This is a genomic window from Streptomyces sp. 2A115, from assembly GCF_052245575.1.
Taxonomy (GTDB): Bacteria; Actinomycetota; Actinomycetes; order Streptomycetales; family Streptomycetaceae; genus Streptomyces.
The window spans coordinates 57,672-108,792 of record NZ_JBQQCG010000035.1 but is presented as its reverse complement, the minus strand read 5'-3'; the positions used below and the strand labels follow the sequence as shown (position 1 = coordinate 108,792).

Annotated in this window: 40 protein-coding genes and 1 pseudogene (1 of these 41 running past the window's edge); 20 read left to right on the top strand and 21 right to left on the bottom strand. The window is 69.8% G+C overall.

Features of this window, described 5'->3' with window-relative positions:
- Positions 1–931: 931 nt before the first annotated feature.
- Positions 932–2,881 (bottom strand): rhamnogalacturonan lyase family protein, encoded by a 1,950-nt coding sequence (locus ACTWQR_RS28005; protein WP_443229943.1) that lies wholly within the window; start codon positions 2,879–2,881, stop codon positions 932–934.
- 448 nt (positions 2,882–3,329) lie between these two features.
- Between ACTWQR_RS28005 and ACTWQR_RS28000 the strand changes: the two genes are divergently transcribed.
- From ACTWQR_RS28000 to ACTWQR_RS27990, 3 genes are all read left to right on the top strand, one after another.
- Positions 3,330–4,397, top strand: coding sequence for a LacI family DNA-binding transcriptional regulator (locus ACTWQR_RS28000; RefSeq protein WP_443229942.1), 1,068 nt, complete (start codon positions 3,330–3,332; stop codon positions 4,395–4,397).
- A 148-nt stretch (positions 4,398–4,545) separates the two neighbouring features.
- Positions 4,546–4,914 carry a BlaI/MecI/CopY family transcriptional regulator gene (locus tag ACTWQR_RS27995; protein WP_443229949.1) on the top strand — a complete coding sequence of 123 codons (369 nt, stop codon included), beginning with the start codon at positions 4,546–4,548 and terminating at the stop codon, positions 4,912–4,914.
- Positions 4,915–5,181: 267 nt separating this feature from the next.
- Entirely contained in the window at positions 5,182–6,207 is a 1,026-nt protein-coding gene (locus ACTWQR_RS27990) for an NlpC/P60 family protein (RefSeq protein ID WP_443229941.1), read from the top strand.
- 231 nt (positions 6,208–6,438) lie between these two features.
- Here ACTWQR_RS27990 and ACTWQR_RS27985 read toward each other — a convergent pair whose 3' ends face one another.
- Positions 6,439–8,076: a multicopper oxidase family protein gene (locus tag ACTWQR_RS27985; RefSeq protein WP_443229940.1), complete on the bottom strand. Its 1,638-nt coding sequence runs from the start codon at positions 8,074–8,076 to the stop codon at positions 6,439–6,441.
- Between the two features lie 76 nt (positions 8,077–8,152).
- Positions 8,153–8,578: a DUF6153 family protein gene (locus ACTWQR_RS27980; RefSeq protein ID WP_443229939.1), complete on the bottom strand. Its 426-nt coding sequence runs from the start codon at positions 8,576–8,578 to the stop codon at positions 8,153–8,155.
- 885 nt (positions 8,579–9,463) lie between these two features.
- On the opposite strand from ACTWQR_RS27980, the gene ACTWQR_RS27975 reads away from it, so the two are divergent.
- The gene (locus ACTWQR_RS27975) at positions 9,464–9,640 is read left to right on the top strand and encodes a hypothetical protein (protein WP_443229938.1); all 177 of its coding nucleotides are present in this window, start codon (positions 9,464–9,466) and stop codon (positions 9,638–9,640) included.
- 210 nt (positions 9,641–9,850) lie between these two features.
- Positions 9,851–10,315: a DUF6069 family protein gene (locus ACTWQR_RS27970; protein ID WP_443229937.1), complete on the top strand. Its 465-nt coding sequence runs from the start codon at positions 9,851–9,853 to the stop codon at positions 10,313–10,315.
- Positions 10,316–10,467: 152 nt separating this feature from the next.
- Here ACTWQR_RS27970 and ACTWQR_RS27965 read toward each other — a convergent pair whose 3' ends face one another.
- Positions 10,468–10,668 (bottom strand): hypothetical protein, encoded by a 201-nt coding sequence (locus ACTWQR_RS27965; protein ID WP_443229936.1) that lies wholly within the window; start codon positions 10,666–10,668, stop codon positions 10,468–10,470.
- 166 nt (positions 10,669–10,834) lie between these two features.
- Here ACTWQR_RS27965 and ACTWQR_RS27960 point away from each other — a divergent pair, with 166 nt between their 5' ends.
- The 3 genes from ACTWQR_RS27960 (at position 10,835) to ACTWQR_RS27950 (ending at position 14,625) form a co-directional block, all read left to right on the top strand.
- Complete coding sequence (locus ACTWQR_RS27960; protein WP_443229935.1) at positions 10,835–12,103, top strand: L,D-transpeptidase; 1,269 nt, start codon at positions 10,835–10,837, stop codon at positions 12,101–12,103.
- A 110-nt stretch (positions 12,104–12,213) separates the two neighbouring features.
- The gene (locus ACTWQR_RS27955) at positions 12,214–12,846 is read left to right on the top strand and encodes a hypothetical protein (protein ID WP_443229934.1); all 633 of its coding nucleotides are present in this window, start codon (positions 12,214–12,216) and stop codon (positions 12,844–12,846) included.
- A 1,215-nt stretch (positions 12,847–14,061) separates the two neighbouring features.
- Positions 14,062–14,625 carry a M15 family metallopeptidase gene (locus ACTWQR_RS27950; protein WP_443229933.1) on the top strand — a complete coding sequence of 188 codons (564 nt, stop codon included), beginning with the start codon at positions 14,062–14,064 and terminating at the stop codon, positions 14,623–14,625.
- Between the two features lie 76 nt (positions 14,626–14,701).
- Here ACTWQR_RS27950 and ACTWQR_RS27945 read toward each other — a convergent pair whose 3' ends face one another.
- Positions 14,702–15,634 carry a DUF5134 domain-containing protein gene (locus ACTWQR_RS27945; RefSeq protein ID WP_443229932.1) on the bottom strand — a complete coding sequence of 311 codons (933 nt, stop codon included), beginning with the start codon at positions 15,632–15,634 and terminating at the stop codon, positions 14,702–14,704.
- A gap of 467 nt (positions 15,635–16,101) precedes the next feature.
- Here ACTWQR_RS27945 and ACTWQR_RS27940 point away from each other — a divergent pair.
- Positions 16,102–16,245 (top strand): annotated as a pseudogene (locus ACTWQR_RS27940) (c-type cytochrome biogenesis protein CcsB); the annotation flags it as partial.
- A gap of 29 nt (positions 16,246–16,274) precedes the next feature.
- Here the strand turns inward: ACTWQR_RS27940 and ACTWQR_RS27935 are convergent.
- A complete protein-coding gene (locus tag ACTWQR_RS27935; protein ID WP_443229931.1) occupies positions 16,275–17,189 on the bottom strand; it encodes a M56 family metallopeptidase in 915 nt (304 codons plus the stop codon).
- 491 nt (positions 17,190–17,680) lie between these two features.
- Here ACTWQR_RS27935 and ACTWQR_RS27930 point away from each other — a divergent pair, with 491 nt between their 5' ends.
- Positions 17,681–19,045, top strand: coding sequence for an FAD-dependent oxidoreductase (locus tag ACTWQR_RS27930; protein WP_443229930.1), 1,365 nt, complete (start codon positions 17,681–17,683; stop codon positions 19,043–19,045).
- Positions 19,046–19,159: 114 nt separating this feature from the next.
- Here the strand turns inward: ACTWQR_RS27930 and ACTWQR_RS27925 are convergent, their stop codons facing one another.
- Positions 19,160–20,620, bottom strand: a complete 1,461-nt coding sequence (locus tag ACTWQR_RS27925; RefSeq protein ID WP_443229929.1) for a hypothetical protein — start codon at positions 20,618–20,620, stop codon at positions 19,160–19,162.
- Between the two features lie 571 nt (positions 20,621–21,191).
- Between ACTWQR_RS27925 and ACTWQR_RS27920 the strand changes: the two genes are divergently transcribed.
- Positions 21,192–22,166: an LLM class F420-dependent oxidoreductase gene (locus tag ACTWQR_RS27920; protein ID WP_443229928.1), complete on the top strand. Its 975-nt coding sequence runs from the start codon at positions 21,192–21,194 to the stop codon at positions 22,164–22,166.
- Positions 22,167–22,243: 77 nt separating this feature from the next.
- On the opposite strand, the gene ACTWQR_RS27915 is transcribed toward ACTWQR_RS27920, so the two are convergent.
- The gene (locus ACTWQR_RS27915) at positions 22,244–23,461 is read right to left on the bottom strand and encodes a cytochrome P450 (RefSeq protein WP_443229927.1); all 1,218 of its coding nucleotides are present in this window, start codon (positions 23,459–23,461) and stop codon (positions 22,244–22,246) included.
- A gap of 239 nt (positions 23,462–23,700) precedes the next feature.
- Here ACTWQR_RS27915 and ACTWQR_RS27910 point away from each other — a divergent pair, with 239 nt between their 5' ends.
- The gene (locus ACTWQR_RS27910; protein ID WP_443229926.1) at positions 23,701–24,516 is read left to right on the top strand and encodes an SAM-dependent methyltransferase; all 816 of its coding nucleotides are present in this window, start codon (positions 23,701–23,703) and stop codon (positions 24,514–24,516) included.
- Positions 24,517–24,606: 90 nt separating this feature from the next.
- Here the strand turns inward: ACTWQR_RS27910 and ACTWQR_RS27905 are convergent, their stop codons facing one another.
- Complete coding sequence (locus tag ACTWQR_RS27905) at positions 24,607–25,422, bottom strand: hypothetical protein (protein ID WP_443229925.1); 816 nt, start codon at positions 25,420–25,422, stop codon at positions 24,607–24,609.
- Between the two features lie 289 nt (positions 25,423–25,711).
- On the opposite strand from ACTWQR_RS27905, the gene ACTWQR_RS27900 reads away from it, so the two are divergent.
- The 4 genes from ACTWQR_RS27900 (at position 25,712) to ACTWQR_RS27885 (ending at position 31,047) form a co-directional block, all read left to right on the top strand.
- Positions 25,712–26,209, top strand: coding sequence for a GNAT family N-acetyltransferase (locus ACTWQR_RS27900; RefSeq protein WP_443229924.1), 498 nt, complete (start codon positions 25,712–25,714; stop codon positions 26,207–26,209).
- A 169-nt stretch (positions 26,210–26,378) separates the two neighbouring features.
- On the top strand, positions 26,379–27,644 hold the full coding sequence (locus tag ACTWQR_RS27895) for a PucR family transcriptional regulator (protein ID WP_443229923.1): 1,266 nt from the start codon (positions 26,379–26,381) through the stop codon (positions 27,642–27,644).
- A 412-nt stretch (positions 27,645–28,056) separates the two neighbouring features.
- Complete coding sequence (locus ACTWQR_RS27890; protein ID WP_443229922.1) at positions 28,057–28,731, top strand: cutinase family protein; 675 nt, start codon at positions 28,057–28,059, stop codon at positions 28,729–28,731.
- Between the two features lie 348 nt (positions 28,732–29,079).
- Complete coding sequence (locus tag ACTWQR_RS27885; RefSeq protein ID WP_443229921.1) at positions 29,080–31,047, top strand: zinc ribbon domain-containing protein; 1,968 nt, start codon at positions 29,080–29,082, stop codon at positions 31,045–31,047.
- 300 nt (positions 31,048–31,347) lie between these two features.
- On the opposite strand, the gene ACTWQR_RS27880 is transcribed toward ACTWQR_RS27885, so the two are convergent.
- The 7 genes from ACTWQR_RS27880 to ACTWQR_RS27850 all read right to left on the bottom strand — a co-directional run bounded on the left by ACTWQR_RS27880 (position 31,348) and on the right by ACTWQR_RS27850 (position 38,953).
- Positions 31,348–32,343, bottom strand: coding sequence for an aldo/keto reductase (locus ACTWQR_RS27880; RefSeq protein ID WP_443229920.1), 996 nt, complete (start codon positions 32,341–32,343; stop codon positions 31,348–31,350).
- Between the two features lie 47 nt (positions 32,344–32,390).
- Positions 32,391–33,275, bottom strand: coding sequence for an ABC transporter ATP-binding protein (locus ACTWQR_RS27875; protein ID WP_443229919.1), 885 nt, complete (start codon positions 33,273–33,275; stop codon positions 32,391–32,393).
- Positions 33,272–34,258 carry an ABC transporter ATP-binding protein gene (locus ACTWQR_RS27870; protein ID WP_443229918.1) on the bottom strand — a complete coding sequence of 329 codons (987 nt, stop codon included), beginning with the start codon at positions 34,256–34,258 and terminating at the stop codon, positions 33,272–33,274. The genes ACTWQR_RS27875 and ACTWQR_RS27870 overlap by 4 nt, the downstream gene beginning before the upstream one ends.
- A 7-nt stretch (positions 34,259–34,265) precedes the next feature.
- The gene (locus ACTWQR_RS27865) at positions 34,266–35,129 is read right to left on the bottom strand and encodes an ABC transporter permease (protein ID WP_443229917.1); all 864 of its coding nucleotides are present in this window, start codon (positions 35,127–35,129) and stop codon (positions 34,266–34,268) included.
- Positions 35,126–36,076: an ABC transporter permease gene (locus tag ACTWQR_RS27860; protein ID WP_443229916.1), complete on the bottom strand. Its 951-nt coding sequence runs from the start codon at positions 36,074–36,076 to the stop codon at positions 35,126–35,128. Before ACTWQR_RS27860 ends, ACTWQR_RS27865 begins: the two co-directional genes overlap by 4 nt.
- A gap of 4 nt (positions 36,077–36,080) precedes the next feature.
- Positions 36,081–37,730, bottom strand: coding sequence for an ABC transporter substrate-binding protein (locus tag ACTWQR_RS27855; protein ID WP_443229915.1), 1,650 nt, complete (start codon positions 37,728–37,730; stop codon positions 36,081–36,083).
- Positions 37,731–37,804: 74 nt separating this feature from the next.
- Positions 37,805–38,953 carry a C45 family autoproteolytic acyltransferase/hydolase gene (locus tag ACTWQR_RS27850; RefSeq protein WP_443229914.1) on the bottom strand — a complete coding sequence of 383 codons (1,149 nt, stop codon included), beginning with the start codon at positions 38,951–38,953 and terminating at the stop codon, positions 37,805–37,807.
- 116 nt (positions 38,954–39,069) lie between these two features.
- Here ACTWQR_RS27850 and ACTWQR_RS27845 point away from each other — a divergent pair, with 116 nt between their 5' ends.
- On the top strand, positions 39,070–40,002 hold the full coding sequence (locus tag ACTWQR_RS27845; protein WP_443229913.1) for a MurR/RpiR family transcriptional regulator: 933 nt from the start codon (positions 39,070–39,072) through the stop codon (positions 40,000–40,002).
- A 665-nt stretch (positions 40,003–40,667) separates the two neighbouring features.
- Here the strand turns inward: ACTWQR_RS27845 and ACTWQR_RS27840 are convergent.
- The gene (locus tag ACTWQR_RS27840) at positions 40,668–42,128 is read right to left on the bottom strand and encodes an aldehyde dehydrogenase family protein (protein WP_443229912.1); all 1,461 of its coding nucleotides are present in this window, start codon (positions 42,126–42,128) and stop codon (positions 40,668–40,670) included.
- A gap of 367 nt (positions 42,129–42,495) precedes the next feature.
- Here ACTWQR_RS27840 and ACTWQR_RS27835 point away from each other — a divergent pair, with 367 nt between their 5' ends.
- A complete protein-coding gene (locus ACTWQR_RS27835; RefSeq protein WP_443229911.1) occupies positions 42,496–43,449 on the top strand; it encodes a superoxide dismutase in 954 nt (317 codons plus the stop codon).
- 87 nt (positions 43,450–43,536) lie between these two features.
- Here ACTWQR_RS27835 and ACTWQR_RS27830 read toward each other — a convergent pair whose 3' ends face one another.
- Positions 43,537–45,018, bottom strand: a complete 1,482-nt coding sequence (locus ACTWQR_RS27830) for an aldehyde dehydrogenase family protein (protein WP_443229910.1) — start codon at positions 45,016–45,018, stop codon at positions 43,537–43,539.
- Positions 45,019–45,273: 255 nt separating this feature from the next.
- On the opposite strand from ACTWQR_RS27830, the gene ACTWQR_RS27825 reads away from it, so the two are divergent.
- Positions 45,274–46,065, top strand: a complete 792-nt coding sequence (locus ACTWQR_RS27825; protein WP_443229909.1) for an IclR family transcriptional regulator domain-containing protein — start codon at positions 45,274–45,276, stop codon at positions 46,063–46,065.
- A gap of 58 nt (positions 46,066–46,123) precedes the next feature.
- Here ACTWQR_RS27825 and ACTWQR_RS27820 read toward each other — a convergent pair whose 3' ends face one another.
- From ACTWQR_RS27820 to ACTWQR_RS27810, 3 genes are all read right to left on the bottom strand, one after another.
- A complete protein-coding gene (locus ACTWQR_RS27820; protein ID WP_443229908.1) occupies positions 46,124–47,035 on the bottom strand; it encodes an SDR family NAD(P)-dependent oxidoreductase in 912 nt (303 codons plus the stop codon).
- Between the two features lie 174 nt (positions 47,036–47,209).
- Positions 47,210–47,851 (bottom strand): response regulator, encoded by a 642-nt coding sequence (locus tag ACTWQR_RS27815; RefSeq protein ID WP_443229907.1) that lies wholly within the window; start codon positions 47,849–47,851, stop codon positions 47,210–47,212.
- Complete coding sequence (locus tag ACTWQR_RS27810; RefSeq protein WP_443229906.1) at positions 47,845–49,521, bottom strand: ATP-binding protein; 1,677 nt, start codon at positions 49,519–49,521, stop codon at positions 47,845–47,847. Before ACTWQR_RS27810 ends, ACTWQR_RS27815 begins: the two co-directional genes overlap by 7 nt.
- A 395-nt stretch (positions 49,522–49,916) precedes the next feature.
- On the opposite strand from ACTWQR_RS27810, the gene ACTWQR_RS27805 reads away from it, so the two are divergent.
- A protein-coding gene (locus ACTWQR_RS27805) for an AMP-binding protein (protein ID WP_443229905.1) crosses the window boundary here: on the top strand, positions 49,917–51,121 show its 5' portion. 433 nt of this gene lie beyond the right edge of the window; 1,205 of the gene's 1,638 nt are visible here — the first part of the coding sequence; its start codon is at positions 49,917–49,919; the stop codon falls past the right edge of the window.

Sequence of the window (51,121 nt, the reverse complement as noted above, 5' to 3'; positions counted from 1 at the left end):
GCCGCTACCTCCCCGAAGGCAGCATGAGCGAGATCTACCGCGAACTCCCCGAAAGCGCCCCCGCGCTACCCAACACCCCGAACGCGCCCGCCAGTTGATCCCCAACACCACGACGAGGGACACGACCCGGTGGGTGCTTCGGTTGTGCGGGGTGGTCAGCCTTGCGACCTGAATTCTTGCGCATCCGTTGAAGCGGTGGCGCGGCGTCGGTGAAGACGGGCATGCCGAGGTCGACTGGTCGGGGGCGTCCGCCGGTGGGGAAGTCCGCGTCGGGTGAGACCTGTGCCGCTCGGACCAGGCGGCACGCTCGCGCGGTGATCCGGTCGTTCTCCGAGTACCACCGTGAGACCCACGGCCGTCCGCTGATCAACGTTGCCCCAGGGCGGGTCTGCTGAGGCGGGGAGCCCGAACGCATCACAGCCCGATGCAGTCGTTCCGGCGGCCCTCCCGGCAGGGGACGTATCAGCCCGAGGAGGCCAAGCCGACTCCGCGGATCATTCCTGACCCGGCGTTGAACGACTTGTTCGCCGCATCGCAGTGCAACCGGGACAGGGCTCTGATCGCGTTCTACATCTCCACCGGCGCCCGCGCTTCTGAGCTGCTCGGTGTCCAGCAGGGCCTGGTCGCGCCCGAGGACCAGACGATGGGCGTGGTCCTCAAGCGCCCGTCGGAGCCGTTGTGGTGGACGCTTCGTCGGCCCTTTCGCCCGCTGGGCTACGACGCTGCCCGGATGGTCTTCACCCGTGCCAACCAGCTTCTCGGGGCGAGGCCAGGGCCTCTTGGCAGCTCGGTTCAGTGCGCACCCCGAGCCGCCAAGAGACCCTGCTGTCATGCGTCGGTCTTCGCGCGAGCTCCCGATCAGAAACCCTGTGTCGACCAGGGCAGACCTGTGGACGCCAAATCGACAAACAGATGGCGCCGGGAGACAGGCCTACCTGCGGGTGCCGGCCGGGCGGGCCGATGCTCCCACGGTGGCGGCACCGCCCCCCGCGTAGGTGATGTTCGGCCGAGGCGGCGTGGCCATGCCGGCCCCGAGGAAGTAGTCGACGTGATGGGACTGCATGTAGCCCTTGAACGTCATGGCGTTTCGGTAGGCGGGGTTGTGCGCCAGGGTGTACAGCCGGGTGTTGGTCGGCTGGTTCGTGGAGAAGATGATCAACTCGTTGTGCGACGCGTTGGTGTACACGGCTTCCTCACGCCAGTCGCCGAGGATGTCGCCGACGAAGGTGGGCCCGCCCTGTGCGGCCGTGACCGCGCCGTAGTTCCAGGTGCTGACCAGCCGGGGCAGACTGCCGCTCGACGTCGGGCGCGCCGGGTCCCACTTCTCGATCTTGCCGTCGTTGAGCAGCTCCATCGTGAGGTCACCGTCCCACCACAGCCCCAGCTGCGGCCACGGGCGCAGTGACGCGTTCGGTTCGGTGAGTCTGTTGGTGGGCGCGTTGTACAGGCCCGAGAAGGACCAGACCTCCATGCCGGGGAAGCGCGGGTCTACGTCGCCCGCCATGCCGCGACCGACGTCGGCGGGGCCACCGTTGTGCTTCCAGATGACGGAGCCGTTCGCGGCGTCGTAGTAGTACTCGAGCAGGCCGCTCGGGTTGTCCTGCTGCACGCCGTAGCCCTCCAGGCCCGGGCGGCTGGGGTCCATGTCGGCGAGGTGGAAGCGGTCGCCGTGGATGACGCCCTTGGGGCCCATCGAGTAGCGCAGGGAGCCGTTGCCATTGAGTACGAACCCGATCTCGGCGACCTCGTCCGTCCCGTCACCGTCGACGTCGATGGCGCGGGTGTTGTGCCCGTCGGGCGCGTCCTGGTTGCCTCGCTCCCAGGTCCACTGGCGGTCCAGCGAATCGCCGTCGAACTTCCAGGCGCCCATCATGAGGTTGAAGGCTCCGTCGTCGCGCCGGTTCTTCATGTAGGCGACCAGGCTCGGCGTGGTGCCGTTGAGATACGCCACCCCGAGACGCGCGGCCATCGGACCGTCGCCCAGGTAGGTGGTCGGCACCGCGGACCAGTTTCGAAGCGCTCCGGTCCGGCCGTCGAGGACGGCCATGAACTGCCGCGCGTCGTTGTCGTGCGTCCAGGTCGTCCCGTCGCCGAACCTGACGCCGTCGGCGATCTTCAGGGCGACCTCCGCACGGCCGTCACTGTCGAAGTCGTAGACCGTGACGCCGTCCCAGTGGCCCAGGTCGATCGCGGACGATCCCGGTTCGATGTTGTCCTGGTTCTGGCTGTTCGGCCCCATGTCGACCTCCCAGAGGAAGTCGCCGTCGCTGCTGTAGGCCTCGAGCTTCTGAGGAGAGGTCTGACGGTCCACCACGTAGTCGTACTCGCCGTCGCCGTCGAGGTCGCCGACCCAGACGAACTTCACCGGACCGCCGGAGCGCAACGGCAAGCGGACCACGGGCTCCACGGTGTGGCTGGCCGTCAGAGTGAAGGCTCCGCTGGGCGCCTGCTCCTGCCCGCCGACGACCGGAGCCACTCGGTAGCTGTTGGACCGCGCCAGATCGGCCGTGGAGTCCTGGTAGTTGGTCCCGCCCGTCAGGACGCTTGAGTTGAGCTTGACGAACGCGCCACCGCCGGTGGACCGGTACACGTTGAACCCGATGCCCTCCGGGTCGAGTCCCAGCAGCCGCCAGGAGACCAGAACCTGGGTGTTGCTGGAACGCACGGCCACGACCCCGCGACCGAGGTTCTCCATCACGCGCCCGGCCTGCACGGCCGCATCGCCTGCGGGGGTTGGGGCTGCGACCGTGGTGGTGGCCGCGGACGCGCCGGGCGAGGCAGGGCTCGCCGGGCCGACGGCCGGCGTGACGCAGACGGCCAGAACCGCCGAGATGGTGACGGGTACCCGGTGGGCGGCTCTCCACCGATGCTTTGAGCGCATGACAACCTCCTTGAGTTGCTCGCGGTCGAGTTCGTCGTGCGGGTGTACGGGGTGCGGATCGGGCTCGACGGCTCGTGATCGCCTCACCGGTGTGGCCCTCGCGTCGATCGAGCGTCGGTGAACCGTCCCGTGGTTGCCGCGCTCGTTCCGGCGCTTCCGATCGCCGGTACCCACCCTGGCCGTCGGATCGGATCGGTCCAGCCCTCGGCTCGGGCCCGAAACCCCGGAAGTTAAACCGTTTACACAGCTGTGATGGAAGCATCGTGACGAGTACTCGTCAAGACTGTCCGACGCGGCAATGTCAATGGCGTCCGCCAAGCGCGATCTCTCCAGGTCATTGCCCTGCTGGACGAAACCTGCGACCCACCACCCGTATTGACGCGGCTGCTCATATGCACGACCATCGAGCGGAAACGGTTACATACAAGTGCTGGACCCAGGAGGCCCGATGCCTCGCCGGACCGCGCCGGACGACGGGCGGCCCCGCCTCGCGACGATCCGCGACGTGGCCAAGCACGCAGGCGTCTCGGTCGCCACCGTCTCCCGGATCCTCTCCGACACCTACCCCAGCGCCCCCGCCACGCGCGCCAAGGTCATGCGCGCCGTACGCGAGCTCGACTACGTGGCGAACGCCCACGCCAGAGGACTCGCGGGGGCGCGGCCCAAGAGCGTGGCCATCGTGGTCAACTCCGTCATCTCGCCGCACTACGCCCATGTCGCGCAGGGCGTGCACGAGGAGGCCACGCGGGAAGGCCGGCTGTGCATCGTCGGCACGACCGGCGGCGACCCCGAGCGGGAGCTGGCCGCCATCCGGCTGATGCGCCAGGAGCTGGCCGAAGCCGTGATCCTCGTCGGGAACATCGTCGCCGACGACGCCTATCGCGAGCGCATGGCGAGCTACGCTCGCGCGCTCGCCCGGGCCGGCTCACAGCTCGTGCTCTGCGGCCGCCCCCCGCTGGGACCCGACGTGCCGGCCGTCGTGGTCGAGTACGACAACACGGCCGGCGCTCACGCCCTCACCAGTCACCTGCTCTCGGCGGGCCACCGACGCATCCTTTTCCTGGGACGCCGCACCGGATACACCACACCCGACAGCCGGATCGCCGGCTACCGCGCCGCACTGGCCGAGCACCGCGTCCCGCACGACCCCGGGCTCGAGGCCGACGGCACGATGGAGCGCAGCGAGGGCTACCGCATGATGCGTGCGCGGCTCGACATGGGGCCGCGAGACTTCACCGCCGTCTTCGCCGGCAACGATCTCATCGCCGCCGGCGCGCGCGACGCGCTGCGCGAGTGCGGGCTGCGCATTCCCGACGATGTCTCGATGGTTGGATTCGACGATCTCCCCCCGGCCGCGGACATCGACCTGACCACCGTTCACGTCCCGCACGAGGAACTGGGCCGCACGGCCGTGCGACTGGCGCTCAAGAACGCGACGCCCGGTGCCCCCCAGCACGTCCTTCTGGGCACCCACATCGTCGTCCGCGACTCGGTCCGCCGCCGGTTGGGAGCGTGACGGCCTGTGGAGTGCCCTGAGCGGCGCCGGTGAGGACACCTGCCTCCATGCCGTAGCGGAACACGTTCGCGGTCTCATCGGCTCGGTGAACGAGCACTCTCCCGTCTACTATGGACCTGCGTACAACAACGGCGGAGAGGACATGACCATGCGGCGGCTGGGGGATCTCGAGGCGGAGATCATGGACCGCCTGTGGAAGTGGAACCGTCCCGCCACGGTGCGTGAAGTCGTGGACGACATCAACAAGCACCGGGAAGTCGCCTACACCACGGTCATGACCGTGGCCAACATCCTCTACAACAAGGGCTGGCTGCTACGCACCAAGCAGGGCCGCGCCTGGCTGTACGCGCCCGTACGCAGCCGCGAGGCCTACTCGGCCGCGCTCATGGAAGACGCGCTGGGCGCCAGCGAGGACCGCTCACTGGCCCTGTCCCACTTCGTGGAGAACATGTCCGAGGACGAGATGGCCGCCCTGCGCAAGGCCCTGCGGAGCGCGGGGCGTCGAGCCAAGGACTGACCGTGGCCCACCCTCGTCGTTGCCCGGCGGGCCGACCCGCTGCGCGCCATATGCGCGTGTGGCTACGGGCCCCGCCCCCCTGTCAGCCATCGCCATCCCCCAGCCTTGCCCTTGCCCTCCCGGACCAGGACAACGACCGGCGAAACTTCGCTTTTCGGGGTACGGCTTGCCAGTTGTTCTACGAACCTACTAAGTTTCCACTCGTTTGGGCGACGCAATCCACGCACGCACAGCCCACTTGCAGACGAGCAGAGGAGTACCCACGGCATGGGAACGCACCGCCGGCCGAAGCCGCCCAGTCGGGCCCGGCTCGCCACCCTCGGCATAGCGGCCGGCGCGGTCAGTCTCCTGCCGACGCAGAGCCAGGCCGCCCCCAAGCCCTCGATGGACGAGGTGCGCAAGCAGGTGGAGAAGCTCTACGAAGAAGCCGAGGCGCCCACCGAGGAGTACAACGGCATCCGCGAGGAGCAGAAGAAGCTCCAGCGTGAGGCCGACCGCGGGCAGGACCGCCTGGCCCGCAAGCAGGAGGAGATCAACGAACTGCGCGCGAAGATAGGCCCGTTGGCAGCTGAGCAGTACCGCAGCGGCGGAATCGACCCGAGCGTGCAGCTCTTCCTCTCCGGCGACCCGGACGACTACCTGGACAAGGCCGAGATGGTCGGCCGTACCAGCGCTCGGCAGGCCGACGCCCTGCGGACCATGCAGGGCAAGCAGCGCGAACTCACCCAGGAACGCGCGGCCGTCACGAAGCGCCTCCAGGCCCTGGAGGAGACCCGCACCCAGGCGGCCGAGAAGAAGAACGACATCCAGACCAAGCTCACCGAGGCCCGCAAGCTTCTGAACAGCCTCACCGCCCAGCAGCGCGCCAAGATGGAGTCCGACCAGAAGCAGGCGGACGCCGCCTCGGGCAGCAGCGACGCGGCCGCCACGTACAACGGCCCGGCGAGCGGCCGCGCCAAGGCCGCACTGGACTTCGCGTACGCGCAGCTCGGCAAGCCCTACGAGTGGGGCTCGACAGGCCCCAACTCCTTCGACTGCTCCGGACTGACCGGCGCGTCCTGGCGGGCGGCGGGCGTCTCGCTGCCGCGCACCGTCCAGCAGCAGTACGACGCCGGCCGCAAGGTCGCCAAGTCGGACCTGCAACCCGGCGACATCATCTACTGGTACAACAGCACCCAGCACAACGGCATGTACGTCGGAAACGGCAAGGCCATCCACGCGCCCCGCACCGGCAAGAACGTCGAGATCGTCCCCCTCGACAGCATGCCGTTCTTTGCCGCGAGCAGGCCCTGAGCGCGCACACCGACACCCGTATCACGCAAGCAAGTTCCGTAACCGCACGCCAGCTCTTCGCCCTCTGCTCGCCGTCGCGGGCGCCGCGCTTGCCTCTTTGATTCTCACCGCGTGCGGGAGCGGGTCGTCCAACACGGCGGCAGCGTCGGAGGCGTCGACGCCACCTCCCGACCACGTCCGGACGCACCCACCGGCAACCAGTGAGCCCGCCCGGACGCCGCCGCCAAGAGATCAGGCCTGATAGGCCACGTTCGCCATCATCCCGGCCTCTCCGTGGTACGCGTTGTGGCAGTGCAGCATCCACTGGCCCGGGTTGTCGGCGTCGAAGAAGACGGAGAGCTTCTTCTTGGGCAGCACGATCGCGGTGTCCTTGCGCGGTCCGGAGCCGCCGAGTTGGTACGTGTGGCCGTGCAGGTGCATCGGGTGCCACATGTCGGTGTCGTTCACGAAGTCGAGCCGCACCCGCTGCCCCTCCTCGACGAGGATCGGGTTCGCTTCGGGACTGCCCATGTCGAAGGGCTTGCCGTTGATGGCCCAGTCGTACTTGTCCATCCCGCCGGTGAGCTCGATGCGGTGCGTGACATCGGTCTTGGCGGACTTGAGCCGCACGTCGTCGGCGGCACGCAGCTGGGACGCCGTCATGATCACGCCGTCGAGTTCCTTCGGACGGACGGTCGCGGACGGCTTGCCCCCCGAGCCGGTACGCACCAGGGCCAGACCGTTCGCGTCCTTGCCCTCGGCCAGGGCGACCAACGGGAAGACCCCGTCGCCGAGGGTGACGAGCACGTCGTAGCGCTCCCCCATGCCGACCAGGAGAGCGTCCACGTCCTGGTGCCGGACCGGGAAGCCGTCGGTGTGGGTGATGGTCAGCTTGTGGTCGCCGAGTGCCACCCGGTACGCAGTGTCCGAGCCCGCGTTGATGATCCGCAGCCGCACCTTCTTGCCGGGCTTGCCGCTGTACACATCCGGGTCGGCCGGCACACGACCGTTGATCAGGTGGTACGGGTACTTGACGTCGCCGGCGTCGCCACCGAGGAGGTCGCTCTCAGCCCCCATGAGCATGAACTTCATCGACATACCGCCGGACGGGGCGGCAGAGGACGGAGAGCCGGAACCATCCATGCCCATGCCGCCCATATCGTGGCCTTCCATATCGCTGGAGCCGGCGCTGGAACTCGAACTGGGGCTGCCGCCGTCCCCCATGTCCATGCCGCCCATGCCTCCCATCCCCTGCCTGACTTCGGCGAAGACCTCGTCAGGCGTGCCGGTGACGCCGTCCACCCAGTCGTCCAGGAGGACGACCCACTCGTCGTCGTACGCGAGGGTCTCCTTGGGGTCCTCGACGATCAGCGGAGCGTACAGACCACGGTCGAGCTGGAGGCCGACGTGGGGGTGGAAGAAGTACGTGCCGGGGGCGTCGGCGATGAACCGGTAGCTGAAGGTGGAGCCGGCCCGGACCGCGGTCTGAGTGATGGGCGGCACGCCGTCCATGTCGCTGCGCAGCGCGATGCCGTGCCAGTGGATCGACGTGGTCGTCCTGTTCGGGAGCTGGTTCGACAACTCGGCGACCAGGGTGTCGCCGACGGAGAGCCGGACCTCCTTGCCCGGGGTTCGGCCGTCGAACGCCCAGGTCCTGGGCATGACGCCGCCGCCGAGGTCGATCTTGGCGGGCGCGGCGGTCAGGGTGAGCTTCTGCTGCCGTCCGGTGCTGGTGCGATTCTTCTCGGCGGCGGCGACCGCCGAGCCGGAAGGGTTGACGAGGGCCGTGTCGCTGCCGGAACCCGAGCCGCTGCTGCAGGCGGCGAGAGCGCCCGCGCCGGCGACGCCCAGCCCTGTGAGCAGGACGGAGCGGCGGTTGATGCTGTCCATTGCGTTGTGTCCTCTGTGTCGAAACTGCCGATGTGGTCGCGGAGGTGACGGCACATCGCGCGCCGTCCGGCGCGGCCTATATACGCAGTTGACAGAGGACGGACAGATCGGGCGGAGCACGGCCGACGACGCCGGCGGGCGCCCGTTCCGCCGCGTCCTGGCGCAGGTACGCGAGCGGGTCGAACTGACTCTGGCCGGGGAGGGCGAGCTGCACGGAGTCGACGCTCGCCGTGGTGCAGTGCTGCATGCCCGGCATGCCACAGGAACCGGCATCGGCGCCGTGCGCGGCGGTTCCCGAGACGGCCTCGGGGCCATCAGCGACGACCTGGGGGCTCTCAGTGGCCATCGCATGGGCGGCATGGGCGGAGCCCCGCATCGACGAGACATCGGCCATCGGCGTCTCGTGATGGACGAGCACGACCAGCACGACACACAGGGTGAGGAACGCCCCGTACGCCCAGCGGACAGCACTGCCGCCACCGTGAGCTGCCCGTATCGCCATCGTCTCCGCCTGTGTTTCCGTACCCGTCGCGCCGCACAGTCGCGTCCGGGCACCAAGATTCCGCCACTATACCCCTGGGGGGTGTGGGCGGTCTGCCACCCGGCCCACCCTCCTTCGGACGGCCCCTACGAATCCAGCAGGGCCGCGGCCGCGGACAACGCCCGGCACTTGCGTGCCGCTTCCTGTGCGCCACCCCGCGGCCGCGCCCCGCCGACCGGCCGCGCTGGCACACGACCGGAGTCCACCGTGCCGCTCACGGGACCGGGACGGGCACCGAGGCCCGCCGACAGCACCCGCAGCCGACATCAGAACGAAACAGGTTAGTAGATATGGACAATACCCAGACCCCAACATCACCCGCGAATGGGCGGATACCAGAGCCGCACGGAAGCCGGAATCCGCCCGCAGGGTGACCTCAGAGGCACGGAGGACGGCAATCAACCCGACCTACCCTAGTAAGCGCATCGACCGCGGGAACCATCACCAGCCCCGCGGGAGATCGGCGCGCGATCGCCGTCATGCAACTCCTCCCCTTTGCGGACCGAGGGCCATACGAATGGAGGCCGCCGGCCCTCGATCCACGGATCCACCCTTCCTTACTCATGGGTACGTAACTGAAAAGCTACCCGTTCAGCGTCACATCGCATCCGTCGACCCATCCGCGCCGGATCCGTCCGGCCAGACGCAGGTTCGACACGAAAGGCTTCGCGGATTTGCAATGCGGGCTGCGGTGACGGGCCCATCTCGACCGCCGGGGGCGCCGATCACCCGACCCGGCCGTTGGCACTGGCATTGGAGCAGCAGTTAGCCTAAATTACTTAGTAGTTACTTGTTTGTCGGCGGCGCCGCACCCAGAGGGAGTTCCCGCCCCACCCGGAGGTCACCATGCCCGAGGCGCTCTACCCGCTGCTCCTGCTGGTCTGTCCGCTCGGCATGGGCCTGATGATGTGGTTCATGACGCGGGGCGGCTCGCCGAACCCACGGGGCGACACCTACCGACCCGCCTCGTCGGCCGAGTTGAACGAGCTGCGCGAAGATCTCGCAGACCGGCCACTGAGCTGATCTGAGCGCGGCGGGGTCCCTGACAGCGTCATCAACGCGCCGAGGGGCCCCTGCTGCGTCAGCCCTTCTTGCCTGGCCCATCCGTTCATCCGTCCCGGCACGGAAATCCTCCAAAAAAAGTCGTCCGGCGACCGCTGAGTTCTGTGGCGCCTCTCGGTCTACCTCAACGCAAGGCACACCAAGCCCCAACGACAAACAGGAGACAGTGCCATGAGCGTGACCGTGCCCCAGACCCGGACCACCATCTCTTCCCCGTCCACCCGGTCGCTCGCCACGCGCCCCGTGTGGCAGGTCGGTGCCCTGGCCACCTTCGCCGGTGCCATCGTGACCGAGGCGTTCGCGCTCGTCGCCCGCGGCGCGGGCGTATCGATGAACGCGGCCAGTCCCGGGGCCACAGAGGCCGCGGCGATCCCGGTGGGCGGCTTCGCCGGGGGCGTACTGTTCTGGTCGATCGTCGGCGTCGTCCTTGCGGCGGCCCTCGCCCGCTGGGCCAGGCGGCCCGCCCGCACCTTCGTGGTCACCACCCTCGCGCTCACCGCGCTGTCTCTCGCCGGCCCGGCGCTTGCCCCGCACACCGCCACGTCCACCCAGGTCATCCTCGCCGTTTCCCACGTGGTGGCCGCCGCCGTGATCATTCCTCCGCTGGCACGCCAGCTCTCCCACCAGCGCCGATGACACCGGCCGGAGCCGAGCCCGGCACGGGTCGCCGACTCCGCTCCCGCAGTGACCAGCCCACGATCCGAACAGCCCGATACCTTCGGCAGCGGCCGAGGGTATCGGGCTGTTCGGATCAACGGCCCTCACCACAAAGGGCACGGGACCCAAAGTCAGGCTTCAGCCGAAGCGTTCTCGCGGGAGCGGCGAACGTCGCGCACAAGCGCCACGACGGCGCTCGCGAAGATCAGAACTCCCCACCCCACCCAGAGAATTGATGCTCCCGCCCGGTACTCACGAACGCCGAGAAGAAGCAGCATCGTGCCGGCAAGGACGCCGAAGGCTGAGATCAACGTACTGATGCGGTTGGCCACATGCACATCATCACACCTGCTTGACCTCGGCTGCCGCGACCCAGGCCGAGTTGCCGCCCGCGCAAGCCGTCACCTTCAATCACGCACCCTCGACCGGGGGAACCGAGTGCATCTGCCATTCGTCTACTAAATTACTTAGCTGGATCTCGGACGTGGAGGACGATACGTGCAAGACAGGCGACGAGGGCACCTGGAGCCCGCACAGCGACGACCTCGGCGCAGGCGGCTGGGGTTCGCCGCGCTCACCCTGGCCGGAGTCGTGACCCTGGCGGCCTGCAGCCAGTCCGCCGATGGCGCCTCGGGCGCCTCGAAGGAATCGCCGACCTCGGATTCGAAGCCCGGGTCAGAGGCGGACGCGGGTTCCGGCAGGACCGGGTCGGCTGTCGTCACGGTTTCTCCCGCCACGGACGGCAAGGACGTCATACCCAATGAACCGCTCACGGTGAAGCCGAGCGACGGGAAACTGACGTCGGTCGCCGTCACCGCCGGTGACGGCAAGGCACTCGACGGCGCACTGTCCTCCGACGGCACCTCCTGGACCTCGGCCCATGCCACCGGGTACGGCACCACCTACACGCTCAAGGCCCAACTCGCCGCCTCCGACGGCAAGAAGACGACCCGCACCAGCAGCTTCACCACGCTGAGCAAGGACGAGATCTTCGTCGGCACGTACAACGTCAGCAAGGGCGCCACCGTCGGCGTCGCCCTTCCGGTGTCGATCGTCTTCAACAAGGCGATCCAGGACAAGGCGGCGGTGGAACGCAAGCTCAGCGTCACCTCCTCCCCGGCCGTCGAGGGTGCGTGGAGCTGGATGAAGGACCGCGACGGCAAGGACCGGGTCGACTACCGGCCCAAGGAGTACTGGAAGCCCGGCACCGACGTGAAGCTGCGGATGGACCTGGTCGGCCTGAAGAACGGCGACCTGGTCGGCACGCAGAAGCGTGAGATCGACTTCACGGTCGGCAAGTCGGTCGTCAGCACGGTGGACGTGATCAAGAAGACGATGACCGTGGCCGAGAACGGCAAGGTCGTCAAGACCCTCCCGGTCTCCACGGGCAAGAAGACCTTCGAGACCTGGAACGGCACCATGGTGGTGCTGAGCAAGGTCCCGACGATCCGGATGAACTCCGCCACGGTCGGCATCTTCGGCCCCGAGGCGTACGACCTGGGGGCCGTGAAGTGGGACGTCCAGCTCACCCCTTCCGGCACCTACGCCCACGCCGCCCCGTGGAACGAGGGCAAGTTCGGCAAGGTCAACTCCAGCCACGGCTGCATCGGCCTGAGCACCGCAAACGCCAAGTGGTTCTACGACCGCGTGAATTACGGCGACCCCGTGACCGTCGTCAAGTCCACGGACGTCGTGGCCGTGAACAACGGCTACGGCGCCTGGAACGTCGACTGGGAGGCGTGGAAGCAGGGCAGCGCGTTGGCCTGACGTCCTCGCCGGGCTCTGTCACGCCGAAACACATGTGGCTGAACGGTCCAAGCAATCCGAACGTACTAAGGGGGTAAGTAGTCAGAGAGAGATCAGTGAAGGGAAATTCCGTGATCCGGCAACGTGTTGTCCTGGCCGCAGCCGCAGGCGTCACCTCCGCACTCCTGCTGACCGCGTGCGGCGGCTCCGGGGACAGTTCCTCCGATACGGACTCCGGCGCCGCCGCGGCCTCCTCGGCTCCCGAGTCCTCCGCCCCGGCCGACAGCGGTGAGGGGGATGCGGACAGCATGGGCATGGCCACCACCGCAATGCTGATGACAAAGGAGATGGAGGGCATGGGCACCTTCGTCACCGACGAAAAAGGGATGACCCTCTATCGCTACGAGATGGACCAGGCGTCCCCGTCCAAGTCGATGTGCACCGGTGACTGTGCGAAGACCTGGATGCCGGTCATGGCCCAGGACTCCGTCAAGGCGATGGGCGTGGAGCAGAGTCTCGTCGGCTCGGTGGACCGCTCGGACGGAATGAAGCAACTCACCCTCGCCGGACGTCCGTTGTACCGCTACATGGGCGACGCGAAGGCCGGTGAGATGAAGGGCCAGGCCAAGGACAGCAAGTGGTACGCGGTCACGCCGGCCGGGGAGAAGGCCGCGATGTCCTCGGGCGGCTCCGGTTCATCCGGTGACACCTCGGGCGGGTCCGGATCGTCCGACGAGATGGAGGGCATGCCCGGCATGTCCTGAGGCTCAGCAGCCCGGGGCCGGGCGGGTCGGGCAGCGGACCGTGACGGAAATGGGCACGGACGCGGTTGCGGGACTTGCGCCAGGTGTTCACGGCCAGGCGCATCGCCACCGTACGGATCCAGGGCATCTGGTCGTCGGCGGCGGTGAGCCGGCCCCAGCGCAGCCAGGTCCTGGCGAAACGCCTTCTGTGCCGCGTCCTCGACCTCGGCGGCGTCGCCGGTCACGGTGTGGACGATGGCCACCAGCCGCTCGAGGTGGGTGGTGCGGAACTCGTCGAAGTCCAAGTCGGCCATGGTCGCGACCTCGCGGTGGACCGGTGGCGACGGCGGCGCAGCAGCGGGCCGGCGATCTCCTCGACCTCGACGATGCGCCGTGGACCGGCGAGTACCGGGACGGACAGGGCAAGCGCCGTGCCGCCGAGGGCCAGACCCGCCAGAACGCCGGCCGGTCCGTCGCCGAGACACCCGCCGCACCAGTGGGCGATCAAGTACGCGACCAAGGCTCCAGGCAGGGCAGGCGACGGCCGGCTTCAGATGCGTACCGATCAACCGTCGGCCGTCCAGACCACGTACCGCGCCCGCCCGCCGGAGTCGCCCGAGGGCGTACGCGGTGCAGGCGAGCCCGGCCGCGCAGTCGACGGTGTACACCCCGGCCATCCCGGCGACCACCCAGCGCCCCCAATGCCCAGTAGAGCGAGGCTACTCAGTTATTACTTAGTAGCTTAGTAGCTTGTCCTCATGAATGCCGACCCGAACAGCGACTCACAACCGAGCCCCGCACAGCCTCCTTCCAGCCGCGGTTCCACCAGAACCGGATCCCCTGGCCCTGTCGTCAGGTTCATGGATCCCGAGCACATTCCCTTCGTCGTCGAGCAGCACCTGAAGCACTTTCCCGACGGCTTCTTCGCCCGTCTCGGTCCGGGGTTCCTGGCCGCGTACTCCGCGAGCTACCTGACCAGCGTCCATTCGCGCGGCTACATAGCCGAGATACATGGAGAACCGGTCGGCTTCCTCGTAGGTGTGACCGATCCGGCGGCCCACCGTCGACATGTCCTACGAATCCACGGCCGCGGGCTCCTCCTGCGCGGCCTGGGAAGCCTGGCCCTGCGCCCCCGGCTGACCCTGCACTTCCTACGCACACGACTGACGCGTTACTGCCGCCGTTTCAAGCGCGAACGCCGTCGTCGAAGAGGTCTCGGCCGAGCAGTGGCGCGCCATGAAGGCCGCGGATCTGTGGCGCGCGGGCTGTCCCGCGACCCGGGAGACACTGCGCCGGATAGAGATCAACTACGTGGACTTCGAAGGCGAGGTGCGCCGCGGTGTCCTCGTCGTCAACGCCGACGTGACGGCCGGCGTCGTACGGATCTTCACGCGGCTGTTCGACGAGCGCTTCCCGATTCGCCGTATGCGGCCCATGGAGAACTACGACGGGGACGTGAACGCGAGCCTGGCCGACGACAACACCTCCGCGTTCAACTGCCGCCGCCCCGACCAGATCAACGCCCCGGCGAACGAGTCGCCCCACGCCAACGGCCGAGCCATCGACATCAATCCGCTCGAAAACCCGTGGAAAGACCTGCGGACCAAGCGCTGGAACCCGAGCGCTGAGAACAGCAAGCGCGCGCCCGGGAAGGGAAAGATTCTCGAGGGGGGTGTCGTGTGGCAGGCGTTCAAGGATGAAGGGTGGGTGTGGCAGGACATCGACGTACCCGACTACATGCACTTCGACACGGGGTATCCGTCCGTGCCCTTCAAGGAGTCGGCCCCTACGTCGCCGTGACGACCAACGGCACCCGTACGACGCCCAGTTGACACCACGACCGGAACGCCCTGGTGGGCGCCGGCTCCGCGGCTGGTCAAGCGACCATCATCAGCAGCATCGCGGACATGGCGCCTCCCATGCCGATGTGCGCGGCCAGGGCCGCGTCCGGCGCGGCACCGAGCCGACGGCGCCGACCGTGGCCGCCGACGCGGCCACCCGGACCGCCACCGTGCCCGCGGGCGGTCCGGGCCTTGTCCCAAACCGAGATGGTCAGAGAGGCCAGGAAGACGACCACGGTGTCCGGCATGGCGAGCACCCACCGAACCCAGGACCTGCGTCGGCCGCCCTCGCGGCGGCCTGCCGCGGACGCCGACCGATCGGTACCGCGAACCCGGGCCCACACGGACGCGCCGATCGACAGCAGGAAGTAGACGGCGAGCGCGCCGACAACGAAGCGCCATGCCGAAGTCGCATCGGAAGCGGCCGACGTGCCGCCGGCGGCAGCGGCGGTCATGCCCGGCATGTCCATCCCTTCCATGCCCTCCATGCCCTCCATGCCGGGCATCGTCTCCATACCGGCCATGTGTCCCGTATCGGCTGCCGTGTTCTCCATGCCGGCCATGTGCTCCATACCCGGCATGTCCGCCATGGAGGTCCCCAGCGCGAGTACCGGCCCGGAGGACGTACTCGTCATGGCCAGCGTCATGATCACCATGCCGGCGCTGCCGATGATGAGGTGCACCCAGTGGCGGCCACGCCCCCAGCCGGCGTCTTTCGTGTGACGTACCGCCATCACCACACCGCCGAGGCCGAGAAGAGCGAACGCCACCGCCCACCACATGCCGTAACCGGCGTACCAGGCCGCGGTCGCAGGCAGCGCCATCGCCGCCATGCACACGCCCATCAGCAGATCGCCCCCCGCGGCGAACCTCGCCCCGCCTCTGGTGGTAACCACCCGAACCATGCTGACGGCGGCCACCAGAACGGCGATCAGCGCCACGGACCAGCTCAGAGACAGACTTCCCATCGTCACCCTTCCGCATCAGCCAACTGGCGAGCGGGCTCGGTCGAACACCGACTCGCGGTACAGCAGCCTCGGCCCTTCCGGCGATCAACTACTGATGCCTTTAGTACGGAGCGGAGTTGATGACCGTTCATGGGACGGGCTGTTTCCGCGGTCGGCGTTCCACATCGGGGCCCAGGCGGCCGTCCCGGGCGGCAAAGACCGGGCGGTCGAGGGCAGCCTGTCCCGGCTGCGCACCGACCGGATCGACAGCGGGGCCGCAGGGCGCACTGAGGGCACAGCACGCCCCTCTCGCGGTATGGCAGACCCTCCCGCCTATCGTCCATCACGGACCGCACGGACCGCACGGACCGCAGGACCCGTACGGACCGCACGGCACAACCGGAACTGGCGGCGGTGCGGGTCGTCCGGACGACCGGCGTCGGCGTCGGCGTCGGCGTCGGCGGGAGCACGGTGCCCGCCGCAAGCACGCCTGCCTCCACGCCCGCGCCACCGCCAGGCGGAAGGGCCACCGAGCCGCCCGCCTCGGTCTGGCGGCGTTCACCACGATCGTCTTCGACTACTACGGCGTGAACATCTTCATCACCGGGCCGCACTCGTACGCGGGCGTGTGAAGCGCCCCCGGCCCGCATGGCGGCCGGGCCTACCCCATGGTCGGAATGCAGCCGACGAGCAGGGGGATCAGCGGCACGGTCGCGGCCGCCGCCGCCATCGAGAGAGACAGCGCCGGATGCGGACGCCGCTGCGGAGCCAGTACGCGCTGGAGCCGGGCGAGGGCGGCGGGCCCGCCGACGGAGAAAGCGCCCTGGGGCACCTTCGCGGCGGCCATCTCGTACATGGCCGTGGCGAGGACCTCGCTCGACTGGCAGCGCATCGCACGGTCGTCGGCGCTCATCTCCAGGAGCATCGCGGTCTGCTCCCGCGCGTGCCGGGCCAGCGGCAGCCACCGGAAAACCTGCGCGAACGCCTCCGCGGTGGCCATGGCCAGGTGGTGGCGGCCCGCGATGTGAGCCCGCTCGTGTTCCAGTACGGCGTCGAGCTGGTCGTCTGACAGCAGGCGCAGGGCGCCTCGGCTGACGACGACGCGGGGGTGGCGGCCGGGCAGGCAGTATGCGGCGGGCAGGTCGTGCTCCAGGACGGTGGCGCGCAGTGTGGCCGAGCGGCGGCCGACGACGTCCAGGATGTACAGGTGCCGCGAGCGTGCCCTGCGGGCGCGTACGACCTGGTGGGCGAAGGATCCGAACAGGAGCAGCATCAGCGAGACGGGAAGGGCGATCGCCAGCGCGTCCGCTGTGTCCGGATTGGGCGTGCTGCCGGTGCCGAGGGCCAGTCCGCAGGTGTGGAGGATGCCGACCACACCCGCGTGGAGGTGTTCCGTCGGCACGGCGAGGTGGTAGGCGGCCAGCGCAACCGCCAGTGTGAAGGACACGGTCAGCGCGTGCCAGGTGGCGACGGCGAGGTTGGGGGAACGGTGCGTCCAGGTGGTGCGCAGCAGGAGACGTGGAGCCGCGACACCGACGGCGGCCGCGTAGCCGATGAGTGCGGGGGCCGCGTTCATGCGCTTCCGCACCTCCCCGCGGTGCGCAGGGGGTCATGTCCGCGAGCCGCGGGAGAGTCTTCGCGAGTGCGGACCTGCTCGCGCGGCCAGGCCCGGCTCTGCATCTGTTCGCGCACCAGCAAGCCCTCACTGTCGGGTGATGTCGCCCACGGTCATGGCATCCATGATCTCCGCCTCAACGTACCCCAGCCGCCGAATGAGGTGCCTTCGTTTCGGCAGCGGACGCCGCTCCATTTGCAGGGCCGTCGGGGACCCGGTTGTAGACGTCGGGGACCCGGCATCCGGCACCGAGCCCAGCCAGTGGCCTCGGGTCGTCGCCGAGCCCACGTGTTCGAGCAGGCCCCCCTGGTCGAGGGCGACGGCCTGCGGCGCTCGGCGTACCCATAAAGCGGCCTTATGAGGTCATAGATCCGACCCGCGTACCAAGTTAGGCTTGCCTTAGTTTAGGGTTGCCGACGAGTCGCCTGCCATCACTCGAAGGGAACCCAATCATGCCGCGCCCTCTGCGGGTAGCAATTGTCGGAGCCGGGCCCGCAGGGATCTACGCTGCCGACGCCCTGCTGAAGTCCGACGTGGCCGCCGAGCCCGGTGTGTCCATCGACCTCTTCGAGCGGATGCCTGCCCCGTTCGGCCTGATCCGTTACGGCGTCGCCCCCGACCACCCCCGGATCAAGGGCATCATCACGGCCCTGCACCAGGTGCTCGACAAGCCGCAGATCCGCCTCTTCGGCAATGTCGACTACCCGGGTGACATCAGCCTGGACGACCTGCGCACCTTCTACGACGCGGTGATCTTCTCCACGGGTGCGACCGCCGACCGCGCGCTCGACATACCCGGCGTCGACCTGGACGGCTCGTACGGGGCGGCGGACTTCGTCTCCTGGTACGACGGTCACCCGGACGTGCCGCGAACCTGGCCGCTCGATGCCGAGAAGGTCGCCGTTCTCGGTGTCGGCAACGTCGCGCTCGACGTGGCGCGCATCCTGGCCAAGACCGCGGACGAACTCCTGCCGACCGAGATCCCGCCGAACGTCCACGAAGGCCTCAAGGCCAACAAGGCCTTGGAGGTTCATGTCTTCGGACGCCGTGGCCCGGCGCAGGCGAAGTTCAGCCCGATGGAGCTACGGGAACTGGACCACTCCCCCAACATCGAGGTCATCGTCGACCCCGAGGACATCGACTACGACGACGGCTCGATCGCGACCCGGCGTGGCAACAAGCAGGCCGACATGGTCGCCAAGACGCTGGAGAACTGGGCGATCCGCGACGTCGGCGACCGGCAGCACAAGCTGTTCCTGCACTTTTTCGAGTCGCCCACCGAGATCCTCGGCGAGAACGGCGAAGTCGTCGGCCTGCGCACCGAGCGCACCGCGCTCGACGGCACCGGCAACGTCAAGGGCACCGGCACGTTCAAGGACTGGGACGTCACCGCGATCTACCGCGCCGTGGGCTACCTGTCCGACAAACTGCCCAAGCTGCCCTGGGATGTCGAGTCCGGCACGGTCCCCAACAAGGGCGGACGTGTCATCGAGGCGACCGGCGAACACCTGAAGTCCACGTACGTCACCGGCTGGATCCGGCGTGGTCCGGTGGGCCTGATCGGCCACACCAAGGGCGACGCCAACGAGACGGTCGCGAGTCTCCTGGACGACCACGCGAACAGCCGCCTGCAGGCACCCGCCTCGCCCGCCCCGGAGGCCGTGGAAGCGTTCCTCGTCGAGCGGAACGTCCGCTTCACGACCTGGGAGGGCTGGTACCGGCTGGACGCCGCCGAGAAGGCGCTCGGCGAGCCGCAGGGCCGCGAACGCGTGAAGATCGTTGAGCGTGACGGCATGATCGAGGCAAGCGGCGCGTAAGCGCGAAGCGGTTTCCGTCTCGGCAGGGTGGCGTGACCGCCAGGAGCCGACGCGATGGGCCCGGCGGCCATGCCGCCGGGCCCATCCGTTCATGCTCGGGGACTGCCGCTCAGCTCAGGGGCGGGCTGTTGGGGACAGGTATGCGCGATAGCCGGTCAGGCGGCCCAAGTCCGGGAGAGGGTGCATGCGCCAGTGGCGGGCGTACGCCGGGGGGCGTCGCTCGCCGGCGACCAGCACCGCGACCGGCTGGCGCAGGGCCGCCGCGGCGAGACCGTCCGGCGTGATGCTGGCGTCGTGGCCGCCGGGTTGGCGGGAGGCGCAGCCGGTGCGGAAAGCGACCCGGATCGCTTCGTCGCCAGTGATCACACAGGGCGGGCGCACGCCCTGAGCACGCAGCCCGGCGGCGATTCGGGTGCGGTCGGCGGTGTCGGCGCGTACCCGGTCCACCATTCCTTCGAGCAGCCGGTACTGGATCGCCAGGTGCGCGAACACCGCCACGACGAGGAGAGCCACAACGGCCGGACGCCACGACGACCGGACGCGCCACACGCGGATCAGGCACAGCGCCACCGGCAGGCTCAGCAGCGAGTACGCCGGCAGCAGGAACCGCGGCGCCGCATAGCCGACGGTGAACAGATACGGCGCCGCAAGGGCCAGCCCGGCCCCGGCCGCGAGGAGGATTCCCCCGCGGTGGCGAGTGCGGGCCGCTGACCGGACGCCGCCCGCCACGAGCGGGGGCAGGGCCAGGAACCACAGACCGGTGACAGGGTGCCGCCAGGACACGTCGCAGGGGCGGCACAGAGTGCGCCCGGCCAGCGCGCGTACGTGGTCGTCAACGGCGAAGTACGCCCCCAGGTGGCCCTGGATCTCGCTGGCCCGCCGCAGCCGTGCGAAAAGGCCGTCGTACCGTACGTACGCCTCGACGACCCATTCGACCCAGCCGAGGGCCATCCCCACGGCGAGCATCACGAGCAGCAGCGGCCGACGCTTTGCCCGCATCAGCACGGCTGCCACGGCGAGGGACAGGGCCAGCCACACCGCGTCGGTGGGACGCATCAGGGCGGTGAAGGCCACCGCGGCGACCAGGCCGATCAGGGCCCGGCGGTCACCGGGGTCGCGGACAGCTCGCAGGAAGCAGCCGACCGCGGCGAGCGCCCCGTAGGCGACCCAGAGGTTGGGCATCGCCTGCGGGCCGTAGAACACCGTGACCCACAGGCTCGCGAACAGGGCACCGGCGACCGCGAGCAGCTGCGGGGGCAGGATTCGCCGCCATACCCACAGCGCGCCGAACAGCCCACAGCCGGACAGCAGGGCCAGATAGACGCGGAGCGCCAGGGTGGAGGTGGTCAGCGCCGCGACGGGACCGACAAGGTAGGTGATGCCCCGGGCCCGGGGCGCGCTGAAGAACGCCGCCGGGGCCTGCGGGCCGACCTGGCTGACGTACACCGTCTCGTCCCAGCCGAGCCCCAGACCCCGTACCACCAGGACCAACTGGACAAGAGTGAAGGCGGCGGGGACGGCCGCCAGCCAGAGCAGTGGACGCCGGGCCGCTGCCCCGGATCGGCGGCCGCGCATCGGCCGTGCTCCGGACCCCCGGCGCTCTCGCGTCCGCTCCTGTGCCTCGCCCGGCACGCCGAGTCGCGAGCCGGAGATCAAGCGTGATTCCTGCACGGTCCGGCCTCACTCAACGCTTCGGCGGGTGACGGTCTCCCCGCCTGGGTCCCCTTCACGCTGTCGGTGGCCGTGGGGATCCACCAGCCGAGCGTGGCACCCGGCGGAGCGGCTCTCCCGAAGGAGTGAGGGACGGTCTTCGGGCCACGTGGCAGAGGGCAGGAGGCACTGGGCGATGCCTTGGCGGGACTTCTGGACGAGCCCATAACGGCTCCACTGACCGACATGCCATAAACGGAGTCGCCCAGGTCGACTTCACGGATACGGGCCCGAACACCCGGATGGCGTTGCCGGTAGGCGGGCGGCCAGTCGTGTTCCGGCCTGCTCGGCGCTCTCCGCGAGGGTGCCGAGGGGTGCCGAGCATCAAGGTGGCCGTGCCGCCCGCACCCGGCCGAGGGGCACACAGGGGCCTGAATTCTGAGACGCACCTCGACTCTCCGCAAGCCCTCAAGGGGCACTCGACTACGGTGAATTCATGGACATCAGCGTGGTCGCCGCGGCGCGCGAGGACGACAGCCCGGTCGAGGAGCCCTTGCGGGTCGCCGCGCTCGCCGACCGGCTCGGGTATCGCGAGGTGTGGGCCGGGGAGGGCCCGACGTGGGACGCGTTCGTCCTGGCCACGGCGATCGGGCTGGCCACCGGGCGGGTCGCCCTGACGGCCGGACCCGTGGCCGTTTCCGTACGCGACCCGTTGACGATCGTCAGAGGCGCCGCGTCGGCCGCCGCCGTCACCGGTCGTCCGGTCGGGGTGGCTCTGGGGACGTCCAGCAAGCGGGTCGTCGAAGGCGTGCACGGCCGGCCCCGTACCCGGCCCGCGGCCGTACTGGCGCAGACCGCCGAGGCGGTAGGCGGCCTGATGCGCTCCGAGCCGGGCGAGGCGATCGTGCCCGCGAGTGCCTTCCGCCGGCGCCTTCGGCCGCCCGGTGGCCCGGTCACTGTGGCGGCGTTCGGTGACCGCGCGATCGCCACGGCCGCCGAACATGCCGATCGCATGCTGCTCGACGTGGTCTCCCCGGAGCAAGTGCGGGAACTGCGGGCCAAGTTGACCGTGGCCGCCGAGCAGTCGGGCCGAACGCCGCCTCGGCTGGCCGCCTGGCTGCCCGCCGCCGTCGACCCGGAACCGGAGTCCCTCACGCAGATCCTGCGGAGCGTCGTCGGCTATCTGACGGTGCCGGGCTACAGCGACATGTTCGCCGCGGCCGGCTTCGGTGAAGCTGTGGAACTGGCGCGTTCCGGCGCCGACTCGGACACGCTGCTCGCAAGGCTCCCGCTCGAGGCCGCGAGCACCGTGGCCCTGGTGGGCGACGCCGCCACCGTCCGCGCCCGCATCGACGCGTACGCCACGGCCGGTCTGGACGAGATCGCCGTGGTCCCCGCCACCGCCGCCGACCCGGCAGGAGAACGAACTCTGACCGCGCTGGCCGATCAGGCGCACTGCTCAGGAGGATGACGTCCCGGCCACGGGCCAGGGTCGGGATTTGGGGCTCGTTCAGCGTTCGGTCGGCGGGGGCAGCGGCCGTGCCGTGGTCAGGGCCGGTCGGTTGCGACGGTCAGATCGCGGATCTCGTATCCGCCGATCTCGTCTTTGAAGGTGACGCGGGGCGTTGTCGTCATCCGGACTCCTTCAAGTGCGAAGAGGCGGCTGAGGAAGATGTCGGTCTCAAGGATCGCGATGGGGGCTCCGGGACACCGGTGTGCCCCGTCGCCGAAGGACAGTCCGCCCGCGCCCGCGCTCGTACCCGCGCGTTCGTCGAAGGTGCGACCTGGGCAGACGGACAGCGGACGGGGGCCGACGGCGTGCGGGTCGGTGTTGGCGTCGTCGAGGAAGATGTCGACCAGTTCACCGGCGGATATGGTGACCGGTCCGTCGGGGCCGGTGAGTTCGAGGGCGGTGGTGGTGCGGCGGCTCAGGCGTGCCACCACGGGTTCCAGCCGCAGGATCTCGTGGAGGATGGCGAGGCGCTGCGGCTCGTCCCCCGCACGGTAGGCGTCGAGCAGCTGGTCGTCGGTGAACAGGTGCCATGCCGCGACGCAGATGAATTCGCGAGTGGTGATCATTCCGGCTGCGGCGAAGGTAAGGCACTCGCCCAGGATCTCGACGTCTGAGCAGCCCTCCGCGATCAGATGCGAGATGAGGTCGTCGCGCGGCTCGCGGCGATGGGCTCGGATCGCGGGGCGGACGTCGGCGAGGTGGATGCGCAGCCAGTTGGCGTTCTGGCGCAGCAGCCAGTAGAGCCCGTGCAGGCTGGTCAGGCCGGGAGTGCCGAACTTCTCCGGGAAGAAGGCCTCCAGCCTGCCGCGGATGCCGGGTCTGCTGTTCGTCAGGCCGATGACCGCGCTCGCCACGTCGATCGCCATGCCGAAGCTCAGTTCGGACAACTGTGCCGTACCTGCCGCGCGCAGCGTGGAGAGCTGTTCCTCGGCGATCCGTACCATCAGGTCGCGGTAGTGCTCCTCCACCCGGCGGGGCGTGAAGTACCGCGCGGTCTGGCGTCGGTGTTCACGGTGTTCGGGCCCGTCGCGATAGAGGACCGGACGCCGTACCCGGGCGGGCAGTTTCTCCACGGTCTCGATGCCGAGCCCCGCCTGAAGGGTGCCGGTGCTGCGCAGCACGGCCCGGGCCTGCGCGTAACCGCGCACCTGCCACGTGCCGTCACTGGCCTGGCTGACGGGGCAGGTTGCCGGGACGGTTCGGTGGTCGGTTCGGCGGTCGATCTTGCGGGCGTCGCCAGTGGCGTCGTTCACTGTTCAAGGCCTCCGTGATCAGGATCGGCCTCCCGGTGAAGTCACTCATGGGGAGCTGTCCTCCAGGTTCCGGGCCGGGACGTGGAGGCGCCAGTCCATTCACGAGCCACTTGTACTCATCTGCCGGACCGCCGACGTCAGCCCGGGGAACTCCGGTACGTGTCCGGGGAGTTGGGGGTACGGAATTGGTTGCTGTGTGCCCCAGCGGGCAGTTGACGATGAGTGGGGAGCCGAGAGCGATGAGCGAGCGGTCAACGGGCGGGATCGCGCCCATCAACTCCTCCGTGGCGCATCCCGCCCGCGTCTACAACGCCTGGCTCGGCGGCAAGGACAACTACCCCGCGGACCAGGAGGCGGCCGAGCTCGCGGCCGCGGCCAATCCGGAGATCATCCCTGCGGTCCGCGCCAACCGGGCCTTCCTGGGACGGGCGGTTCGAAAGCTGGTCGTGGGTTCGGGGATCCGGCAGTTCCTCGACATCGGGACCGGAATCCCCACCGCGGACAACACCCACGAGGTGGCGCAGCGGGTCGACCCCGGCGCCCGTGTGGTGTACGTCGACAACGACCCGATCGTGCTGGCCCACGCCCGGGCGCTGCTCGTCAGCACCCCGGACGGTGCGACGGACTACCTCGACGCGGACCTGCGCGACGTGGACCGCATTGTCACCGCGGCGCGGGAGACACTGGATCTGTCACAGCCCGTGGGGCTCATGCTGGTGGCGATCCTGCAGTACATCCCGGACGCCGACGATCCGTACGCCATCACCCGGGGCCTCCTCGACGCTCTCGCGCCCGGCAGTCACCTCGTGCTCTCCCATCCGGCGTCCGACATCGGCGCCGACGAGGTCGCCGAGTCGATGCGGGTGTACAACGAGCGGGCCGCCGAGCACGCGGCCGCAACCCCCCGCTCGCACTCCGGGGTCACGCGGTTCTTCGACGGCACCATCCTGCTGGATCCGGGCGTCGTTCAGCTTCCTCAGTGGCGCCCCGACCCCGAAGAAGCGGCCCCCGTCGGCGCGTTGCCCATGTGGTGCGGGGTCGGGCGCAAGCCGTAACGGTCGAGCCGGAGCAGGGTTCTGCCGCGTCCACCTCGGTCCCGGCCCCGCGACGCGTGATCCAAGGCGTACGCGGGCCGGCGGGCAGGTTCAGTGGTCGTCGGTGATGCGGGTGGCGGTACCGTTGATGATCTTCACCTCGGCGGAGACGCCGCCGCCCTTCGTGGCTGCTTCCAGCTCGGCTTCGGTGCACGCGGTGGCGGCCTGTCCGTCCTCGTCACCGCAGATGTCGCCGGTTCCCCAGATCTCGGTGTCCTCGGCGACGAAGAACTGCTGCTTGGTGCCCTTCATGTCGGACACCGTGAACTTGCCCGGCGCGAGGTAGGACACGGTGCCGAACCAGGTGCCGTTGACGCCCTTGCCCTGGTTGATGCCCTCGATCGTGCCCTCACCGGTCCGGTCCTCGTCCCCGGTCGCGGGAGTGGAGCCGTCCTCGCTGTCGTCGACGGCAGGACCCTCGTCCGGCGCCGGACGCTCGGTGATCTTCGTTGCGACGCCGTTCTTCATGACGACGTCCGCGGCGATGGAACCGCCCTTGAGGACCTTCTCCAGGTCATCGGTCGTGCACGGGGTGTCGGCGGACTGGTTGTACTCGCCGCATATCGTGCCCGCCCCGTACACCTTCGTGTCGTCGGCGACGAAGAACTGCTGTGCGTCCTTGCCTGCCGCGTTGACGATGTACTTGCCCGGCGCCAGGTACTCCACCGTCCCGTCGGCGAAGGTCCCGCTGACCCCCTTGCCCTGCGTCTTCGAGTCCGCCGCCACGGCCGACGCGTCGACCTTGTTGTTGCCCGAGGACGCCCCGGCACCGTCCGCGGTGTCGCTCTGACATGCCGTCAGCAGCGTGGTGCCCGCGGCGAAGGCGGCGACGACGAGGAAGGACTTGGTGCGACGGGCGGAGACCATGCTGGTGTTCCCTTTCGTAGGTGGGCCGGACGCGTTCGCGCCCGGCCCTTCCGGCGATCTGCTGTGTATTCACCATGCGTCACGCCACTGGCCAGGAACAGCGAAGTCCTCGACCCATGACACCGTTGTCACCGATTGGGGACACAGCAACATCCGTGCATCGCAAGGAAGCCGAGGCAACCCGCGCAGCGCCTCAACCGTCCGCCCCGGAGCGCTCGTGGTCTACGGGCGAGGGGCCGACGCGATCCCCACCATGACGCCGTCGGCCTGGCCACAGCACAATGCGCCGGTGGACAACATCACGATCCGTCCGGCCCACCCCCACGAGCTCGGCGTCGTCGCCGAGCTCCGATGGCACTGGATCCTCGAGGACCACGGCTTACCAGTCACCGAGGGCTTACCAGTCACCGAGCGCGAAGAGTTCGTGCGCCACTTCGTCACATGGGCGAGGGAGAACGCGTCCTCCCATCGCTGTACGGTCCTGGTCCGTGGCGGGGTGATCATCGGCATGGCCTGGCTGGCCGTCCTCCAGCGGGTGCCGACCCCTCACGCCCCGCAACGGGCATCGGGCGACCTGCAATGCGTGTACGTGATTCCCGGCGAGCGTGACAGTGGTCTGGGCGGCCGGCTCATCGACGCGGTTCTGGCCGACGCCCGGGAACTCGGACTCGAACGAGTCACCGTGCACTCCACCCCTCGCGCGATCCCTGCCTACTCCCGCCACGGATTCGCCCCCTCCCCTCGTCTGCTCCACGCCCCGGTCGCCCGCACGACCTCCCATCCCTGACAGTCGGCTGCGCCCCGCGGTACGTCCGAACGGGGAGGCTGCGGGCGCCAGTTGACCGTCTGGGACGCCCTTCGCACCGCCTGGGACGCTATTCGCGAGAAAAGTCCGGCCCGTTTACGTATCGGACAGTGTCAACGGCCGAGTCGCACTCGCGGAAGGAGCGTCCAGGATGGATCCCTTCGCCGCAGTACCGCGTGCCCTCGCGGCAGAGATCACCGGGCATATGCGCCGCACTCTGGAGGAGGTCTCCGAGGAGGTGGAGCAGGAAGTCCGGGACGGCGTTCCGGAATATGCACGTCCGACGGACGACACCTACATGCGCACCCTCAGAGCCGGCGTCGTGGAGGCGCTCGCCCTGTTCATCGAGCGGATCGCCGAGCCCGGACGCGATTGGGGCCGAGTCGCCCACACGTACCAGGAGATCGGCCGGGGCGAGGCCGTGGAGGGCCGCAGCCTGGACACCCTGCAAACCGCTCTGCGACTCGGCGGCCGAGTGGCCTGGCGGCGGATGGGCATGCTCGCGGACGAACTGCATCTCGAGCCCAACGTGGTGGCGGCCCTGGGCGAGGCGGCCATCCTGCACATGCACGAGATCGCCGAAGCCGCTTCGGCGGGCTACACCGAGGAGCGGCTGCGCAGCAACGGCGAACTGACACGGCGCCGCAAGCGGCTCCTCGATCTGCTGCTCGCCGAGTCCCCGGCCTCCCCCGAGGCCCTGCGGGAACTCGCGCATGCCGCGCAATGGCCGATGCCCCGGCAGGTCGCCGTCCTGGTGTTCGACAACACGGCGCGGAACGACGAGGAACCGCTGCTGCTGCCCGCAGGGGTACTGGACGACACCGGCGCCCGCCCCGCTCGCCTCCTGATCCCCGACCCGGACAGGCCGGGTGCCTGGCCGGGGCATCCACCGGCCCTCGCTCTCCGGGACAAATCGGCCGCGGTCGGGCCGGCGGTCGCGCTCACCGAGGCCGCCGACTCGCTGCGCTGGGCGACGCGGGCCCTGGACCTCGTACGCAGGGGGGTGCTGCCGTCCGACAAGGGTGTGGTGCACTGCTCCGACTACCTTCCGACGCTGCTGCTGCACGCCGACGAACCGCTGTTGCGCAGACTCTCGCACCAGATGCTCGAACCGCTGGGGGCCGTTCAGACGCCGCAGCGCGAACGGCTGGCCGAGACGCTGCTCGCGTGGCTGCAGAGCGGCAACAGCGTCGCCGACGTCGCGGAGGGATTGCACATCCATCCGCAGACGGTGCGCTATCGGCTGCGCCAGTTGGAGAAGCTGTTCGGCAGCCGTCTCCGCGACCCGGAAAGCCGCTTCGAACTCGAACTCGCCCTCCGCGCAGGGGTCGCACCGGCACCCGGCAGCCCGGCGGGCGATCCCTTGGATTCATCGGCAGGCTCGCCCGTTCCCCGGCTGCGGTCCACCGGCCGCTGACGTCGCGGAGGAACGCGATTCCCGCCGTGCTGGTACGCCGCTCGCGCACCCTCCCCGGTGCAGTGCTGCGTACATCGGCCCGGCGGATTCGGCGACGGTAACCGTAGCGGTGGCGGTGGCGGTGGCGGTGGCGGTGATCGAATGTCCTGAGTCCTCCCGGTGGCCGGTGAGCGGCGCCGCGGCGCCTTGGCGGGCGGATATGCGGGCGAGTGGAACCGCACGCGTTCTCTGACCAACTCTGAGCCACCCGGCCGCGTTCTCCTACTCATTTTCGGAGAAATCTCTGGCCGCACAACTGTCATTCCGTCTCTAACGCCGCATGCGTACGGTCACTTAGTTTCTGGGGAATCCCAATGGCAGCGCGGCTTGCTCCGCTTCGATCGGCCGCGCCCGACGTACAGAGGAATCCCCCATGCGTCAGTCCTCATCCCATGGTCGGCGGCGGCGACCGGTCGTACGCCTCTCAGCGGCGGCCGCGCTGCTGGCCGGCGGCGGTGGCGTGGTCGCTTTGACTTCGCCGGGCGCGTCCGCCGCCTGTTCCGACATCGAAGTGGTCTCGGCCCGCGGCACATTCGAACCAGGAAATCTCGGCACGATCGTGGGTGATCCGGTGTTCTCCGCGTTACAGAAGCGCGTTACCGGCAAGACGCTCACCAACTACAAGGTCAACTATCCGGCCGACCTGAGCCTCACGTCGAACTCCCAAGGCAACACCGACCTGGTCAACCACGTGAAGAGCCAGGCGAGTTCCTGTCCGAATCAGAAGTTCGTCCTGGTCGGGTATTCGCAGGGCGCGAACGTGGTGGACAACTCGATCGGTATCAGCAGCGCAGGCGCGACGGTAGGCGGCCAGATTGTCGCCACCATCCCCAACGACGTCGAACCGAAAGTGTCCGCGGTGCTGCTGTTCGGGAATCCGATCAGGGCACAGGGAAAGAGTGTCACCGGAACGTACGCGAACCGTACGCGGGACTTCTGCGCACAGGGCGATCCGGTCTGCGAAAGGGGTGGCAACAACACGTTGGCTCACCTGAGTTACCGCAACAATGCCGATGAGGCGGCGCTCTTCGCCGCCGGAAAGGTCTGACGGCTCATGGTCTGAAGCGGCGCCGAAGTGCCCGGGGGCATTCGCTCCCGGGCGCTTTCCGTCGCGTGATCGTCGCTCTTGGTCGACTGTCGGTGACTGAGGAATTCCACTGCGTACCGGCTTCGGTCGCATACGGTGCGTGGTGGCAGGCATGTCGTCCCAAGCGCGATCAGACCGCACGGAGGCTCACGTATTTCCTTGGGTATCCGTGGCGATTCGTTATCCGCTGGCGTCATGCGGTGTGCTCGGTGTCGGGGTCGCCTGTAAGTACGTGGATCGAATGTGTGACCTTCCGCGGCAAGTGTCGTTGATCGGATGACAGCATCACGGGCGTGGAAGGGGGCACAGGTGAGCCGGAAGTTGCCGTGCGCCGAGGGTGAGACGGCTCGCACCGCCTGTGCCCGTGGTCTGCTGCGCACCGGCGTGGAGGAGAAGAGCGGCGAAGTCCTGCCCGCGGTGGTGCTGGCGGAGCGGGTGGGCTGGGCTGCTGATCTGGTGTCCGGGATGGTCGCCGCGCTGCTGGCCGAGCACTGGAACGCCGCCGATGTGGACATGCTGGCCGCCGGCGAGGACGCTACGGGCCGCGGGCTGCCGTCGAACGCCTGGATGGCCCTGCGCCGCCTGGGCTGGACGGTCGGCCCGGCCGGGGGCATCCGCGTCAACGACCGCATCGTGCGCATCGCCCAGGAGGCGGCCGGGCGCACGCTGCGTGCGGCGAAGTGGCGCGCCGACCTCACCACCGCGGTCATCGCGACCTGGCCCGCCGACCCCGTCAGGCGCACCCCGCAGGAGTGGGACCAGTTGCGTGAGGCGGTGCCCGGCGGGGAGTATTTGCCCTCCAGCGTCATCAAGGGCCGTACCCGGCAGATCACCGCGTTCGTCAAGCAGCACGGCCGGATGGCGGTGAACGTATTCGAGCTGGAGACCGCGCCCCGGAACGCACGCATGCTGTTGCTGTCCGCCTGCGACAGGCAGCAGGCCACCATCGAACGCGCCGACGAGCCGGGCCGGGCGCTGCTGCGGCTGCAGCTGCCCACCCGCCCCGACCCGCGGTCCTACACGGACTGGACGTGGGTGGCCTGCCCCATCAAGCTGCCGCCGACGGTCCCCGCCGGTGCGGTGCTGCACCTGCCCACCCTGCGTCTCCATCAGGGCCGGGTGCTGGCCGATCTCGCCTACACCCACGCCGTCCCCAAGACGCAACGGACCGGACACACGGTCGCGCTGGGCGTGGACTGGGGACTGCACACCCTACTGTCCGCCGGGGCCGCCCGGCTGAACGACGACAAAACCATCACCGCCCTCGGCAGCGGCGGCATGTTCCGCGCCGCCGGTGTCCTGGCGAAACAGCACCGGCTGCGCCGCCAAGGCGAGCACCTGCATGCCAAGGCCGACCACTACCAGCGGCTCATCGGCGGGGCCGAACAGCACCACCTGACCGCCCGGCACACCGTCCTGGCCGACGAGATCCGGCATGTGTCCGACCGGCGGTCGAACCTCAACGACGCCCTCGCCTGGGCTGCCGCCCGCTGGGCAGTGGACCAGGCCATCACCGCCTCGGCCACGGTCATCTACGTCGAGGACCTCCGCTCGATGGAAGCCCGCGGCATGGGCCGCACCCACAACACCCGCCTGTCCCAGCAGGTGCGCGGGCAGATCGTGGCCCGAATGCGGCACCTCGCCGCCGAGACCGGCATCGCCGTCGTCACCGTCCCGGCCCGGAACACCTCGAAACATTGCCCGCAGTGCCTGGAGGTGTTGCGGCACCGCAAGGCCCCCGACCGGCCCACCGCACCGGGCTGGAAATGGGCCCTGTGCGGCTCCTGCGGCTGGCAGGGCGACCGCGACCAAGGGGCGTGGCGGCGGATCGCCGCCCGCGGCCTCACTCACCAGGCCAAGACGGTCACCGACCGCGCCAGCGGGACCATGGCCATCCGCACAGTGATCGACACACTCGAAACCGGCGCGGTCATCACCCCCGCGCCCAAGACCAGCCGGACGGACCGGTCCAAGACCGGACCCACCCGGCACCGCACCACACGTCCGACGCCCAGGCGACGCCGGACACCCTCCCCCACCGGACCTTCGGATCCGGCGGGCAAGCGTCCGGAGGGACAAGCTCACACGGACCGCAGACGGCTGCCCCGCGCAGCCCACCGGCACCAGGGCGTGACGACGATCAGCACACCCACCAACCGGCATCGGCCACGAGGAGCAGCACTGGGCGCAGGGTTCCACCTGCACGCCCACGCCACCCCTCCACGATGGGCAGAACCCACGCTAGGCACCACGTCTTGCGTGGGATCGCTTAGCTGATTAGAGACGCTTCGATGCAGATCGCTTCGAGGTCATCGAGGCAGGGTCCGACGACGTCTGGTGCGGTCTGGGCGAAACACTGGACCGATCCTTCTCCCGTCGTGGTGCGGCCGGCTACGCGAGACTTGTCGGGTGCGCCGACCACACGGCGTCCGGGCCACGGCCTCTTGCCGACGGCTCATCATGGGGACGGGCGGGCACGTGACCGGCATGCGGCGCCTCCTCTCAGCAATCCGCCGTCGATCCGAGTGACGCCGTCCAGGCCGGCCGGGCCCTGGTTCTGTTCGGATTCTCTTCCGCTCAGCGCGCGGGCGTGGGCGCCTCTTCGGGAAGCAGTCCCGCTGCCTTCACGGCGGTCCAGAAGTCCGTCGGCACGGGATGGTTGAAGAGATCCACACTGTCGGCCACCTCGTGGGCGGAGCGAGCGCCGACCACCACACTCACGACAGCTGGGTGTCCGAAAGGAAGCTGCACCGCCGCCGCGAGCAGCGGTACGTCGAAGTCCCCGCACACCCTCTTCAACTTCCTGATGCGTACGGCCAGTTCGGCGGAGATCGCGGTGTACCCGTGCGGCGCGCCGGGGCGGGGGTCGGCCAGCAGCCCGGACTGATATACCCCTGCGGCCATGACGGCGATTCCCCGCTCGGCGCACAGTGGCAGCAACTCGTCGAGCCCGGACTGGTCGAGGAGGTTGTAGCGCCCGGCCAGCAGGACGCAGTCGGGTCCGGGAGAAACGGCTTCCCGCAGAAAGCGGACAGCCACAGGTGCGTGGTTGACGCCGAGCGAGACCGCGCCGATGGCGCCCTTGGCCCGTAGTTCGGCCAGTGCCCGATAGGCCTCGCCCACCGCGGCACCGAAGTCCTCGTCGGGGTCGTGGACATGGAGCACATCGACGCGGTCGAGGCCCAGCCGTTCCAGACTCTCCTCGACCGAGCGCAGCACCCCGGCGTACGAGTAGTCGAGCCGAGGCCCGACGCCCGGCGGAGGGTCCGCCCAGATCGGCTGAGTGTCGCGGCCTCCCGGTTCGATGAGTCTTCCCACCTTGGTGCAGAGCACGTACGTGTCGCGGGGCCGTGACGCGAGCGCCGCGCCCGTACGGGTCTCCGATCGCCCATAGCCGTACACGGGCGCCGTGTCGTACAGCCGGATGCCCAGATCCCAGGCGGTGTCGAGCGTGGCGGCCGCCTGTTCCTCCGACACGGGCTCGAACAGTCCGCCGAGGGAGGCGAGTCCCAGTCCGAGGCGGCTGACCCGCAGTCCCGTACGGCCCAGTGGTGCGAGGTCGTCAGCTCTCATCACGAACCTCTCCCCCACTCCGCCAGACGCCAATCTCCGTGGCCTGGTCAGTCGGCGGTCGCGGGCAGCGCGGCGCGCAGGCGGGCGGTCTCTGCGGGGTCCCAGCCGGCGCGGGGTACGGAGGACAGCAGGAGTTGGGTGTACGGGTCGGCCGGGGTGGCCAGGACTCGGGCGGTGGGGCCCGTCTCCACCGCCCGGCCCCGGCGCATGACCAGGATGTCGTCGGTGATCTGGGCGATGACGGCGAGGTCGTGGCTGACGAAGACCAGGGCCACTCCGGTGTCGCGGCGGATGTCGCCGAGGAGGCGGAGGATCTGGGCCTGGATGGAGACGTCCAGGGCGGCCACGGCTTCGTCGAGGACGAGCACTTCGGGGTCGAGGGCCAGGGCGCGGGCGATGGCGAGGCGCTGGCGCTGGCCGCCGGAGAGGGTACGGGGCCGGGCCCCGGACTCGCGGCTGCCCAGGCCCACCTGGTCGAGGAGTTCGGCGACGCGCGCCTCGGCGGCGGCCTGGTCGTGGCGGCCGTGCAGACGCAGGGCCGTGTGCAGGCATTCGGCGGCGGTGAGCCGGGGGTCGAGGGATCCGTAGGGGTCCTGGAAGACGATCTGGATCTCGCGGGCGCGGCGCAGACGGGCCGCATTCCGCCCGACCCACCTGTTTCTCGCTCCGCTGTCTCCCGCTCCGCCCCCCTTTCCGGTGGCGCGTTCGCGTCCGTTCACGGTGATCGTGCCGGCGTCCGGCCGTACGAGGCCGACAAGCATCCGGGCCACCGTGGTCTTGCCGGAGCCGGACTCGCCGACGATGCCGAGGCTGCCGCCGGGCGTGACGGAGAAGGACACGTCGTCGACGGCCATCGTCCGTCCGGCGCCCGGTGCCGGGTAGGTCTTGCGCAGGCCGTGAACGGTCAGCACGGGATGGGCTGCGGCGGTCATACAGTGCTCCTCGCTACGAGTTCCAGACGGCGGCAGGCCGCTGATCCGTCGCCGTCCAGCGGCACCGGCGTCGGCGTCCATGTTTCGCAGTCCGGTTCCGCCTGCTCGCAGCGCGGGGCGAAGGGGCAGCCGGGGAAGGCGTCGGCCAGCGAGGGCGGGCGGCCGGGGATGGGGTGCGGGTCGCGGTCGTCGTCCAGGGCGGGCGAGCAGTCCAGCAGGCCCCGCGTGTAGGGGTGCCGGGGGTCGGCGAACAGGGTGCGGGCGGGCCGGTGTTCGACGATCCGCCCCGCGTACATCACGTACACACGGTCGCAGTAGGCGGCGGCCAACTGCAGGTCGTGGGTGATGAAGAGCATGCCCAGGCTGTCCCCCGCCTCGCGGCGGTCCCCCTGCAACCGGCGCAGCAGCGCCAGGACTTCGGCCTGGGTGGTCGCGTCCAGGGCGCTGGTCGCCTCGTCGGCGAGGAGGAGCGCGGGGTCGGTGGCGAGGGCGGCGGCGATCACGACCCGTTGGAGCATGCCGCCGGAGAGTTCGTGCGGGTGCTGGCGCAGCCGCCGCTCGGGGTCGGACAGGCCCACGGCGTCCAGCAGCTCGACCGCTTTGGCCGTGGCCTCGCGCTTCGGTGTGCCAAGCACGCGGACCAGCCGTTCGGTGAGGAAGTCACCGATGCGGCGGACCGGGTTGACCGCGGACCGGGGGTCCTGGAAGACCATGGAGACACCGCGGGCCCTGTGCTGCCGAAGTCGTGCCGGGTCCATGGCGAGTACGTCCTCACCGTCGGCCAGCACGGCGCCGGTGGCCTGTGCCCCGTCGGGGAGCAGCCGCAGCGCGGCCCGGGCCGTGGTGGACTTGCCTGAGCCCGACTCGCCGACCAGGCCGACGACTTCGCCCCGGTCGACGGTCAGCGAGACGTCCGCGAGAAGCGGCCGCGCGGCGGCTCCGGGGGGAAGCCGGAGCGTCAGATTCTGGATGTCCAGCAGCATTGCTGTGTTACCTCCCGCTGCCGAGCCGGTCGGAGACGCGGACCCCGACGACGTTGAAGGCCACCACGACGGCGGCGATGGCGATGCCCGGCACGAGCGCGGGCAGCAGTGCCTCCTGCACCATGGCCTCCTGGCCCTCCTGCACCATCAATCCCCAGTCGGAGCTGGGGGGTTGGGCGCCGAAACCCAGGTAACTGAGGGTGGCGAGGCTCATCAGCCCCTCGCCGAACAGGACGACCAGATAACCGACGAGCGAGGCGGCCAGGTTGGGCACGAGGTGCCGTACGCAGATCCGTGTGCCGCCCATCCCCTGGACCCGGTAGGCGTCTATGTAGGGCTTGGCCCGCTCGGCGAGTGCGAGGCTGCGCGTGTACCGGGCGATCGTGGGCGCGTAGGCGAAGCCCAGGGCGATGACCGACGTGGTGAGACCGTCGCCGAGAACCGCGATGACCAGCACGACGAACAGCAGACCCGGGAACGCGTACATCACATCGGTCACCCGGGAGAGCAGCGTGTCCACCCAGCCGCCGCGCCAGGCCGCGACCGTGCCCATGGTGACGCCGATCAGCGCGGCCAGCGCGAGCAGGGCGAGGGGCGCCACCAGGCTGGCGCGGGCGCCGTACAGGAGTCGCGAGAGCAGGTCCTGCCCCGAGGCGTCGGTGCCGAGGAGGTGCTCGGAAGTGGTGCCGGCGAGTGAGGCGCTCAGGTCGACCGCGTCGGGTGCGTACGGCGCGATCAGCGGGGCGAAGGCCGCTGCGGCCACGGTCAGGATCAGGAAACCGCCCGCGATCAGGACCGACACCGGTCGACGTCTCCGGCGTGCCGTCAGCGGAAGCAGCGTCTGGGCCGGCACGGATGCCGTGGCTGTCATGCGGTCCTCCCTTCCAGTGAGACGCGGGGATCGATCAGCGGGTGTGCCAGGTCGACCAGGGTGGTCACGACGACGTAGCCGCAGACCATCAGCAGCAGGACGGCCTGTGCCACCGGGAAGTCGTGCGTGTTGATGGAGCTGACCAGCAGTGAGCCGATGCCGCTCAGCCCGAAGGCGGGCTCGACCACGACCGTGCCGGCGAGCAGGCCCGCCGTGACGAGTCCGCACATCGTCACGATCGGCCCCAGCGCGTTGCGCAGTACGTGCCGCAGGACGATCTGGTGCTCCGGGAGTCCGGCGGCGCGGGCGGCTTCCACATGGTCGGAGGCGTACGCGTCGGCCATCGACTGCCGGGTCACCCTGCTGATCACCGCGAGCGCACCGAGCGCCAGGGCAAAGGCGGGCAGGGTCAGGTGGTGCAGGCGGCCCGTGAATCCTTCTCCTTGTCCGGTCACCGGGAACCAGCCGAGCTGTACGCCGAACAGCGACGCCAGGCCGATGGCGGCGACGAACGCGGGCACCGAGGCGGCGAGGGTCGTCGCGCCGACCACGGCCGAGTCGGCCCAGCCGCGGCGCACGGCGGCCACTACTCCGGCACCGACGCCCAGCACCACGAAGAACACCGTGGCGTAGGCGACGAGCCCGAGAGTGACCGGCAGCCGTGCCGTGATCAGGTCCGCGACCTGGTCCCGGTACTGGAACGAGCGGCCCAGGTCGCCCTGCACGCCGTCCCAGAGCCACCGGCCGTACTGGACGACCAGCGGCTCGTCCAGGTGGTACTCGGCACGCACCGCCGCCAGTTTGGCCGGAGTGAGTTCCTGCACGCTCCCGGCCAGAACGGTCGCCGGGTCGCCGGGAGCGGCGTAGACGGCGGCGAAGATGACGAACGAGGCGGCGAGCAGCGTCGCGAGCAGCCCGGCGACGCGGCGGGCCAGTGCGCGGATCACGGTTCTAGCCCTTCGTGCCGAGGTCGGCGGCCCATGGGTAGTACAGGCTCACCATGGACGCGGGTGCGCCGGTGTACTTCTTCGCGAGTACCAGCACGGACGGCACCTGGACCAGCGGGATCCACACCTGGTCCTCGGCGAACTTCCGCTGCGCCTGTATGACGAGGTCGGCGCGCTCGGCGTCGGCGATGGTCCCCAGCGCCTTGGTGACGAGGGCGTCGTACTCCTTGTTCTCGTAGCCCAGCCAGTTGTTGGGGCTGGCGGACATGCCGTTGTCGTAGAAGCCGGCGGGGTCGGCCTTGGAGATGTACCAGTCGGCGGGGATGAGGTCGAAGCCGTCCCGTGAGGCGGGGTCGGCGAAGAACTCGTCGTAGCGGCTGGCGGGGACGGTCTTCACGGTGACCTTCAGCCCGATCCTCTGGGCGGCGGAGCGGACAGCGCTCGCGATGACGGTCTGGTTCTGGGTGCCGTTGCTGGAGACGACGATGGGGGTCGAGGGTGCTCCGGCCTCTTCGACCAGCTTCTTCGCCTTAGCGATGTCGTCGTCCGAGGGTGAGACGGTGTACGCCGTGGAGCTCTCCAGCTGCTTCTGCGCCTTCTCGAAGGCGGCCTTCTCGTAACCCCACGCGCCGGGTCCCACCGGGGTGGCCCACGGCTCGGCGAGGCCGCTGAAGCCGGACTTGGCGATGCCCGTACGGTCCATGGCGAGGGAGAGCGCCTGGCGCAGACGGGCGTCCTTCAGCGCGCCGTCGCCGTTGGGGATCAGCGACCAGGCGGTGGTGCTGGGCCCGTAGTGGACGCCCACGCCGTCCTTCTTCGCCAGGGCGGCAGCGGGTCCGGTCGCGGTGAGGTACGCGCCGTCGGCGGCGCCGGTGGAGACGGAGTTGACCATGGCGCTGCCCTCCGCCCAGCGGAAGACGACGCGCTGGGGCAGCGCCTTGCGGTCGGCGTTCCAGTAGTCCGCGAAGCGCTCGATGGTGACGGCGGATCCGGAGTCCCAGCTCTTCAGCGTGAACGGTCCCGAGCAGGCGTCGGTCCGGCCCGGCGTGCCGAAGTCGTCGCCCTGGCTCTCCACCGCCTTGCGCTCCAGAATGATCCCGGCGTCCCCGGCCAGCGCCTGCTCGAACAGGGCGCTCGGCTTCTTGAAGGTGACGGTGACCTGGTACGTGCCGGTCTTGGTGATCCGGTCCACGTCCTCGTACTCGTCGGCCTCCTGCATGTCCGGCTCGGCGTGCCGCTTCAGACTCCACACCACGTCGTCGGCGGTCATTTTCGTGCCGTCGTGAAAGGTGACGTCGTCGCGGAGGTTGAGGACGAGTGTCGTGTCGTTCGGATGGTCGGCGCTCTTGGCGAGCAACGGTTCGGTGGTGAGGTCGGGTTGGACCTGGAACAGCCGTTCACAGACGTTGGCCATGACGGTGCGTCCGCTCGTGTCTCCCTCGCGGTCGAGGTCGAGGAGACCGGGCTCCTGGTCCAGCAGCCAGTTGACCGTGCCGACCGGGCCGGACGCCTTCGCAGTGGTGTCGACGAGCTTCAGTTTCGAGGCGTCGAGGGCCGAACCGGATGAGTCGGTGTCGGCACCTGAGCACCCGGTGGCGAGCAGCAGCGCCCCGGCCGCCAGCCCAGCGGCGGTGGTACAGAGCTTGGTTCTCATGGCGGGCTCTCCTCGGGAGAGGTCGGGGTGGGGGTCGGGGGGGTGTCGTGCGGTACCCAGAAGCTGATGGAGTGTCAGTTCGGTGCTGCCGGGCCGTCGTAGAGGTTCCAGGGCAGGTGCTGGTACTCGTGGTCGCACGGGGTGCCGGGGGTGACGTGGTAGTCGCCGGTGGTCAGGTCCACGCAGGAGGAGAGCAGCGTCGCCCAGCGCTTGACCTGGGGATCCCGCTCGTCGGGGTGGGTGCACAGGCCCTCGGGGTGGCCGAGGTGGTCGGACATGGCCTGGCGTATCAGCTTGCGGGACTCGTCCGGAGACGTGGCCTCGCGCAGCCGGCGCAGTCCGGCCGTGGCACGGGGGACGCGGATGAGCGAGTCGGAGGATTCGGGGCGGTAGTTCGCGGCTAGCTGGACGGGCAGGCCGGCCTGATAGTGGTTGCCGTGCACGAGCAGGCCGTCGTCCGGGTACAGCCAGCCGTGGGCCCCCGGCGTCGTCTCGAGGTCGACAGCGAACCCTTCGCGGCAGGTCAGCAGGGCGTTGCTGGCGATGTGACCCCGGGTGCGGCACAGCACGTCGACCGCCTCGCTGATGGACGGACTGTCCAGCACCCGTCGGCGGATGACGGTCTGGGGCAGCCCCACCGCGTCGTCGAACCGACCGCCCAGCCCGTTGGCGTTGAGGGCCACGCCCGCGGAGTTGGCGCCTTGGCGGCCGATCTGGCCCGCCTCGACCTGCATGATCAGGGTCGGGCGCGGAGGCTGGACGATTCGCAGCATCACCACGGTGTCGGCGGTGCCGGCCCGCCAGTCCCAGTTCTGCCCCGCGTACACGTGCCCGTCGCCGCTCGCCTCGCCGATGACGGCGTAGGAGGTGCAGCCCTCGATCTCCTCCCGCGAGGGCTGCTCGCGCAGGGCGGCAAAGGTGCGGTCGTACAGGATCTCGCCCCGCACGTTCAACGCCAGCACGTCCGGCAGGCCGACTCCGGCGCCCTCCGCTATTCCCTCCATCTCCTCGACGAGGTCGGGCGCGTACACCCGCACCGGCTCCAGCCAGCGGGCGGCCCGTGCGCCGACCTGCTCCCACGTGAGACCGGAGGAACTGCCGAAGGCCTCCTCGTAGTACGCCAGCGCGGCCGCGAGGCTGTCGCGCACTGCCTCGCCGTACTGGCGGCCGCGCTCAGCGGGTGTACCGGAGATCTCGACCAGCGGGATCGTGCGAGCGGACATGCCTCTCCTGGGGTCGTCGGAAGCTCCGATCCTGTAACGTCTGTTTCAGATCTCGGCGCTTCTGGAATGAGCAGTACCAGGTTGTAACGTCGACTACAGGGGAGTCAATAGCTGTAATGGGTGAAACAGAAGACGTAACAGAGGCCGGCCCCGAGGTAACCGGCGCGACACGTCTGCGCGCCGCCGTACGCGAGTCCTGGGACGACCTGTCCGCGTCCGAGCGGGCGGTCGCCCAGTATCTGGCCGCGGCCGTGCCCGAAAGCCTGCTCTTCGCGAGCGCACAGGAGTTGGGCGCCGCCAGCGGAACCAGCAACGCCACCGTCGTACGCGCCCTGCAGCGTCTCGGTTATGCGGGTCTGCCCGCGCTCAAGCACGACCTCGCCACCGACTTCACCTCCACCGTCGCCCCCGAGGAGCGGCTCAAGCAGCGCATCGCCCATGTCGGCCGGGACCTGGAGCGGATCCGCGACCGCGTCTTCGACGAGGCCGTCGAACGGCTGGAGCAGTGCCGCCCCCTGCTCGACCCGGACGTCCTCACCCGCGCGGTCCAGACGCTGGCCGACGCGCGCGAGGTGGTCGCCTACGGCGTCGGCGCCTCCGAACTCGCGGCGCGGCACCTCGTGTTGAAGCTCCGCAGAACCGGACGCCGGGCCCGCTTCGTCGGCTCCACCGGCTTCACCATGGCGGACGAACTGCTGGACCTGGGCCGGGGTGACGCGGTGGTGGTACTCCAACCGGGCCGTCTCCTGCGGGAGTTCCTCGTACTGGCCGACCGGGCCCGGTCGGTCGGGGCGGGCACGGTACTGATCACCGACGAGCCCGAAGGACCCCTCGCGGAGCGGGTGGACGTGGTCATCAGCGCGCCGCACACCCCGACGGGGATCACCGCGGAGTCACTGGTGGCCACCGTGGTCGTGGACACGTTGGTGCTCGCGCTTGCCTCGCTCGACGAACCGCGGGCCGTCGAAGCGTCCCACCAACTGACCGTCCTGCGGCAGCAGTTGCTGGATGCGCCAGAACCGCGGGAGGCACGGGGGCGCAAGGGATAGCGGGGAGGGCGGCGTCGTGGCCACCTCTCTACGACGCCGTCCCCGACCCGCACCTGCCTGCCCTGAAACCCGCACCTGCCTGCCCTCGAACCCCGCATGACGCCGCCCTGACGGAGGCCCCGAATGACTGACCTCTCGTGGACCGGACCAGACTCACCGACGCCGAGTCCGACCGTCCCGAGCAGCCGAACGGCGCCCGGCGCGACGTCATGCTGAGCTTCGACGTCGACGGCACCGCGCTGCCGGCCGACTACACGGACGACATCTGGCGCGCGCCTCGGTTGTTCTCCCTCGGGGCGTACGGCCCCGTCCGCGGCGTGCCACGCATTCTGGACCTCCTCGACGAGTACCGGATACCGGCGACGTTCTTCGTCCCGGGTGGACCGCCGAGATCTGGCCGGACCGTACGGGGAGCATCGTCGAGCGGAGCCACGAACTCGGCCACCACGGCTATATGCACGAGTTGTACTACTCCAAGAGCATCGACGAGCAGCGCGATCAACGACCCTGAACACCTACCGTTTCGGATCAATAGGGCCCCAGGCGCGTCGCTCCACCAAGTGGTCGCAGGTCAGGTCGCGAAACACATGCCGGATCCGCGCAGAGCTCCCCCATTCCGCGGAGCCGGAAGGTCGGTTAACGGCCGCGGCGGGCGCCGGACCTGTTCATGCGAGGGAGACGATGACGGACTTCGTCCTTGTGTACGCCTCCAGCGCTTCCGGGCCGGATTCGCGTCCGTGGCCCGACTGTTTGACGCCGCCGAAGGGCATCGCGGGATCCAGCATGGCCCAGTCGTTGACCCAGACGATGCCGGCGTCGAGTCGCGCGGCAACGCGGTGGGCGCGGGCCACGTCTGAGGTCTGCAACCCGGCGGCCAGCCCGTACGGTGTGCTGTTCGCGAGGGCGATGGCCTCTTCCTCGGTGTCGAAGGACTGGACGGTCAGAACCGGGCCGAAGATCTCCTCCTGGACGGTGCGGGCGTCGTTGTCCAGGCCGGCGATGACGGTGGGATGGTAGTAATAGCCGCCGTTGAGGTGCAGTCGCTCTCCGCCGACGACGATTCGGCCGCCGTCCTCGACAGCGGATTTCACGTATCTCTCGACGTTCTCGACGTGCCGCTCGCCGGCCATCGGCCCGACGACGGTGGCCGGGTCGAAGGGGTCGCCGACAGGGACCCCCGCAACCGCGTCGGCGAGGATCCCGAGCACCGCGTCGTGCAGGGTCCGGTGGACGAGCAGCCGGGGCCCGCCCATGCAGAACTGGCCGGTGTTGAAGACGAAGCCCTTGATGATCGTGCCGATCGCCTTCGCCACGTCGACATCCTCGAAGACGATGTGCGGCGCGTTGCCGCCCAGCTCCATGGTCACGGGCTTGAGCAGTTCACCGGCCGTGCTCGCCGCCAGGCGGCCGACTCTCGTCGACCCGGTGAAGGCGATCTTGTCGACGCCGGGGTGACGCACCAGCGCCTCGCCGAGCACGGGACCACTTCCGGTGATGACGTTCACGACCCCTGCGGGGACTCCGGCGTCGGAGAGGATCTCTGCCATCAGCAGCGCGCTGAGCGGAGTCTCGTCGGCCGGTTTGTGGACAAGGGTGTTGCCGGCCGCCAGCGCGGGGGCGAACTTCGACGTGCTCAGGATCAGCGGGAAGTTGAACGGGGTGATCGCCCCCACGACACCGATGGGTTCCCGGCGGGTGTAGGCGTGCGAGGGGATCGGGATCTGCCGGGTCGTTCCGTCAAGAGTCTGCGCCAACGCGGCGTAGTACTCGTACGTCTCGGCCACGGTCTCCACGTCCACGCCCCGGCTGAACGAGATGGGCTTGCCGACGTCGAGGCTCTCCACCGCGGCGATCTCGTCGCCCCGCTCACGTACGAGGGCGGCCACCCGATGCAGCACGCGGGCGCGCTCGCGGGCCGGGGTCCGGCGCCAGGGTCCTTCGTCGAAGGCCTCGCGAGCGGCGGCCACCGCGGCATGGAGATCGGCGCCGTCTGCCTCCGCGACCGAGGTGACAACTCTGCCGGTGGACGGGTCGACGACATCGCGCCGTTCCTTCGACTCCGCGTCCCGCCATGCTCCGCCGATGAACAGCCTGCCGGGTTCGATGTGCGGCCGCTGCACGTTCATGATCCGCTCGCCTTCTCGGTGCGGCTCGCGGCCGCCTCCGTGCCGACACCGATCGCGCCACTGCGACCGGCGGGTTTTCGGATGATGACGGGCATCCTCCGCCGGGCACAGGGGGCGGGAGGCGATCGGGCGAAGTGGGGACGGATGACGTACACCGGTCACGACATTCAGGCCTCCGGGTCCCAGTCGGTCGTCGGGTGGCTGCCGCGCCTTCGCCTGCTTCCCGTCTCCGGGGAGTCCGCTGTCCTCCGGCCCGGCGAGGAGAGTCAGGACATTCGTCGCTGGGGCGATGTTCTTGAACTCTAAATAATTGAGCGCGGGCGCCAAGTGGAACCGGCGCACAGCGATTTCCGAGGAAGGAAGTTCCATGACCCGTTCTCTCTCACGCAGGCAGCTTCTCGGCGCCGGCACAGCGCTCGGGGCGACAGCCCTGGTCGGCGGTACGGCACAGGCCTCCCCGGCCTCCCCGCGCAGCGCCATACCTTGGCCTGCGGAGTTCCCGTTGCCCAACGGATGGGGGCCGGAAGGTGTCGCGATCGGCTTCGGGCCGTACGCCTACTTCGGATCGATCGCCACCGGCGGCGTCTACCGGGTGGACCTGGCAAGCGGCCGGGGCAGGGTGGTCCACGAAGGCCTGGGGCGTCAGACGGTCGGGCTGAAGGCGGACGCTCGGGGGCGGCTGTTCCTGGCGGGTGGCAGCAGCGGTGAACTGCGCGTCGTCGACGCCCACAGCGGTGCGCTGATCGCTGCCCACGCGGTCGGCGGGCAGGACAGTTTCGTCAACGACGTGGTGCTCACCCACGACGCCGCCTGGTTCACCGAATCCTTCGGCGCACGGCTCTACAAGTTGCCGCTGGGCAAGAACGGGCGCCTCGGCCGGCCGGAGACCCTCGCGTTGAGCGGTGACTGGGTACAGTCCGGTTTCACCTCCAACGGCATAGCGCCCACCTCCGACGGCAGCGCTCTGCTCGTCACCAACGCGGCCGTGGACGGGGGCTCGCTGATGCGTGTCAACCCCCGCACCGGCGTAGCCCGCAAGGTCGACCTGGGTGACACCACACTGCCCAGTGGCGACGGACTGGTACTCATCGGCCGCACGCTCTACGTCGTCCAGCCGAACTCCAACCAGGTCGACGTGATCCGGCTCAACCGGTCGGGATCGCGGGGCACCGCGATCGACGTGATCAGGGACGACCGCTTCGACCTGCCCACCACGGCCGCCGCCTACCAGGGCCGCCTGTACCTTCCCAACTCGCGCTTCACCACCCCGGACCGGGATGAGAACACGCCCTACAACGCGGTGTCCGTGCCCCTGGTGTGACGTACGGCTGCTCGCGTGACGTACGGCCAGAGGTAATGGCTGGGTCCCGGTCCGCTTCCGCGGGCCGGGACCCAGCCATGCGTGCCGCTATCCGTGCACCGTGATGGTGTGCGGTTCGGTGAAGGAGAGCAGGCCCTCCGGGCCCATTTCGCGTCCGATGCCGCTCTGGCGGAAGCCACCGAAGGGGGCCCGGTCGTCGCACGCGACGGCGTTGGCGTGATTGATCCAGGTGGTGCCGGTCCGCAGCCTCTCCGCCAAGGCGGCCGCGCGGGCGGGGTCGGCGCTCCAGACCGAGGAGCACAGCCCCGACCAGTCATTGTTGACCTGGTCCAGTACGGAATCGACGTCGTCGAAGGGCAGGATCGGCAGAGCGGGGCCGAACTGCTCCTCGGTGACGATCCGCAGGCCGGGATCGGGATCGACGACGAGTGCGGGGCGCAGGAAGTGCCCTCCGGCGGAGACGGCGCCGGGGGCCAGGGTGCCCAGTTCACGGATCTCGGCTCCGGCGTCGGCCGCCTCGGCCAGCATGGCGGCGACCTTGTCGCGCTGGGCGGCGCTGTTGAGCGGGCCCATGGTCGAGGCGGGATCGGCGCCAGGGCCCACGTGCTGAGTGGCGAGGGCGGCGGCGAGCGCGTCGACGAGTTCGTCGTAGCGGGACCGGTGGACGTACAGCCGCTTTACCGCCATGCAGACCTGGCCGCTCGTCAGGAACACGCCCTGGACGAGCCGTCCGATGTGCTCCTGGTCGAGGTCGGCGTCGTCCAGGACGATCGCGGGGTCGTTGCCGCCGAGTTCGAGCGTCACCGCAGCCAGGTTCTGTGCGGCGGCGGCCATGATGTGCTTGCCGGCGGCCGTGCTGCCGGTGAACACGATCTTCCGGACTCGGGGATCGGTGAGCAGGGGGGCGACCGCTTCGTTCGTGCCGGTCACGACGTTCAGCACTCCGGCGGGGAGTCCCGCGGCGAAGAGTTCCAGGGTGCGGACCATGGCCAGCGGCACGGTGGGCGGCGGCTTGACCACGACGGTGTTCCCGGCCAGCAGGGCGTACGGCAGGCTCGCGCCGAGGATCGCGATCGGCCAGTTGAACGGCACGATGATGGTGACGACGCCCATGGGCAGCCGGTGGATGTGCGAGGTCAGCGGCGGGCCGTCGAGGCGCCGTACCTGGTCGAGGGAGTCGACCAGTTCCATCGCCGCCCGGGTCCGCGCGACGAAGACCCCCATCTCGATCTGGCTCTCGAAGGCGATCTTGCCGTTCTCGCGGGTCATCAGCGCCGCACGCTCGGCCGCGCTGTCGTCGAGCAGGGTGAGCGCCTGGCCGATGATCTCCGCTCGCCGGCGGGCGGGCGTCGCGGCCCAGCCGGGGAACGCCGCGTCCGCGGCCGCCACCGCCGAGCGGGCCTGGTCGGAGGTCGCCGCGGCGGCATGGCCGACGATCCGGTCGGGGGCGGCCGGGTCGTGGACGGCTGCCCAGTTGTCGGTCTCGACGGTCTTGCCGTCGATGAACAGTCCGGTCCGAACGGTCTCCGCCCGGCTCTCCGATGGTTCTGTTTCGAGTTTCTCGGACATGCGGCTCTCCAAGCGATCAAGTGGAAGAAGGGCTGAGAACCGTGCACAGAACGCCGAGTGCACGTGGAACGTTCACTGAGTCATGATCAACGGACAGATATCCGCATGACGGACAGAGGAAGTCAGAGTCACCTCGCGCGCACGGACGCGTCAACACCTCGGCCGCGAGAAGCCCAGTAAGACCGCCCTGTCCGCATCACGGACGCCCGCTAGGCTGAGGCCGGTACCGCAGCCGGACCGCAGCGGAGGAGTCACGTGCCACGCCCGGGAGCAGGACCGGACTTCATCGAGGCGCTGGCCCGGGGTCTGGAGGTCATCGCCGCGTTCCGGCCCGGGCAGCCCCAGATGTCGCTGTCCCAGGTGGCCGGCGCGACCGGACTCGCCAGGCCGACCGCCCGCCGGATCCTGCTCACCCTCGAGGAACTCGGCTATGTCCGCTCGGGCGAGACGGGGTTCGCACTGACCCCGAAGGTGCTCGAACTCGGGGTCGCCTACGTGCAGTCCATGGGTTTGTGGGACATTGCGCGGCCCCATATGGAACGGCTGGTGGAGCGGACCAACGAGTCGTGCTCCGTGGCCCAACTGGACGGATCGGACATCATCTACGTCGCCCGGGTGGCCGTCCCCAAGCTGGTGACCCTGTCGGTGCGGATCGGAACGCGTTTCCCGGCCTTGCAGACCTCCTTGGGCAAAGTGCTGCTCGCGGCTCTGTCGGCCGATGAACTGGCGCGGGTGCTCGCCGAACCTTCGCGCTCGGGGGTGACGCCGCGCCGGCAGCCCGACCGGGAGGAATGCGACACGGTCCTGCGGGAGGTGCGGGCCCGCGGATGGGCCCTGACCGATGAACAGTTGGCGCTCGGCATCCGGTCGGTTGCGGCCCCGTTGCGGGACGGCTCCGGCCGGGTCATCGCGGCCCTCAACGTCAACTGCCACGCGGCCGAGACATCGGTCGAGCGGCTCATCGAGGCACACCTGCCGCTGCTGCTGCAATCCGCCGGAGACATCAGCGCGGACTTCGCCCGCACCTCCGCGGTACCGCACACCTGAGACGACCGACCCGCAAACAGACACCCGGCCGGCCCGCGCCACGCATGCACGAGGGCCGTCACGCATGCTCGATGGCTTCGAGATCGAGCGGCGTGGGCCTGAATTCCTGCAGCCGGTCCGCATAGGCACCGGCGAACAGCTCACCGACCGACTCGGTGGTCCAGCCGCCCGGCCGGAACCGCTCCTCGACTTCGCCGGGGTGCGTCCACAGAGCGATCCGGTCGCCCCCGGCCGCGATGGCCTGTCCGGTGACGTGGGCCGACTCCTTCGACGCCAGGTACACGATCACCGGTGCGACATCGTCCGGCGATCCCAGGCCCTGTCGCCGGGCCGCCTCGGGAACCGGCTCCCCCGCGTCGACCTTGGCGACCAGGTCCCCGAGAGTGGGGATGGTCGCGACCATGCGGGTCAGCGCGGTCGGCACGATCGCGTTGACGGTGACGTCGATCTTCGCGAGCTCGATGGCCCAGGTACGTGTCATCGCGACGATCGCCCCCTTGGAGGCCGAGTACGCGGTCTGGCCGAAGCTGGCGCGCTGTCCCGCGGGCGATCCCACCAGGATGAGCCGGCCGCCCTCGCCCTGTTCGCGGAAGCGGGCCGCCGCGGCACGGCCGCAGGTGAACGTACCGCGCAGGTGGCTGGTGACGACGAGGTCGAAGTCGTCGTCGGTGGTGTTGCGCAGGGTCCTGTCGCGCAGCGCGCCGGCGTTGCTGATCATCACGTCGAGGCGGCCGAACTCGTCGACCGCGCGCCGCACCAACGCGTCGGCGAACTCGGAACCGCCGACCGCGCCGACATGGGCGACTGCCGCTCCGCCCGCGCCCGTGATCGCGCCGGCCACCTCCTCGGCCACCTCGGCGTCCAGGTCGTTCACGACAACGGCGGCGCCCGCCGCCCCCAGTGCGCGTGCATAGGCCCGTCCCAGGCCTCGGCCCGCACCCGTCACAATGGCGACTCGGCCGTCGAGCATGATGTCCTCCTGAGCTGGGAGCCGGTACAGCGACTCCCTGAGCGTAGGAATGCCAGGGTCCGCAGGGATCCCGCCGATGACGGCACCTGCCGTCGACCTGTGTCCCGGCCGGTCCGGGACATCCGTCGCGGTCGGCACGGCGATCGCCCCCCATGACACGACCCGCCACGGCAGTCAGCCGCGCGGCGGCACCAGTCCCTGCCGTACGGCGAGCAATGCGGCCTGGGTCCGTGACGTGAGCCGGAGTTTGCGCAGCACGTTGCTCACGTGTGTGCGGGCGGTGCGCTCGCTGATCACCAGTTCGTCGGCGATCTGCTGATTCGACCGCCCTTCGGCGACAAGGACGAGGACATCGCGTTCCCGGCCGGTGAGCGAGGCGAGGCCGGTCGGCGGAGAGACGATCTCCCGGGTGAGTCCCCTGGCAACCGCGGGGTCGAGGAAGACCTCGCCGCAGGCGGCCGCGCGGATCGCGGCGACCACTTCGCCCGCTTCGGCGTCCTTGAGCAGGTAGCCGGCGGCGCCCTGCTCCAGCGCGGCGTGGACGCGTTCCATCTCGCCGAAACTGGTCAGCACCACGACCCCGACCTCCGGGTGGCGCTCCTTGATCATCCCGATCGCCGTCACACCGTCCAGCTTCGGCATCAGCAGGTCGATCAGCACCACGTCCGGAAGTTCCCGATGTCCTGCCATCGAGTCCAGCCTGGTGAGCGCCTCCTGCCCGTCCGCGGCTTCCGCGGCCACCTCCATGTCGTCCAGGACCTCGAGATAGGCGCGGATTCCGCGGCGTACGACGGCATGGTCGTCGACGATCAGCACTCGGATGGCGCGGGGCCCGGCGCCTTCCTGAGCGGCACCGCCGGTGGGTCGCTCCGGGAACCGTCGGAGGCCGTGGGAGGCGGCTCCGGCACCCGTACGGGGAGGGGAATGACGATCCGCACGGTCGTACCGCTCTTCGCGCGGGATCTGATCCTCATGGTGCCGCCCCATCGCTCCGCCCTCTCCCGCATGGTCGTCAGTCCGTAGCCGTAGCCGTGGTCCCAGGCAGTACCGGCCGTTCGGCCGCCCTCCCCGCCCTCCCCGTCCGGCGGGGTCCCTCGCTCGCCGGGTTCCGGCAGTCCGCGACCGTCGTCGCGGACGCTCGCGGTCAGTGTGTGGTCGCGTACACCGAGGCGGATGGTGACAGTGGTGGCCTCAGCGTGCTTGACCACGTTGTGGATGGCCTCCGCGACGATCCGGTACATGTCCTCGGCCCGTTCCGGTTCGACATCCGTCACTTCCTTTCCGCACAGCAGCCGGATGCCGAGACCCGTCCGGTTCTCGGTGCTCTTGACGAGCGCGCTGACCGCGTCTTCCAGCCCGAGCCGAGTGGAGGAGGACGGGCGCAGTTCGTGCACCATCGCCCGGAGGTCGGCGCGAACGGTCTGCGAGAGCGCTCCGATCTCCTCCGCGAAGGCCCGGACGGCCTCCGCGGGGACCGGTCCGCCGCGCGCACCCAGTACTCCCAGGGCGTTGGCCTGCATGCCGATGGAGAACACCTGCTGGACGATCGAGTCGTGCAGATCGCGGGCCAGGCGCCGGCGTTCGTTGCGACGGGCCCCTTCGCGCTCGCGCTGCAGGAGCGCGGCGTAGTCGACGGCAAGGGCGGCCTGCTCCGCCATGGCGGCGAGGAATTCGAGGGTCCGGCCGCCGATCTCCTGGCCGGGGGCGAAGTACGCGTTCAGCACGCCTTCGGGACGGCCGCGGGCCATCAGCGGGACGCTGACGAAAGAGTCCCAGTTCAGCTCACCGAGGTAGGCGTGCAGCGGTTCCCAGGCCGGGTCCGCGAGGATCTGGGACCACCGGTGAGGGACGACGATCGGCTCGCGCTCCCTCAAGGCGTCCAGCATGCTCAGCCGGGCGCCCCGGTCCTGGCACTCCAGCAGACGGTCGAGGAACGCGTCCCAGTGCCGCAGCCCCGCTGAGCCCATCAGCCGCAGTTCCCGGCCCGTGCCGTCCAGGATGAGGATCTGCGCGCCGGCCAGGCCGTCGGCCTGAACGATCTGCTGGGCCACGGCGTCCAGGGTCGAGCCGAGCGACCCCTCCGCGGCCAGTGCGATCGATGTCTGGGCTATCGCCGCGATCCTGCGCTGCCGATGCCGTTCGTCGGTCACGTCGCGGAACGACACGATCGTGAACTTCGGGTCGGCCGGCAGGCCGCGGGCCCGGTAAGCGAACTCGCGCCGGGTTCCGGAGGCGGGCATCCAGTGGGCCACCTGCTCGTCCGACTGGTACTCCAGCAGCCCCACCTGACACGTGGCGGCCCCCTCCCCCTGCGCGAACGGGGCTGACATGCCGAGCAGGTCGGTCTCCTCACCCGCGCCGCACAGCGCGACCGCCGCCGGGTTCAGCCGGACGAAGCGGCCCGCGCAGTCCAGGACCGCGAGACCGTCCGGTGCGACGGCGGCGACATCGTCCCAGCCCACGAGCGGCGGCGGCGAACCGGACATGACCGATCTCCTCATCATCGTCATCGTTGACGAGCGACGAACCCAGCCCCGAAGACCGCCGTGCGACGGCGACACGTCGAGGCGTCGGCAGATCGGGCGGCCGGTGCGCGGACGGGGGCGACCCACGGTCGGCCAGAGCATCCTAGCCCGGTGGATTCGGGGCGGGTCTACGTCATTCGACCTGTTCATCGCCCGGTATTCGACCTGCCCGCCGCCCGGTCGAAGCGCCGGGCCGGTTGAGTCATTGCGCGCGTTCCCGCGAGGAGACCCGCTGTCTACCTTGAGGAGGGCACCCGTGGATCCGGCGTACTCCCCCGCTGGATCCGCGGGGCACCCGAGAGCTGCGTACGGCCGCACGGTCCGGCCAAGCCCCCGAGGACGAGGAGGTCTGAGGTATGGACGTGTCCATCGGCACGATCTGGGAGGCGGTCTCCCGTGCGCTGCCCGATGCCGTCGCCGTCGCCGAGGCCGGTCGTGAGACCACCTACCGGGAGTTCGACGAGCGCGCGTCGCGGCTGGCCGCCGCGCTGGAAGCGGCCGGGGTGCGCGAGGGCGACACCGTGGCCTGCTACCTGTTCAACGGTTCCGCCTACCTGGAGACGGTCTTCGCCGCCTTCAAACTCGGCGCCGTCCCGGTGAACGCCAACTACCGCTACACCGGTGAGGAGCTCTCCGAACTCCTCACCGACGCCGACGCCGTCGCGCTCGTCTTCAGCGGCGCCCTGGCCGACCGGGTCACGCACGCCGCCGGACACGTCCGCACGCTGAAGCTGCTCGTGCGGGCGGGTGATCCGCCGGCCGACGGCCCGGCTGGGCCCGACGTGCCCGAACTGGAGGAGCTACTGACGGCGCACGCGCCGCGCGAGCCGCAACGACGGCCCGGAACGGACCAGCTGTTCATGTACACCGGCGGGACCACCGGCAAACCCAAGGGCGTCATTTGGCAGCTGAGCGACCTGCTGCGCGCCCACGTGGTCCCGTACTACCACCCGCTCGGAGTCACCGAACTCCCCGCGAGCCTCGACGAGGCCGTGGCCATCGCCGTCAAGGCACGCCACGAAGGCCGCGCGCCGACCACCATGCCCGTCGTACCCCTGATGCACGCCACCGGGCTGTTCAACACCATGGGCGCCCTGATGACGGGCGGCCGGGCGGTCACGGCACGATCGGGCGGCCTCGACCCGGAACACGTCTGGCACATGATCGCCGAGCAGCAGGTGGACACGGCGATCATCGCGGGCAACGCCGTGTGCCGCCCGCTCGTCGACGAACTCCTGCGGGCCGAGAAGGCCGGGACGCCGCACGACCTGCGCTCGTTGCGCAGGATGATCAGCTCCGGCACCGCACTCAGCGATCCCCTCAAGAGAGCGCTGCACGAACGTGCCGACGTCACGATCACCGAAGCCATCGCATCGAGCGAAGGGGGCCCCTTCGCCTTCGCGATCACCTCCTCGGTAGCGGATCTGCCCTCGCGTTTTCGCCCCGTGCCCGCGACACGGGTGATCGGCTCCGATGACCGCTTCCTCGAACCCGGCAGCGACGAGACGGGCGTCCTCGCCTACTGCGGGCCCATGCCGCTCGGCTACTACAAGGACACCGA

Coding starts and splice junctions, on each gene's coding strand:
- ACTWQR_RS28005 (WP_443229943.1), bottom strand. CDS start 2,881: ATGCGCTCAAAGCATCGGTGGAGAGCCGCCCACCGGGTACCCGTCACC.
- ACTWQR_RS28000 (WP_443229942.1), top strand. CDS start 3,330: ATGCCTCGCCGGACCGCGCCGGACGACGGGCGGCCCCGCCTCGCGACG.
- ACTWQR_RS27995 (WP_443229949.1), top strand. CDS start 4,546: ATGCGGCGGCTGGGGGATCTCGAGGCGGAGATCATGGACCGCCTGTGG.
- ACTWQR_RS27990 (WP_443229941.1), top strand. CDS start 5,182: ATGGGAACGCACCGCCGGCCGAAGCCGCCCAGTCGGGCCCGGCTCGCC.
- ACTWQR_RS27985 (WP_443229940.1), bottom strand. CDS start 8,076: ATGGACAGCATCAACCGCCGCTCCGTCCTGCTCACAGGGCTGGGCGTC.
- ACTWQR_RS27980 (WP_443229939.1), bottom strand. CDS start 8,578: ATGGCGATACGGGCAGCTCACGGTGGCGGCAGTGCTGTCCGCTGGGCG.
- ACTWQR_RS27975 (WP_443229938.1), top strand. CDS start 9,464: ATGCCCGAGGCGCTCTACCCGCTGCTCCTGCTGGTCTGTCCGCTCGGC.
- ACTWQR_RS27970 (WP_443229937.1), top strand. CDS start 9,851: ATGAGCGTGACCGTGCCCCAGACCCGGACCACCATCTCTTCCCCGTCC.
- ACTWQR_RS27950 (WP_443229933.1), top strand. CDS start 14,062: ATGAAGGCCGCGGATCTGTGGCGCGCGGGCTGTCCCGCGACCCGGGAG.
- ACTWQR_RS27945 (WP_443229932.1), bottom strand. CDS start 15,634: ATGGGAAGTCTGTCTCTGAGCTGGTCCGTGGCGCTGATCGCCGTTCTG.
- ACTWQR_RS27935 (WP_443229931.1), bottom strand. CDS start 17,189: ATGAACGCGGCCCCCGCACTCATCGGCTACGCGGCCGCCGTCGGTGTC.
- ACTWQR_RS27930 (WP_443229930.1), top strand. CDS start 17,681: ATGCCGCGCCCTCTGCGGGTAGCAATTGTCGGAGCCGGGCCCGCAGGG.
- ACTWQR_RS27925 (WP_443229929.1), bottom strand. CDS start 20,620: ATGCGCGGCCGCCGATCCGGGGCAGCGGCCCGGCGTCCACTGCTCTGG.
- ACTWQR_RS27920 (WP_443229928.1), top strand. CDS start 21,192: ATGGACATCAGCGTGGTCGCCGCGGCGCGCGAGGACGACAGCCCGGTC.
- ACTWQR_RS27910 (WP_443229926.1), top strand. CDS start 23,701: ATGAGCGAGCGGTCAACGGGCGGGATCGCGCCCATCAACTCCTCCGTG.
- ACTWQR_RS27905 (WP_443229925.1), bottom strand. CDS start 25,422: ATGGTCTCCGCCCGTCGCACCAAGTCCTTCCTCGTCGTCGCCGCCTTC.
- ACTWQR_RS27895 (WP_443229923.1), top strand. CDS start 26,379: ATGGATCCCTTCGCCGCAGTACCGCGTGCCCTCGCGGCAGAGATCACC.
- ACTWQR_RS27890 (WP_443229922.1), top strand. CDS start 28,057: ATGCGTCAGTCCTCATCCCATGGTCGGCGGCGGCGACCGGTCGTACGC.
- ACTWQR_RS27880 (WP_443229920.1), bottom strand. CDS start 32,343: ATGAGAGCTGACGACCTCGCACCACTGGGCCGTACGGGACTGCGGGTC.
- ACTWQR_RS27875 (WP_443229919.1), bottom strand. CDS start 33,275: ATGACCGCCGCAGCCCATCCCGTGCTGACCGTTCACGGCCTGCGCAAG.
- ACTWQR_RS27870 (WP_443229918.1), bottom strand. CDS start 34,258: ATGCTGCTGGACATCCAGAATCTGACGCTCCGGCTTCCCCCCGGAGCC.
- ACTWQR_RS27865 (WP_443229917.1), bottom strand. CDS start 35,129: ATGACAGCCACGGCATCCGTGCCGGCCCAGACGCTGCTTCCGCTGACG.
- ACTWQR_RS27855 (WP_443229915.1), bottom strand. CDS start 37,730: ATGAGAACCAAGCTCTGTACCACCGCCGCTGGGCTGGCGGCCGGGGCG.
- ACTWQR_RS27850 (WP_443229914.1), bottom strand. CDS start 38,953: ATGTCCGCTCGCACGATCCCGCTGGTCGAGATCTCCGGTACACCCGCT.
- ACTWQR_RS27845 (WP_443229913.1), top strand. CDS start 39,070: ATGGGTGAAACAGAAGACGTAACAGAGGCCGGCCCCGAGGTAACCGGC.
- ACTWQR_RS27840 (WP_443229912.1), bottom strand. CDS start 42,128: ATGAACGTGCAGCGGCCGCACATCGAACCCGGCAGGCTGTTCATCGGC.
- ACTWQR_RS27835 (WP_443229911.1), top strand. CDS start 42,496: ATGACCCGTTCTCTCTCACGCAGGCAGCTTCTCGGCGCCGGCACAGCG.
- ACTWQR_RS27830 (WP_443229910.1), bottom strand. CDS start 45,018: ATGTCCGAGAAACTCGAAACAGAACCATCGGAGAGCCGGGCGGAGACC.
- ACTWQR_RS27820 (WP_443229908.1), bottom strand. CDS start 47,035: ATGCTCGACGGCCGAGTCGCCATTGTGACGGGTGCGGGCCGAGGCCTG.
- ACTWQR_RS27810 (WP_443229906.1), bottom strand. CDS start 49,521: ATGTCCGGTTCGCCGCCGCCGCTCGTGGGCTGGGACGATGTCGCCGCC.